This is a genomic window from Nitrospira japonica (assembly GCF_900169565.1).
In the GTDB taxonomy this organism is placed as follows: domain Bacteria; phylum Nitrospirota; class Nitrospiria; order Nitrospirales; family Nitrospiraceae; genus Nitrospira_C; species Nitrospira_C japonica_A.
Window position 1 is genome coordinate 3025047 of record NZ_LT828648.1, and the last position, 56632, is coordinate 3081678.

The 56632-nt window shown below is 59.4% G+C and carries 57 protein-coding genes and 1 tRNA gene (2 of these 58 only partly in view); 36 read left to right on the forward strand and 22 right to left on the reverse strand.

Features of this window, described 5'->3' with window-relative positions:
- The 7 genes from NSJP_RS14400 to NSJP_RS19875 form a co-directional block, all read left to right on the forward strand.
- On the forward strand, positions 1–559 hold the 3' portion of the coding sequence (locus NSJP_RS14400) for a replication initiation factor domain-containing protein (protein WP_080887566.1). It extends 476 nt beyond the left edge of the window; 559 of the gene's 1035 nt are visible here — the last part of the coding sequence; the start codon falls outside the window, past its left edge; it ends in the stop codon at positions 557–559.
- A gap of 120 nt (positions 560–679) precedes the next feature.
- A complete protein-coding gene (locus NSJP_RS14405; RefSeq protein WP_080887567.1) occupies positions 680–970 on the forward strand; it encodes a hypothetical protein in 291 nt (96 codons plus the stop codon).
- 122 nt (positions 971–1092) lie between these two features.
- A complete protein-coding gene (locus tag NSJP_RS19350) occupies positions 1093–2316 on the forward strand; it encodes a hypothetical protein (protein WP_155970255.1) in 1224 nt (407 codons plus the stop codon).
- Complete coding sequence (locus tag NSJP_RS14415) at positions 2313–2588, forward strand: hypothetical protein (RefSeq protein WP_080887568.1); 276 nt, start codon at positions 2313–2315, stop codon at positions 2586–2588. Before NSJP_RS19350 ends, NSJP_RS14415 begins: the two co-directional genes overlap by 4 nt.
- Positions 2588–3739, forward strand: a complete 1152-nt coding sequence (locus tag NSJP_RS14420) for a zonular occludens toxin domain-containing protein (RefSeq protein WP_080887569.1) — start codon at positions 2588–2590, stop codon at positions 3737–3739. Before NSJP_RS14415 ends, NSJP_RS14420 begins: the two co-directional genes overlap by 1 nt.
- A 134-nt stretch (positions 3740–3873) precedes the next feature.
- Positions 3874–4074, forward strand: coding sequence for a hypothetical protein (locus tag NSJP_RS14425; protein WP_080887570.1), 201 nt, complete (start codon positions 3874–3876; stop codon positions 4072–4074).
- Between the two features lie 76 nt (positions 4075–4150).
- Positions 4151–4279, forward strand: a complete 129-nt coding sequence (locus NSJP_RS19875; protein WP_269457678.1) for a hypothetical protein — start codon at positions 4151–4153, stop codon at positions 4277–4279.
- A gap of 4 nt (positions 4280–4283) precedes the next feature.
- Here NSJP_RS19875 and NSJP_RS14430 read toward each other — a convergent pair whose 3' ends face one another.
- On the reverse strand, positions 4284–4790 hold the full coding sequence (locus NSJP_RS14430; protein WP_231989388.1) for a JAB domain-containing protein: 507 nt from the start codon (positions 4788–4790) through the stop codon (positions 4284–4286).
- A gap of 234 nt (positions 4791–5024) precedes the next feature.
- Here NSJP_RS14430 and NSJP_RS20155 point away from each other — a divergent pair, with 234 nt between their 5' ends.
- The 6 genes from NSJP_RS20155 (at position 5025) to NSJP_RS14460 (ending at position 10716) form a co-directional block, all read left to right on the forward strand.
- Positions 5025–5207, forward strand: a complete 183-nt coding sequence (locus tag NSJP_RS20155) for a helix-turn-helix domain-containing protein (RefSeq protein WP_080887572.1) — start codon at positions 5025–5027, stop codon at positions 5205–5207.
- 20 nt (positions 5208–5227) lie between these two features.
- A complete protein-coding gene (locus NSJP_RS14440; RefSeq protein ID WP_155970257.1) occupies positions 5228–6343 on the forward strand; it encodes a tyrosine-type recombinase/integrase in 1116 nt (371 codons plus the stop codon).
- 21 nt (positions 6344–6364) lie between these two features.
- Positions 6365–6441: transfer RNA gene (locus tag NSJP_RS14445), tRNA-Arg, on the forward strand.
- 98 nt (positions 6442–6539) lie between these two features.
- Positions 6540–6890, forward strand: a complete 351-nt coding sequence (locus NSJP_RS14450) for a DUF2200 domain-containing protein (RefSeq protein WP_080887574.1) — start codon at positions 6540–6542, stop codon at positions 6888–6890.
- A 129-nt stretch (positions 6891–7019) separates the two neighbouring features.
- Complete coding sequence (locus NSJP_RS14455) at positions 7020–9983, forward strand: DUF748 domain-containing protein (RefSeq protein ID WP_080887575.1); 2964 nt, start codon at positions 7020–7022, stop codon at positions 9981–9983.
- A 97-nt stretch (positions 9984–10080) separates the two neighbouring features.
- Positions 10081–10716, forward strand: a complete 636-nt coding sequence (locus NSJP_RS14460; protein WP_080887576.1) for a peroxiredoxin — start codon at positions 10081–10083, stop codon at positions 10714–10716.
- A gap of 43 nt (positions 10717–10759) precedes the next feature.
- Here NSJP_RS14460 and NSJP_RS14465 read toward each other — a convergent pair whose 3' ends face one another.
- Positions 10760–12943, reverse strand: a complete 2184-nt coding sequence (locus tag NSJP_RS14465) for a B12-binding domain-containing radical SAM protein (RefSeq protein ID WP_080888610.1) — start codon at positions 12941–12943, stop codon at positions 10760–10762.
- Between the two features lie 163 nt (positions 12944–13106).
- On the opposite strand from NSJP_RS14465, the gene NSJP_RS14470 reads away from it, so the two are divergent.
- Both NSJP_RS14470 and NSJP_RS14475 read left to right on the forward strand, forming a co-directional pair.
- Positions 13107–13682, forward strand: coding sequence for a DsbA family oxidoreductase (locus tag NSJP_RS14470; RefSeq protein WP_080887577.1), 576 nt, complete (start codon positions 13107–13109; stop codon positions 13680–13682).
- Positions 13683–13719: 37 nt separating this feature from the next.
- Entirely contained in the window at positions 13720–14169 is a 450-nt protein-coding gene (locus tag NSJP_RS14475) for a DUF4112 domain-containing protein (protein ID WP_080887578.1), read from the forward strand.
- Positions 14170–14248: 79 nt separating this feature from the next.
- On the opposite strand, the gene msrB is transcribed toward NSJP_RS14475, so the two are convergent.
- The 4 genes from msrB to NSJP_RS14495 all read right to left on the reverse strand — a co-directional run bounded on the left by msrB (position 14249) and on the right by NSJP_RS14495 (position 20515).
- Positions 14249–14668: a peptide-methionine (R)-S-oxide reductase MsrB gene (msrB, locus tag NSJP_RS14480; protein WP_080887579.1), complete on the reverse strand. Its 420-nt coding sequence runs from the start codon at positions 14666–14668 to the stop codon at positions 14249–14251.
- 98 nt (positions 14669–14766) lie between these two features.
- Positions 14767–17169: an endopeptidase La gene (gene lon, locus NSJP_RS14485; RefSeq protein WP_080887580.1), complete on the reverse strand. Its 2403-nt coding sequence runs from the start codon at positions 17167–17169 to the stop codon at positions 14767–14769.
- Positions 17170–17286: 117 nt separating this feature from the next.
- A complete protein-coding gene (locus NSJP_RS14490; protein WP_080887581.1) occupies positions 17287–19359 on the reverse strand; it encodes a hypothetical protein in 2073 nt (690 codons plus the stop codon).
- Complete coding sequence (locus tag NSJP_RS14495; RefSeq protein ID WP_197685426.1) at positions 19331–20515, reverse strand: THUMP domain-containing class I SAM-dependent RNA methyltransferase; 1185 nt, start codon at positions 20513–20515, stop codon at positions 19331–19333. Before NSJP_RS14495 ends, NSJP_RS14490 begins: the two co-directional genes overlap by 29 nt.
- A 91-nt stretch (positions 20516–20606) precedes the next feature.
- Between NSJP_RS14495 and NSJP_RS14500 the strand changes: the two genes are divergently transcribed.
- Positions 20607–21173, forward strand: coding sequence for an NUDIX hydrolase (locus NSJP_RS14500; protein ID WP_080887582.1), 567 nt, complete (start codon positions 20607–20609; stop codon positions 21171–21173).
- Here NSJP_RS14500 and NSJP_RS14505 read toward each other — a convergent pair.
- From NSJP_RS14505 to NSJP_RS14520, 4 genes are all read right to left on the reverse strand, one after another.
- On the reverse strand, positions 21168–21431 hold the full coding sequence (locus NSJP_RS14505) for a type II toxin-antitoxin system RelE family toxin (RefSeq protein WP_080887583.1): 264 nt from the start codon (positions 21429–21431) through the stop codon (positions 21168–21170). The genes NSJP_RS14500 and NSJP_RS14505 overlap by 6 nt on opposite strands.
- A gap of 5 nt (positions 21432–21436) precedes the next feature.
- Entirely contained in the window at positions 21437–21709 is a 273-nt protein-coding gene (locus NSJP_RS14510) for a hypothetical protein (protein WP_080887584.1), read from the reverse strand.
- On the reverse strand, positions 21693–22019 hold the full coding sequence (locus NSJP_RS14515) for a PilZ domain-containing protein (protein WP_155970259.1): 327 nt from the start codon (positions 22017–22019) through the stop codon (positions 21693–21695). Before NSJP_RS14515 ends, NSJP_RS14510 begins: the two co-directional genes overlap by 17 nt.
- Positions 22020–22196: 177 nt before the next feature.
- Positions 22197–22676, reverse strand: coding sequence for a hypothetical protein (locus tag NSJP_RS14520; protein WP_155970261.1), 480 nt, complete (start codon positions 22674–22676; stop codon positions 22197–22199).
- A gap of 262 nt (positions 22677–22938) precedes the next feature.
- On the opposite strand from NSJP_RS14520, the gene NSJP_RS14525 reads away from it, so the two are divergent.
- The 3 genes from NSJP_RS14525 to NSJP_RS14535 are packed head-to-tail and all read left to right on the forward strand — an operon-like array spanning position 22939 to position 24775.
- A complete protein-coding gene (locus NSJP_RS14525) occupies positions 22939–23661 on the forward strand; it encodes an A/G-specific adenine glycosylase (protein WP_080888612.1) in 723 nt (240 codons plus the stop codon).
- A complete protein-coding gene (gene mutT, locus NSJP_RS14530) occupies positions 23658–24062 on the forward strand; it encodes an 8-oxo-dGTP diphosphatase MutT (RefSeq protein WP_080887587.1) in 405 nt (134 codons plus the stop codon). Before NSJP_RS14525 ends, mutT begins: the two co-directional genes overlap by 4 nt.
- On the forward strand, positions 24059–24775 hold the full coding sequence (locus NSJP_RS14535) for a 3'-5' exonuclease (RefSeq protein ID WP_080887588.1): 717 nt from the start codon (positions 24059–24061) through the stop codon (positions 24773–24775). Before mutT ends, NSJP_RS14535 begins: the two co-directional genes overlap by 4 nt.
- Before the next feature lie 7 nt (positions 24776–24782).
- Here NSJP_RS14535 and NSJP_RS14540 read toward each other — a convergent pair whose 3' ends face one another.
- The 4 genes from NSJP_RS14540 to mtaB form a co-directional block, all read right to left on the reverse strand.
- A complete protein-coding gene (locus NSJP_RS14540; RefSeq protein ID WP_080887589.1) occupies positions 24783–25685 on the reverse strand; it encodes a hypothetical protein in 903 nt (300 codons plus the stop codon).
- A gap of 53 nt (positions 25686–25738) precedes the next feature.
- On the reverse strand, positions 25739–25870 hold the full coding sequence (locus NSJP_RS19880) for a hypothetical protein (RefSeq protein WP_269457679.1): 132 nt from the start codon (positions 25868–25870) through the stop codon (positions 25739–25741).
- A 393-nt stretch (positions 25871–26263) separates the two neighbouring features.
- A complete protein-coding gene (gene miaB / locus NSJP_RS14545) occupies positions 26264–27631 on the reverse strand; it encodes a tRNA (N6-isopentenyl adenosine(37)-C2)-methylthiotransferase MiaB (protein ID WP_080887590.1) in 1368 nt (455 codons plus the stop codon).
- Positions 27628–28977 carry a tRNA (N(6)-L-threonylcarbamoyladenosine(37)-C(2))-methylthiotransferase MtaB gene (mtaB, locus tag NSJP_RS14550; RefSeq protein WP_080887591.1) on the reverse strand — a complete coding sequence of 450 codons (1350 nt, stop codon included), beginning with the start codon at positions 28975–28977 and terminating at the stop codon, positions 27628–27630. Before mtaB ends, miaB begins: the two co-directional genes overlap by 4 nt.
- A gap of 153 nt (positions 28978–29130) precedes the next feature.
- Here mtaB and NSJP_RS14555 point away from each other — a divergent pair, with 153 nt between their 5' ends.
- The 8 genes from NSJP_RS14555 (at position 29131) to NSJP_RS14590 (ending at position 38569) form a co-directional block, all read left to right on the forward strand.
- Positions 29131–29538 (forward strand): hypothetical protein, encoded by a 408-nt coding sequence (locus tag NSJP_RS14555; protein ID WP_231989391.1) that lies wholly within the window; start codon positions 29131–29133, stop codon positions 29536–29538.
- A 121-nt stretch (positions 29539–29659) separates the two neighbouring features.
- The gene (locus tag NSJP_RS14560; protein WP_080887592.1) at positions 29660–30922 is read left to right on the forward strand and encodes an AmpG family muropeptide MFS transporter; all 1263 of its coding nucleotides are present in this window, start codon (positions 29660–29662) and stop codon (positions 30920–30922) included.
- A gap of 27 nt (positions 30923–30949) precedes the next feature.
- Positions 30950–31324, forward strand: coding sequence for a DUF4359 domain-containing protein (locus NSJP_RS14565; RefSeq protein ID WP_080887593.1), 375 nt, complete (start codon positions 30950–30952; stop codon positions 31322–31324).
- 339 nt (positions 31325–31663) lie between these two features.
- Positions 31664–35209 carry a vitamin B12-dependent ribonucleotide reductase gene (locus NSJP_RS14570; RefSeq protein WP_080887594.1) on the forward strand — a complete coding sequence of 1182 codons (3546 nt, stop codon included), beginning with the start codon at positions 31664–31666 and terminating at the stop codon, positions 35207–35209.
- 272 nt (positions 35210–35481) lie between these two features.
- Positions 35482–35889 carry a hypothetical protein gene (locus tag NSJP_RS14575; protein WP_080887595.1) on the forward strand — a complete coding sequence of 136 codons (408 nt, stop codon included), beginning with the start codon at positions 35482–35484 and terminating at the stop codon, positions 35887–35889.
- Between the two features lie 21 nt (positions 35890–35910).
- Positions 35911–36321 (forward strand): hypothetical protein, encoded by a 411-nt coding sequence (locus NSJP_RS14580; RefSeq protein ID WP_080887596.1) that lies wholly within the window; start codon positions 35911–35913, stop codon positions 36319–36321.
- Positions 36322–36326: 5 nt separating this feature from the next.
- Positions 36327–37007 (forward strand): septal ring lytic transglycosylase RlpA family protein, encoded by a 681-nt coding sequence (locus tag NSJP_RS14585; protein ID WP_080887597.1) that lies wholly within the window; start codon positions 36327–36329, stop codon positions 37005–37007.
- Positions 37008–37288: 281 nt separating this feature from the next.
- Positions 37289–38569 carry a hemolysin family protein gene (locus NSJP_RS14590; RefSeq protein ID WP_080887598.1) on the forward strand — a complete coding sequence of 427 codons (1281 nt, stop codon included), beginning with the start codon at positions 37289–37291 and terminating at the stop codon, positions 38567–38569.
- Between the two features lie 3 nt (positions 38570–38572).
- Here the strand turns inward: NSJP_RS14590 and ligA are convergent, their stop codons facing one another.
- A complete protein-coding gene (ligA, locus tag NSJP_RS14595) occupies positions 38573–40591 on the reverse strand; it encodes an NAD-dependent DNA ligase LigA (RefSeq protein ID WP_080887599.1) in 2019 nt (672 codons plus the stop codon).
- A gap of 250 nt (positions 40592–40841) precedes the next feature.
- Between ligA and NSJP_RS14600 the strand changes: the two genes are divergently transcribed.
- From NSJP_RS14600 to trpA, 9 genes are all read left to right on the forward strand, one after another.
- On the forward strand, positions 40842–41495 hold the full coding sequence (locus NSJP_RS14600) for a LysM peptidoglycan-binding domain-containing protein (RefSeq protein WP_080887600.1): 654 nt from the start codon (positions 40842–40844) through the stop codon (positions 41493–41495).
- 16 nt (positions 41496–41511) lie between these two features.
- Positions 41512–43008, forward strand: a complete 1497-nt coding sequence (gene trpE, locus NSJP_RS14605; protein WP_080887601.1) for an anthranilate synthase component I — start codon at positions 41512–41514, stop codon at positions 43006–43008.
- 6 nt (positions 43009–43014) lie between these two features.
- Positions 43015–43578 (forward strand): anthranilate synthase component II, encoded by a 564-nt coding sequence (locus tag NSJP_RS14610; protein WP_080887602.1) that lies wholly within the window; start codon positions 43015–43017, stop codon positions 43576–43578.
- Between the two features lie 66 nt (positions 43579–43644).
- A complete protein-coding gene (trpD, locus tag NSJP_RS14615; protein ID WP_080888614.1) occupies positions 43645–44655 on the forward strand; it encodes an anthranilate phosphoribosyltransferase in 1011 nt (336 codons plus the stop codon).
- A gap of 12 nt (positions 44656–44667) precedes the next feature.
- Positions 44668–45504 carry an indole-3-glycerol phosphate synthase TrpC gene (gene trpC / locus NSJP_RS14620; protein ID WP_080887603.1) on the forward strand — a complete coding sequence of 279 codons (837 nt, stop codon included), beginning with the start codon at positions 44668–44670 and terminating at the stop codon, positions 45502–45504.
- Positions 45501–45818 carry a hypothetical protein gene (locus tag NSJP_RS14625; protein ID WP_080887604.1) on the forward strand — a complete coding sequence of 106 codons (318 nt, stop codon included), beginning with the start codon at positions 45501–45503 and terminating at the stop codon, positions 45816–45818. The genes trpC and NSJP_RS14625 overlap by 4 nt, the downstream gene beginning before the upstream one ends.
- Positions 45809–46462 (forward strand): phosphoribosylanthranilate isomerase, encoded by a 654-nt coding sequence (locus NSJP_RS14630; protein ID WP_080887605.1) that lies wholly within the window; start codon positions 45809–45811, stop codon positions 46460–46462. The genes NSJP_RS14625 and NSJP_RS14630 overlap by 10 nt, the downstream gene beginning before the upstream one ends.
- Before the next feature lie 17 nt (positions 46463–46479).
- Complete coding sequence (trpB, locus tag NSJP_RS14635; RefSeq protein ID WP_080887606.1) at positions 46480–47694, forward strand: tryptophan synthase subunit beta; 1215 nt, start codon at positions 46480–46482, stop codon at positions 47692–47694.
- A complete protein-coding gene (trpA, locus tag NSJP_RS14640) occupies positions 47691–48509 on the forward strand; it encodes a tryptophan synthase subunit alpha (RefSeq protein WP_080887607.1) in 819 nt (272 codons plus the stop codon). The genes trpB and trpA overlap by 4 nt, the downstream gene beginning before the upstream one ends.
- Positions 48510–48639: 130 nt before the next feature.
- On the opposite strand, the gene NSJP_RS14645 is transcribed toward trpA, so the two are convergent.
- The 7 genes from NSJP_RS14645 to lnt all read right to left on the reverse strand — a co-directional run.
- A complete protein-coding gene (locus NSJP_RS14645; protein WP_080887608.1) occupies positions 48640–49248 on the reverse strand; it encodes a hypothetical protein in 609 nt (202 codons plus the stop codon).
- A gap of 39 nt (positions 49249–49287) precedes the next feature.
- Positions 49288–50430, reverse strand: coding sequence for a conjugal transfer protein TraF (traF, locus tag NSJP_RS14650; RefSeq protein WP_172834364.1), 1143 nt, complete (start codon positions 50428–50430; stop codon positions 49288–49290).
- Between the two features lie 92 nt (positions 50431–50522).
- Positions 50523–51185, reverse strand: coding sequence for an ABC transporter ATP-binding protein (locus tag NSJP_RS14655; protein WP_080887610.1), 663 nt, complete (start codon positions 51183–51185; stop codon positions 50523–50525).
- A gap of 48 nt (positions 51186–51233) precedes the next feature.
- Entirely contained in the window at positions 51234–52514 is a 1281-nt protein-coding gene (locus tag NSJP_RS14660; protein ID WP_080887611.1) for a lipoprotein-releasing ABC transporter permease subunit, read from the reverse strand.
- 6 nt (positions 52515–52520) lie between these two features.
- The gene (gene lysS / locus NSJP_RS14665) at positions 52521–54002 is read right to left on the reverse strand and encodes a lysine--tRNA ligase (protein ID WP_080887612.1); all 1482 of its coding nucleotides are present in this window, start codon (positions 54000–54002) and stop codon (positions 52521–52523) included.
- A 9-nt stretch (positions 54003–54011) separates the two neighbouring features.
- Positions 54012–55152 (reverse strand): peptide chain release factor 2 gene (prfB, locus tag NSJP_RS14670; RefSeq protein WP_155970262.1). Its coding sequence is split into 2 segments (ribosomal slippage): positions 54012–55082 and positions 55084–55152, totalling 1140 coding nucleotides; the frame shifts between segments, so codons are not numbered across the junction.
- A gap of 19 nt (positions 55153–55171) precedes the next feature.
- Positions 55172–56632: the 3' portion of an apolipoprotein N-acyltransferase gene (gene lnt / locus NSJP_RS14675; protein WP_231989393.1), read on the reverse strand. Its footprint extends 150 nt past the window's final position; the window shows 1461 of its 1611 coding nt (coding positions 151–1611); its start codon lies beyond the right edge, outside the window; the stop codon is at positions 55172–55174.

The window sequence follows — 56632 nt, forward strand, 5'->3', positions numbered from 1 at the left end:
TACCTACCTGCGCATCTACGATAAAGCGGCCCAACAGCAGAGCAAAGGGATCGTGGTGGAGGGTCCGTGGGTCCGGTGGGAAATGGAATGGAAAGACGAACGGGCCCAGGCCGTGGGCTTGGCCCTGTCCGTCCTCGATCAGGAGCGGTTTCAGGCCTATATCGTCGGCGTGTTCCGTACGGCCCTCGATTTCCGAGACTGCACGCGGGCCGATGATCCCAAAGATCGCTACCACGCCCCCCTTTTACCCTGGTGGAAGACCCTGACCGAGGGCATGCAGCGGGCCAAGTTGGAGGTGGTGAAGGCGGTGAAGAAGATCGAAGACGTGAAGCAATGGGCGGCGAAAAGCCTCTCCCCCATGCTGGGGTTGCTGTGTGTGCATCCGGAAGCCGGTGAACGCTGGTTAGTCAGCACCATTATCGAAGGAGTGGAACGATGGCGCGCCAAGCATTACGCGCTCTTGGCCAAAGGCCAAGACGCCCAACAAGTTCTGAAGAAGGTCCGGTGGTGGAAGCCGACCGACGGCTTCGCTGCCGGCTGTGCGAGCACGGCACCCTAAGGCTCTACATGTGCGGGCCTCGGTTGCGGGGCCGGTGTCGGAGTTGTGGCACCGTGTTCGTCTTTTTATGGTCCCACCTCCAGCAAGGCTGGTTCCGGTGGGACGGAAGGGAGCGCTGAGATGTCCAGATTCGTGGGGCACTGTGTGGTCATGGGGGTCAAATCCCGACCCAGTCAAGACGGCAAACGGATCTTTCGCAATGCCGTGCTCTACTTCGAGGAGGATACGTCCACCCTCGAAGCGAGCGTGTCCGAAGACCATGAGCATCTCTACAAGCTCATGGAGGCCAACAAGATGAAGCCCTGTCAGATTACAGTGAATCTGCGGGAATTCAAAGGGCAACGGTTTCTCGATGTGACGGGCTATCAGCCGGGACTCGTGGCACCTGGGGCCAAGGGCCCGGAGAAGTAGAGCCAATCATGAAGGGAGACAGGCATGACATGGACCGATCCGGGGATCGCCGAGCAGTTTCTCTTCGCCTGCCTGCTGATCCTCCTGTTCATGACCGGCATCGGAGTGGGGCGATCGTAGCATTGAGCCTGTATCTGCTCCTGATCGGGGTGATGGCCTGGGTCTGGGCCGTCACCCCGGCCTTCGCCTTGGTCAGTGCCACCGGCTATGTCCGGGTGGCCACGGACTCCTCCAAACTCCTCTATCTCGGGGCCAACCGGGCGGCCTTGCTCTCGACGGTGGCCCAAGCGGCGGCGGTCACCTCACCGGCCTCGGTGGCCGTGCGGCTCGTGACCGGGCCGATCGGCTGGGCCGCGCTCGGGGTGTCTGTCGGCTTGGCCCTCTATCAGATGCACTACAGCGATACGGAACTGCAGGCGGTCAAGCAAGCGGCGGCCCCATCCAACTTGCAGACCGGTACGGGCCTCGTCCTTCCCAACGGTGCCGCGCTGGAAACGGCCCAATCCTGTCTCTATCCCAGCTGTACGGCGGGACAAGCCCAGATTGTCACCGTGGCGATCCCCGGCAAGACCCAAGCCACGTGCGGATTGAATGTCCAACCGGTCGCGTTTCCGCTGGCGTGGTTCTCGAACTTGGGCGAAGCCTGGAATAGTGGCCGGAACAGCTGTGTGCAGACGTTCCGCTATGTCTATGACGGAGCCTCGTCAAATAATCTCGTCCGGTCCGGCGTGGGCGTGGCCACGCCGCAACAAATTCAGGACTATGTCGCCGCACTCCCGGCCTCGGATCCGAAATCCATTGAGAGCAACACGACGCCGCTCGGACAAGGCGCGACCGCGACCCCTGCGGCGACGACGACGAGTACGGCGGTCTCGCCGACCGAGATCCCGACGACGGTCAAGCCGGTCGGTCAAGTGGCGCCGACGGATGCCGTGGTGGATCCGAATGCCCCGAAACCCGCCGGCACCCAGACCGTCCCGGCCACGCAAAATACCACCAGTACGACGACGACCACGACCAATCCGGATGGCTCCACCACGGAGGCCACGCAGGAGAGCGCCTCGGTGAGTTGTAGCGGCGCCGACCATGATGCCCGTTCCTTCGGGTCAATCCTCCAAGCACACATCACGACCTGGCAGGGCTCGGGGCTGCTCAGTGCGCTCGCCATTCTGCAGACACTCACCTGGCCCGATGCCTTGCCGATCATCACGTTTACCTCGGCGACCTGGGGCACCCATCAGGTCGATTTCAATCAATGGGCCGCCGTCTTTACGGTCCTGCGAACCCTCACCATCGCGGGAGCGGGGTTCGCGGCCTATCGGATCATCTTCGTAGGAGGCGCATGACCGCCATCCTGAATCTCATCTACTGCTGGCTCCTCGATCTGCTCGCGAAGCTCACGGACATTGCGCTCAATGCCTGGGATTCGGTGCTCGGGCCGGCGGATAGCATCTTAACTTCCATCGGCACGGGCAGCCTGACCGTCCCCGTGATTCCGGCCCAATATGCCTGGATCCTGGGGGCGACGGGGATGGCGCAAGCCGTGGCGATCATCGCGACCGCCATGCTCGTGCGGTTCACCCTGCAATCGGTCCCGTTTGTCCGGTGGGGCTCCTAATGATTGAACTCCTTGAGGGCGTGCCAGGAGCCGGCAAGAGCTATCACGCGGTGGCCGAGTATCTCTTGCCCTGGGTCCGGAAGGGCCGCCGGATCTATGTCTATGTGGATGGCTTCTATCTCGACCGACTCGCCAAGTTCGAAGGCCGACCGCTAGAGGAATTAGAGAACCAAATCACCGTCTGGTCGTCTGGAGCCGAAGTCCTGGATCAGCTCACCAAAGTGGATCCCGGTTCAGCCGTCTTTATCGACGAGTGCCAGACCGTCTTCCGCGCGCAGCAGAAACTGAATGGGGAGATCCTCCGCTGGCTGGAGACGCATCGGCACTATGGCATCGATGTGCTCCTGATTTGCCAGGACTACCGCCAGGTGACCTCCGGCGTCACGCGCGTGGTCGAAATGACGACGAAGTTTCGCCGGCTCGATCGCTTCGGGTTTAAAAATCGCTATCAGGCCTTTGTGCGTGGGAATCCGGAGGAAATCGAAGTCATTCGCGGCTTCACGGGCACCTATGAGCCGACGGTCTACGCCTATTACGGATCCTATGCGACACCCACGAAGGAGGTGCGGCACGTGCGTTCGATCTTGCGTTCTCCTTCCATCATCCTTGGCGCGCTCGGTCTGTGTTCGGCCCTGGGCTGGTTTGTCTTCGGCGGCGGGACCTTCGGGAAAGGCACGGCACTCCCGCCACCGCCCGTCAGTGCTTCTCTCGCGGCCGTGCACGTGACATCCCAGCTGCACGAGCCCTCAGCTCCGCTGCCGGTCGTGCGGCCGATCCGGATTCAGGGCGGGATGAGCGATCCGCGACATGGGAGAGACGAATGGTTGTGGATCACCGACGACGGCCGGCTGCTCACGCTCGATGAGATTGCGGCCGAATCCGGCGGGACGGTTCAGGCGGTCACGTCCCGAGGCGTGAAAGTCCTCAAGGGATCGGGCGTGCTCTGGGGCGGTACTGCGTCGACTCCGTCGGTGTCCGCAGGGTCGAGGCCCGAGCCGGTTCTCGCACCCAGTCGGCTGCCGACTCGCACGGATCTATTGGTCGCGCCGACATCGGCACGAGTGGGTCAGTCGGTCGGCGAGTCGCCGGATCTCGTGACGAGCGATCCCACGCATGAGGCAATGGGTCAAGGAACGGAAGGGTTGCCCTAAGTCATGACGCAAGCGGTGATCGATGCCATGGTGTACTGGAGTGCCGCGTTCTTTCTCGGCGGGTTTACGGTCGGGGTGATCGTGAAGCTCCTCCTGGGAGGGACAAAGTAGGGCACGGAAAGGAGGTGACGGCCATGAAGACACGAGTCGGAGTGGGAGTGCTGATCCTGGTGTTGATGGCGCTGCCAGCATTCGCGCAGGTGTTCCCGGTGGATGCGACATCGACGACGACGATTGCCAGCGTCAAGACGGACTTGATTGCCTGGGGCGTCGCGTTTATCGGCGTGGCGTTAACTGTGTTTGCCTACAAGCGCGTGAAAGCGCTGGTACGGTAACACGGGACGGCCCTGAGAGACTGGCGCAGGCCGGCCGGTTGCGTCAGTCCTCTTAGAAGCATGTAGAGGGAGAGAGATGGTGACACAAATCAATCAATTAGGCTCGATGATGGCGGCCGATGTGATCGCCTGGGGGGCCGCCGTCATCGGTATTGCCCTCACCGCATCAGCCATCATCTGGGTGATGCGGCTGATGCGCGCCTGAGCGATTAGCTGCCAGGCCAGCCGTGATCCGCGAAGCTAAAGTAACTCGGATCACCAAGAACGAGATGATCCAGCAAGGTGATACCTAAGAGGTCGGCCCCCTGGCGTAGCCGTTGGGTGAGCAGTCGATCCTCCTGACTGGGAGTCGGATCATTCGACGGATGGTTATGGGCACAAATGAAGGCGGCGGCATTCATCAGAATCAACGGCTTAAAGACCTCGCGAGGATGCACGATCGACAAGGTGAGGGAGCCAATCGAAACAATGTTGATGCCAATGATGCCATGCTTCGCATCGAGTCCCGCCACGAGAAATTGTTCCCGATCCAGCCCCGCAAAACAGGGACGCAGGATAGCTACCGCCGCCAAAGAGGCCTGGATGGGTCCGGACATGACCGAATCAGACGATTCACAGACCAGCGTCAGGCGATACCGGGGAACGCGATACGGCGTGAACGTCGGTGCCGATGTGCGTGGCCGTTTGGGCTTGCGTGGCGTCTGTGCTCCGTCCATCGGTCTTCCTCCTTGCATAGATATGGGCCCCACCCGCACAAACCGGGGGGTGGGGCACACAAGGAGGAAACGGCGGACACGGATGCGCTCGCAGCGGGCAGGCCAGCACGACGGATGTCAGTTCGAGTTCTTCGCTGGCCTGATCTGCTGCTCTCCAGCGACGGGACGCGACCTTAGGGGGGAGACGCATTTCCTTACATTTAGTGAATACCTGTACGATCTATTGGGAAGAGGATGAGAAGACTTTTGACAATTAGCGAAGCATCGGAGTATCTAGGCATCTCCAAACTTACGCTTTACGATTGGGTGTGCTGCCGCAAGATCTCATTCGTCAAGGTTGGGCGGCTTCTCAAATTCCGGCAGGAACACCTCGATAAATGGATTGACGAACATACGATAAACCAACGGATGGGGTAACAGGGAGAAAGAGGAAGATCTTGGGATTAACGAGACGCCCTGACAGCTATTACGTTGAATTCCGGGTTATGGAGAGCCCGGACGGAAACTCATTAGTATTGGCCAGTGGCGTGGCCGGCGCACGAAAGAAGAGGTGGAAAGTTGGCTGTCTCAATAAGACGATGGCCAGAGAAATGGAAGCTGCTATTAAGACCCGTATATTGCTTGGACAAGAGAAAAGCATGTATGCCAAGCCAGTACTTTTCAAAGAATGGGCGTCGATTTATCTCGATCTTGAAGAAGTGAAGTCTCTGCGATCCATAGAAGGTCGCACACACAGCGTTCAGGCACACCTCATTCCATTTTTTGGCCGAAAGCTACTCTCTGAGATTAAACCGCAAGACGTAGAATCGTTCAGGTCCCAACGAAGGAAGAATAATGGTAAACCTGCCAGCATTCAGACTATTAATCATGACCACGTCGCCTTGAAGCACTGCCTCAATGTGGCCATCCGTAGAGGAATTCTACAGAGCAATCCGGCTTCCAAAGTTCCAATGCCCAATCCCCACAATGAGCGAGACCGTGTACTAACCGAGACGGAATGGGTCAATTTGTATCAGGTAGCAAAGTCCCATCTCAAACCGGTTCTTGTTATTGCATATCAACTAGGCCAGCGATTTAGCGAAATCGTAAGTCTGACATGGGATCGAGTGGACCTGAGGCGTGGCTTTATCACTCTGCGAAGAGGAGATACGAAGACTAGGGTAGCTCGACAAATTCCGATGACCCCAGATGTTCAACGGGCTCTCCAGAGACTCGCCAAAGCGCGAAGTCTTGCCTCGCGATACGTCTTTACTTATAAGGGACGACCTCTGAAACGGGTGAGTCGCTCGTTCACTACCGCTTTAAAGAGTGCTGGTATTACGGATTTTCGCTTCCATGATCTGCGTCACTGTGCGTCAACCAATATGCGTCGGGCCGGAGTGGATACGGCAACAGCAATGAAGATCGTCGGTCATAAGTCAGAAAAAATGTGGAAGCGCTACAACGCCATCGAAGAACGGGACTTGACGCAAGCCGCTCAGAAGGTTCACAAATATCTCGAAGAGAACACGCCGGGAACACTAGAAGAATGTGCAGCAAACTCTTCAAGATAGAAGTCGTTGAAAAATCATTATGCGCCCGTAGCTCAGTCGGATAGAGCATCAGCCTTCTAAGCTGAGGGTCGCTGGTTCGATTCCAGCCGGGCGCACCAAACCACACTTCGTGTGAGCCGCGGGCTATTCAGGCGCAGCCTCTCCGTTATTGCTGGCCCGCGGATGAACACCCTCCGATATTTCAGATGACAGCGTCATGACAAAACATCGAATCTATACAATAAGCTTCGCGCGTGTGTATCCCATGTATATCTCCAAAGCGGAGAAAAAAGGACGCACGAAGGCAGAAGTCGATGAGATCATTCGTTGGTTGACTGGATACAGCCAAAAAAAGTTAGACGCCAAACTGAAACAACAGGCAGACGTCGAGACATTTTTTTCGGAGGCCCCTCAATTGAATCCTTCGCGGGCTTTGATCAAGGGTGTCGTTTGCGGTGTCCGAGTGGAGGACGTCGCAGAGCCAACGATGCGGGAGATTCGCTATTTGGATAAGCTAATCGACGAATTGGCAAAGGGAAAAGCGATGGAGAAGATTTTGCGGAAATGATGTGATCCAACTGCCGAAGACTCTCCTCACGGCTGGCCGCCGCCCAGAAACTCCTATGGACATCGCAAACCGCCCTCTTCTATAGTTTCTCTTGATATCGGCATTGATCCGTCAAGGGTTCGAAACCTCATGCGCAGGTTTTTCCGACCGATTCCCCTCGCGATTTCGGCAATCGTCCTGGTCGGGGTCTATGCGTTGGTCGGGTTTTTTCTCCTTCCATACATCGTCAAATCACGCGTCATTCCCTCCGTCTCCGAACAGCTGGGCCGGCCGGTGCTTGTTCAGGACGTCGAGATCAACCCGTTTGCACTCTCCTTTACGATCACCGGCTTCGAAATACAGGAGACCGATCAGAGCGCGCTGCTTGGATTCGAGCGGCTGTACGTCAATTTCGAATCCTCCTCGCTGATTCGCCGCGCGTTTCGGTTCGATGAAATCACTCTCGCCGTGCCGTTCGTGGCAGTCCGTATTTTTCCAAACGGCCAACTCAATCTCCTCGAACTCATGAAACACTCCAGCGGTACGGCCGCGCCTCCCGAAAACGCCGCCGGCGCCGAGCGTCAGCAGGAGAAGAAGCCGCTTCTACCCATTGAAATCGGACTGTTGCACATCGGGAGCGGCATCGTCGAATTTCGCGATGAGTCGAAACGGAAACCCTTTGAAGTATCGATCGTGCCGATCGACATCAGGCTGCAGAATTTCACCACGCAAAGGGGCGGAGAGAGCGCCTATGCGTTCAGCGCAGAAGTCCGCAAAGAGGAATTGCTCAACTGGGAAGGATATGTCTCCCTCGATCCGCTGGAATCGGAAGGAAAGTTCTCCCTGACTGGGGTCCGCGGCCCGGTACTCTGGCTCTACGTCAAGGATCGATTCAATTTTGAGATTCCTGACGGCCTCCTGAACATCAACGCGCACTATCGTTTCGACACCACCGTGGAGCCGTTCAGTCTGAAGCTGAACGACGGCGAAATCAGCCTGACGAATCTGGTGCTGACCGAGTCCGGGAAAGACGAGGCGGTGATTTCGGTTCCATCCTTTTTGATTCACGGCATCAATGTGGACGTGGCACAAAAAACTTTGGATATTTCCTCGATCGAATCCAAAGACGCGCTCTTCAAGGGCTGGATGGAGAAGGACAAGACCGTGAACTTTCAGACGCTCTTTGCCCCGAAGCCGCCGGATGCTACCGAAGTGCCGCAAAAGGATGCGGCGTCGACTGAAGCACCTGCCGCACCGGCAGAGCCGCGGCCGTGGGCGGTCGCCTTGAAAGAGATTGTGTTCAAGAACTTTGGGCTGGATTTCGAGGACCGCACTACTCTGACGCCGGTACACCATCGAATCACGGCCCTGAATACCACGGTCAGAGACCTCCGTGTGCCGTTCAAAGAACCGATCCCCATGGATCTGGGATTCCAGCTCAACGATACCGGCTCCGTGCACGCCAATGGGACCGTCGGACTCAAACCGTTCGAGAGCAGCATCCACCTCAGCCTGTCCGCAATCCCGCTCAAGCCGCTCGAGCCGTACGTTGAAGGAGCCGCCCGTGTCGCCGTCGATTCGGGCCAGCTCGACTTGAACGGTGATCTGCATCTGGCCGTGGAGCATTCGAATGCTCCCATGCTGACGTACAATGGGAATTTCGGCATCCGGAACCTGTCGATCAGCGATCGCGACGGGGTATCGCCCCTGATTGGCTGGAAACAGCTGCAGCTGAAACAGATGGCTCTCACCGTCGATCCCACGACGGTGACCATCGAGGAAGTAGGCCTGGATCAACCGGCGGTGCAGTTCAGGATACAACCGGACGGGCAGTCCAACTTCAGCAACATTCGCCCGCCATCCCAGACAGCGGAACCTGCGCCCGAGGCTGCTTCTTCACAGAAGAAAGGACCGCCCCCCACCGTGGCCGTCAAGACGGTCAAGCTCTTGAGAGGATCGGCTACGTTCATCGACGAATCGATCCGGCCGGCCGTGCGGACCGGCATCCACGATCTGACTGGCACGATCAAGGGGCTTTCCTCGAAGCAATTGGCGAAGGCGGACGTCGAATTGACGGGCAGGATGGACAAGGTGGCCCCGCTGAAAATTTCCGGCGCCATCAATCCGTTGACGGAGAATACCTTCACGGATCTTCTGGTCAAGTTCGAAAACGTCGACCTCACGACTGCCGCCCCGTACAGCGGGAAGTACGCCGGCTATCCGATCAGCAAAGGCAAACTGTTTCTGGATCTGGCATACAAGGTGTCCAAGAAGCAATTGGAGGCGGAGAACAAAGTCGCGATCGATCAGCTGACGTTCGGCGAGAAAACCGACAGCCCGGATGCCACGTCCCTTCCGGTGCCGCTCGCCGTCGCCCTGCTCAAGGATCGAAACGGGCGGATCGACATCGACCTGCCCATCCGGGGCGATCTGAACGATCCGGACTTCAAATATGGGAAGGTCGTCATTTCCACGTTGCTCAATCTGTTGACCAAGATCGTGGCGTCTCCTTTCGCGCTGATGGGCAAATTGATTCCCGGAGGAGGCAGCGGAGAGGATCTCCAGTATTTTGAATTCGCGCCTGGATCGGCCATCGCCTCGGACGAGGACGTGAAGAAGGCCGACGTGCTGGTGAAAGCCCTGGCCGAGCGACCCGGATTACGATTGGAGATCACCGGCACCGCGGATCCGGTTCGCGATCGACAGGCCCTGGGATTCAGGAAACTCTCGGCCGAAATACTCGCCCGATGGACGCGCGATCGCGGTAAGTCGTCAGCCGATGAATCTATTCCGGCGCAGGAGGAACAGCGGTTGATCAAGGAACTCTACCAGCAACGGCGTACCCTCCCGGCATCCGCCAGCGAGCCATCAGGGACCGCGGCATCGCCCGTGACTCCTCCCACGATCGAGGAGATGAGGCGGGAATTGGCCGCGGCTATGCCATTCGACGAGGAGGACTTACGGGCTCTGGCTCATCAACGGGCGGAAGAGATCAGGAACCAGTTGACCGCAGACGGGAAATTGGCAGGGGAGCGAGTCTACCTGGTGAACGAGGACATTTCGGCCTCCGATCATGAACGCATTCGCAGCAAACTCGGCATCGCGGCTTCATGAGCCCCTTGCACTGGTCCTCTTCTCCACAGTATCGTAGAGAGACTGCGTGATCGTCGCCAACCGGATCAATCTTACTCATTAATGGATGGAGGACGTTATGGCTTTGCGATTGGGAGATGAAGCTCCGAACTTTACGGCTGAAACGACCGAGGGAACCATCAACTTCCACGAATGGCTCGGCGGCGGGTGGGGTATTCTGTTCTCACACCCCAAGGACTACACGCCGGTCTGCACGACGGAGTTGGGTACCGTCGCCAAGATTACGCCGGAGTTCAAGAAGCGTGGCGTGAAGGTCATCGCGGTCAGCGTTGACCCGCTGGATTCTCACAAGGGATGGATCAACGACATCAATGAAACGCAGCACACGACGATGAATTACCCCATCATCGCCGACCCCGACAAGAAGGTGTCGACGCTGTACGACATGATTCATCCCAACGCGATGGACAACATGACGGTCAGGTCCGTCTTCATCATCGGCCCGGATAAAAAGATAAAGCTGACCTTGACCTATCCAGCTTCATGTGGACGGAATTTCGACGAATTGCTCCGTGTCATCGATTCGCTTCAATTGACGTCGAAATATAAGGTCGCCACGCCGGCAAACTGGAAGGACGGGGAGGACTGCATTATCACGCCCGCCGTCAACAATGACGAGGCCAAGACCCTGTTCCCCAAGGGCTTCAAGACCATCAAGCCCTACCTTCGCTATACTCCACAGCCGAACAAGTAACCAGTATCCAGGAGGGGCGGCACTCAAAGTGCCGCCCCTCCGGTCATACTAAAAGCAATCCAGCCTTGCGAAGCGTCCTCCACGACGCGCTCGAAAGAAACGATTCGCCTCGCTTCCTCCCTCCGGGAAAACTTGCGACGGCGTCCCGCAAGAGCGGATAGGTGTGCGCCTGCCCCTCGTATTCTTTCGGCGTAGCCAGGGCGATGAGGTGTTCGATCCACCGTGCCTCGGCCGAAGGGAGTGCCACCGTCACGGCAGCGTCCTTCCCGGGCAATGGTGCCTTCCTCACCCTGCCGACCGTGCCCTCTGTCGGAGATCCGCCTAACCATACGAGACGGCGTTCTATCGTGGGATCATCGGCCTCCAAACGGCTTCGAACCAGCCGTCGAACCCATGTCCGCGACACGGTGGGGTTGGGCACCTTCCGATCGAACCAGCCGCCTACGTCCATGGTGAGGCCGCGCCCCTCCAGAAAATTGAGCATCGACCGGCGCAGACCCTCCCGCACCCAATCCGGCGCGGTGCCCTTCGGATCCGTATGGATCAGGTCGTTTTCGGCAAAACCCTGGAACCGAGGACCCACAATGCGGATGCCGTGCGAGTCGGGGTCCAGGCCGACGGGGCTGTGCGCCGTCGCGGTAAAGCGATGCCAGAATGCTGACTGCATCAGGCCCGCGGCGAACAATTGGCGCACACGCTCGAGGGCATCGACCGTCTCCTGCAACGTTTCCGACGGAAACCCGTACATGAGGTAACCGTGCACCAGGATGCCGGCTCCGTTGAATGCGGAGCAGACGAGGACGGTCTGATCGACGGTGATGCCCTTCTTCATCATTTCCAGCAGGCGGTCGGACGCGGCCTCCAGCCCGGCCGTCACGGCGATGCAGCCGGAAGCGGCCAGCAGGCGGCAGAGGTCGGGGGAAAAGGCCGATTCGAACCGGATATTTCCCCACCAAGTGATCGTCATGCGTCGTTCCAGCAACGCCAGGGCGAGCGATTTCAATCCGGCAGGCGGAGCCGCCTCGTCGACGAAATGAAATTTGCGGCGGCCGGTCTCGTCGATCAGGCCGGTGATGCGTTCGATCATGCGGTCCGTCGGCGTCGTCTCATAGCGGCTGATGTAATCCAATCCGACGTCGCAGAATGTACATTGCTTCCAGTAACACCCATGCGCGACGGTGAGTTTGTTCCAGTGCCCTTCGCTCCAGAGCCGATGCATGGGGTTTGTGCTGTCGAGAACGGTCACATAGCGATCGAGCGCAAGACCGTCATACGTGGGGCATCCCGCGTCGTTCGTGGAAAAATCGGCCTCCGTTTCCCCGGAACTATACCGGACACGGCCCTGGTCCCGATGAAAGGTTCTGCACAGGGTGCCGCGGGGGCGCGTTCCCGTGAGATGCTCGACGAGCGAGAGTAGGGGACGCTCTCCGTCGTCCAGCGTGACGAAGTCTACATAGTCGAAGATTCGGGGGTCGCTGATCCGCCGCAGTTCGGTATTCACATAGCCTCCGCCGAGCGCGATGACGGCTTGCGGGTGCTGCCGCCTCACGGCTTGGGCGATACGGAAGGCGCCATAGACGTTCCCCGGGAAGGGCACGGAGAGTCCGACAAGGCCTGGCCTGATTCGGTCGAGATGCGCCGAGAGTGAGTCCAACATGAACCGGTCGGTCAGACTGGGCGTCTCCGCCAGGCCGGCCGCCAGCATGTCGAACGACGAGGCCGACCGCGTAAGATGCTCGCCATAGCGATTCAACGCAAAATGAGGAGAAACCACTGCCTGGACCAGGTCGGCCAAATCCTCAAGAAACCATGTCGCCCGCAGCTTGGCCCGGTTCTCTACAAGCATCGAGCGTGGAAATCTTGCTCGCCCCTGAAATCGCGGCCCTCGAGGAAGGATATCCGGGCTGGCCAGTTCGGCTGCTATGCCGGGGACGCGTCCCTGCAGAAATCCGATCACCGGCTCGATCCATTTTACATAGGCCGGCGCAGCCTCAAGCATGGCACAGGCCTCGTCCGGCAACGGGCCTTTTTGACCGCGGACTTGCTCAAAGATTGCGCGGACTCCGTCACGGCTGAACAACCGCAGCACCATTTCGATGCCGAGATCCGCCTGATGACAAGAGATCCCGCGCGATCGAAGGAATCCGGTCAGGTAGGCGGTCGACGGATAGGGGGTGTTAAGCTGGGTCAACGGCGGAACGACCAGGAACACGGAGAATGGTGTCATGGAGCCGGACATAACATAGTCTCGATCACCATTGCCATCCGACGGCACGGGACGGAATCCGATCGTCCGTTGCCTATCATACCCATAGCTGATCGATACTGGACAGTGTCAGGAAGGGTCCGTTAGGGTGACTTCCCATGGATGGGAAGTCACAGACACAGGCATGACACACCTCAGGTCCTTCGTTCTCTACAGCGATTTCAATTGTCCGTTCTGTTACGCCCTGCACGAGCGGCTCCATCGCATGAAGCTCCTTGAATCGGTTGACTGGCGCGGGGTTCAACATGCTCCCTACCTGCCACGTCCCATGCGGCAATGGGATGGAACCATGAAAGCCGAGTTACAGTATGAAGTGCCGGCGGTGAGGCGGCTGGATCCCGACTTATTGATTGAGCTGCCGAAAGGCAAGCCCAATACCGCACGAGCCATTGATTGGGCCGCACGGCTCTTGTCCTCGGACATTCACGGAGGGATGGAGTTCGTCCGCCTTGTCTATGCCGCTTTCTGGAGGGATGGGCTGGACATATCGGATGAGGCTGTCTTGGATCAATTGGCGGCACAGCATACTGACACGGGGATTCCAGGACGTGCGGAAGAACGATCCGGGTCCATCGCGCGCGAATGGGAAGAGGGTTGGCATGGAACGGGGCAATCTAGTGTCCCAATTCTCGTATCGCCCGACGATCGATTGCTCGTCGGCTGCGTACCATCAGAACAGATCGTGAGGTTCTTTGGGTAGAGGCGCGTCAGATTCGCAGCGTGAAAAACGTGAAAAAATGGTTGCGGCCGCCGAGGCCCTCGCCACCTTGCTCGATTCGTCCGTGAAGATTCCCGGCACTCCGTGGTATCTCGGCCTGGATCCGATCATCGGACTGATTCCCGGCATCGGCGATCTGCTCGCCAATCTGATCGGCCTCACAATTGTGGGGCTCGCGGCGCGGCTTCACGTGCCGCGCATCGTCCTGGCCAGGATGGGGCTTAATCTGTTGATCAACGGGGCCGTGGGCTCGATTCCGGTAGCGGGAGATCTTTTCTCGGTCTGGTTCCGCAGCCATGCCAGAAATGCCCGCTTGTTGAGGGCCGCGGCGACCAGCCCATCACGGCCCACCGGAGGCGACTGGCTTTATGTGGGCTCCATCATCGGAATCATGTTCATATTGTTGGCCCTTGCCATCGCCTTGGTGGTGTGGTCTCTCGTGATGATCTGGCATGCCGTTGCGGGATAGTGGCGGGACGGAACGAGAACGATCTCTTGACGGGTCGTCCCTATGTCGATGGTTCGATCGTAACCCGGCAAGTGCTCCGTCAAGAGGCGACGAACTTGAGCGCGACCCCGTTGATGCAGTAGCGCAAGCCGGTTGGCTTGGGGCCGTCTTTGAAGACGTGGCCCTGATGGCCCTCGCAACGCGCACAATGGATTTCGGTGCGGGGGAAGACCAACTTAAAATCGGTCGTGGTCTCGATCACTTTCGGGTCGATCGGTTGCCAGAAACTCGGCCAGCCGGTGCCGCTGTCGAATTTATGATCGGAAGAGAACAACGGCAGTTGGCAACCGGCGCAATAGTAAATGCCGGCCTCATGGTTTTCATGCAACGGATTGACGAAGGGCCGTTCGGTATCTTCATGCCGAAGCACCCGATAGGCGTCTCCCGGTAACAGCTTTTTCCATTCCTCATCCGTTTTGACGACTTTAACGATCGGTCCTATCTCGATCTTCTGGGGCATGGCGCGCTCCTTTGCTGACAGGTGTACTCCTCGATGTCGCCCGCACGATACGATCCTTGCACAGCCTCAGGCCCGGAACAAGGGGCGAGCCGGTTGACTCACTCCCTTGCCCTTGCAGAGGACGGAAGGGATTGGTCTGTCAGGCCATCCGCCTGGGAGGTCGATTCACGGTCGAACGCAGCCGGCAGCACTTCTTCAATCCGCTCGACCGGAATGACCGTCAGATCGTCCCGAACTTCTTGGGGAACCTCTTTCAGATCCTTCTCATTGGCCTTCGGAAGAATGATTCTCTTGATGCCGGCTCGATGCGCCGCCAACACCTTTTCCTTGATGCCTCCGACCGGCAACACCAATCCACTGAGACTGATTTCCCCGGTCATGGCCGTGTCGCTCCGCACCGGTTTGCCTACGTAGGATGAGGCCAGCGCGGTCGCCATCGTAATACCGGCCGAGGGACCGTCCTTCGGAATGGCTCCTGAAGGCACGTGTACGTGCACGCCGTTTCGCTTAAATCGGGAGATGTCGAGCCCCATCCCTTCTGCGTGCGACCAGAGGTAGCTGCGGGCGGCGCGAGCCGATTCCTGCATGACGTCCCCCAACTGGCCGGTCAAGGTCAATTCATGGCTGCCAGGCAACAGCGTCGTTTCGATGTAGAGCACGTCGCCGCCCGTCGGCGTCCAGGCCAGACCCGTCGCCACCCCGATGGGAATATTCTTCCGGGCTTCCTCCGGCATGAACCGTTCCGACCCCAGCCACTCTGGCAGTACGGATGCTTCCACCGTGACCGGTTCACGCTGCACATCGGCCGGCAGATCGGCGAACGTCAGCGCGACTTTTCGGGTGAGCCGTCCGAGCATCTGTTCCAATTGACGCACTCCGGCTTCTCTCGTATAGCGCGCGATGACATGATCCAGCACGTCATCCGGCAACTTGACCTGCTCCGGATCGAGCCCGGCTTCCTTGAGCCGCCGTGGCCACAGATAGCGGCGGGCGATTTCTGCCTTCTCGCGTTCGCTGTAGCCCTGGACTCTGATGATCTCCATGCGATCGAGCAACGGCTGGCTGATGGTATCCAGCGTATTTGCCGTCGTGATGAAGAACACCTGGGACAGATCGAACGGCAAGTCCAGATAGTGATCGCGAAACGTATGATTCTGAGCCGGATCAAGAATCTCCAACAGAGCCGCAGCCGGATCGCCCCGGAAATCGCGCCCCATTTTGTCGACCTCGTCGAGCATCAGCACCGGATTCTTGACGCCGGCACGACGCATCGCCTGAATGATCCGCCCGGGCAGCGCGCCCACGTAGGTCCGGCGATGGCCGCGCAGCTCCGCTTCATCGTGAATACCGCCCAAACTGAACCGTTCGAAAGTGCGCCCCATGGCGCGCGCGATCGATTGGCCCAAGCTCGTCTTACCGACACCCGGAGGTCCCACCAGACACAGAATGGGAGCTTTGGCGGTCGGATTGAGTTTCAATACCGCCAGATGCTCGACGATCCGCTCCTTGACCTCCTTGATACCGTAATGGTCTTCTTCCAGAACCTGCCGGACCTTTGCAAGGTCGAGGCGCTCTTCTGAAACTTTGCTCCATGGCAGTTCCAGTACGAGTTCCAGATACGTTCGGAGCACCTGATGATCCGGAGACGAGGAGGGCACCTTGGCCAGACGGGCCAGTTCGCGATCGACTTCCTTTCGGACGTGTTCGGGAAGCTCCGCCTCCTGGATCCGCTTCTTGAGCTCGCCCAATTCACTCTCGTCCCCTTCGCCCTCGCCAAGTTCCTGTTGGATGGCCTTCAGCTGCTCCCGAAGAATGTACTCGCGCTGACTCTTGCCGATCTTGGCCTGTGCATCGCTCGCAATCTTGTCCCGCAATTGCAGGATTTGGATTTCCTTCGAAAGGGCGGCATAGAGTGAGCGGAGCAGTTCGATCGTCGAAGAACTTTCCAACAAGTTCTGCTCTTCCTTGACGGTCAGATTCAGCAGCGAAGCGACGCGATAGGCCAGCGTCGCCGGATTTTCCTCCTTGCGGAAGGCCGCCGCGGCTTCTTCGATTCCCGGAGCTTGAATCACCCGCGGCAGATCCGTGAGCAATTCCTGAACGGCGCGCTGAAGGGCCTGCACCTCACGATCCTGATCGGTCGTCAGTTCCAGGCGGCGTACCTGGACGCGCAGGAAGGGAACGGTCTGGTCGACCTTGAGCAAGGCCACCCGTTCGATGCCCTGGACGAGAGCGTGAATGGTCCCGTCCTCGGCAGTGGCGACCTGTTTTACAATGGCTTTGGTCCCGATGGTATAGAGATCTTCAAATCCGGGGTTCTCGGTCGATGGATCGCGTTGGGCGACCACAAGGATCATCTTCTCTTCAGTCTTCAGCGAGGCATTGACCGCTGCGACGGACCGCTCGCGCCCCACAGTCACCGGCATGAGGATTCCAGGGAATAAGACAGTCCGCTTGATCGGGAGAACGGGCAACGTCAGGGTCAAGGTCGTATTCGTCATGGCAATGCCCTCCGCTTACAGGTGAGCACACGGGTCACATGGCTGGAGATAGGTCCTGAGAAATGAAAGTCAACAAGCGGGGAGGAACGAAGCGTGATGGATGATCATTAAGTGGGTCTAACGATCGATGAACAGGCCGCCGTCATGCGGGTAGACCACTACCTTGCCGTTGACCGGTCGCTGATCCGGAGCAAGAACCGTATCGGGCGGCAGCCGATACATGTCGATGCCACCCAAATCGAAAAACGCGCTCACGCTCTTTTCGTTGGCTCGCCCGAATCCGCCTTTGACGCCGTATTGATCGTCGCCGCCTTCGTCGATGAAGAGACCCCAGCCGGAATGGTCCGCGCTGCCGAGTCCGGTCGACCGATCGAACAGGTATTGGTCTCGTCCTTTGTCGCTGTCGATCATCAGACTCACGGCATGATCCCAGGCTACGCCTCCATTGTAGAACGGTCCGCTCGATCCGTAGTGGTCATCGCCCCGCCGATCGTTGAAAAACCCCACTCCGTAGTGCGCGGATGAGCCTTGTCCATATCGTGCGGCATGATATTGGTCATTGCCATCGAGGTCCAACAGAACGCCGGCGCCGAAGAAATATCCGTGGCCCTGTGAAAAATTGTCGCTTTCATAGTGGTCCGATCCCGCGACATCGACCAGAAGGCCCCAACCTCCCGCCGAACTGTAGGCTTGTCGCTCCGCTCGCCGGCTCAATACCCTGCCGCCTGATCCGGTACCCAGCCCGAAACAATCGTATTGAAACATCGGATCGCCTGGTTTGCCGTTGGGCGCGTCTTCGGCGTTGTACGCGCTCGGGTATTTCCCTCCGCATTGATAACGGTCGTCGCCCTGAACGTCGATCACCGCGCCGATGCCGGATGGTCCTCCGAACCCAATCGCGAACCCATGGCTCGTGTAGCGGTCATTTCCCGCCATGTCGAGCAACAGCCCCAATCCGTGAAGCGCCGCTCCCTGTGTCATCCTGGATCCGACGTACTCGTCGTTGCCTTTGGCATCGAACAGAATGCCAATTCCTCCGAAGCCGGTTCCTCCGGAACCCTGCGCGAGGTGGTAGACATCATCGCCGGCCAGATCGATCAACAATCCCACTCCAAGCCGTCCGGCGGCCAACCCGAATGCACGGCTCTCATATCGATCGTTTCCCGCAGCATCGATCACGACGGCATTGCCGTGGTCCCGATCCGTCGATGCGGCGATCATGCCGCCGTAGAGATCGTCGCCGCCGAGATCGATGACCAGGCCGAACCTCGAGTCCAGTTCGTAGGTATTGGCCCCGGAGCCTCCGACCACAATGAGACCGTACGAACTGTCCTCGACATAGAGCACGTCGCCCGTGACGCCGGACGGGACCTTCTCGGAAGGCAACGGCTTCGACATGGTTCCGGCGAGGTGATGGAGCCACCGCTCATTTGCCAGACGCGCGAGCACTTGAGCCGCGGCGATGAGATTGGCATGATCGACTCGTTCCTCTATCAATTCAGAAAAGCGCGCGTCTTCTTTCAGAGGGGATAGGGTCTGTTCGGTCAGATTGGATATTTGGGGGGAAAACCGTTCGACCACACGCGCCGCATGAGCGAAGAGAAATCCGCGTTCATCCTCGGACAAACCGCTCAAGGCTTTGTCACGATGCTGGGAGGCCTCGGCCAAGCTATCCACCATGAACCTCATCACGGCCTCGGTCCGAGGACCGGTCGGCAAGGGGATCGCCTTGTGGAACGTCGACGTCCGGTCCATACCGGCCTCAAGGACGTCGAGTACACCCGGAAGGTTGACGGCGCCGCCTTCGGACAGTTCCGCCGCCAGCAGCCCATGACCTTCCAGATCGGCGAGCCCGTCCCATGGCCGGTTCAGCGCATCGAGAATCACGCGGCGTTTAAACCGCGCCGGCACCGTCTCTCCGGATACAGCCGCCCCCGCACTGTCCCGCTCAACCTGCTCCGGCAATCCTTGGACATCGGGTCGGACGGCCGGCATGAGGCGCTCGATCACCGAATCCCGAGACGGACTTCGGGGCTTCGCCGACGATGCGGGGGAAAGAAAGGAAGTCATGCCCTGGATCAGACCGCAGCCGGACAGTACCGGCATCAGACACAGAACCAGGGAGGTCAGGATCTGTTTGCTCCGACGAGGAGCGGCACTCTTACCCATGAAGATTGGCTGATCGTGCATGCTTTCTCATTGAGCCTTCGACGATCTTGAATTCGTACAACCGGCACTCGAGCGGTCCATTATATAGAGGGATGCGCCGGGAAGGGAGCAGCCCGATCGACTCTTTCAACTTCGGATCACCGGTAAAGATATGAACTTGCCACCCTGCCCATTGCTGCTTGAGCCGGTTTCCGATCCCGGCATACAAGATCGCCGATTGCTCGGAATGACCGAGCCGGACCCCGTACGGAGGATTGGCGACCATGACTCCACGGGGGGCCGGAGGGTCGAGCTTCAAGAAGTCCTCTTGTTTCACTTTGACATCGATGTCCTGGATCATCCGGGCGGCGTGAAAAAGGCGTTTCGCAATCTGAATGGCCTGTTCATCCCTGTCGGAGGCATAAATGGGTTGAGGCGAGGCTGCCAGCTGCCGAGCTTCTGCCGCCGCACGAATCGCGTTCCATCGATCAGGAGTGTGAAGCCGAAGCCGTTCGAACGCGAACACGCGCCGCAGGCCGGGGGCAATTCGTCTCGCGATGAGTGCGGCCTCCAGGGGGATCGTCCCGCCTCCGCACATGGGATCCACGAACGGCTGATCCGGCGTCCAACCGCTCAGCAGGACCATGCCTGCCGCCAGGTTCTCCCGTATGGGCGCCTCAATTTGCGCAAATCGATAACCTCGTTTGAACAAGGGTTCTCCTGAAGTATCGAGGTAGAACGTGACGGACTCCGCATCGAGAAACGCGTCAATTCTGACGTCGGGTTGCTGCGTATCGACGCTCGGCCTGCGTCGACATGCGGCCATGAACTTGTCGCACAGGGCGTCCTTGATGCGGAGCGTGACAAAGTTCAGGCTGGCGAGCGGACAATGGCGGGCGCTGACCTTTACCCGGATCGTGCGGCCCGGATCGAACCAAGCCGGCCAATCCAGCGCATAGGCTGCGCGATAGACATCGGCTTCGGTTCGATAGCGCGCATGTCCTAGTTCCAACAGCACGCGGTTGGCGACACGGCTTTCCAGATTTACGTGATACAGTGCGTTCCAATGGCCTGTGAACGAAACTCCGCCTTGAGTCACTTCCGCCGACGCGATCCCGAGTGCATCAAGTTCACGCTGCAAGATTGTTTCGAGACCCCGGGGGCAAGGTGCAAAGAAGCGCTGTTTTATGTTATCCATCGGTTTCATCCACACCACGGGTCAGGCCTTGCCGGAACATACCGGCGGCCGCCGGCGACCACGCGCCTTTGCTTCAACCGGGATCGATGTCATGAACTTCTGTAGCGCCTGCGGGAACCCCGTCTCCCAGAAGATTCCGGAGGGAGACAACATGGTGAGGTTCGTCTGCGCCACCTGCACCGTCATCCATTATCATAATCCGAAGATTGTCGCAGGCTGCATCCCGGAATGGAACGATCGGATCCTGCTCTGCCGGCGGGCAATTGAGCCCAAGTCAGGCCTCTGGACCTTTCCCGCCGGCTTCATGGAGATCGGCGAAAGTACGGAGCAGGCGGCCATTCGGGAAACGGCAGAAGAAGCCCAAGCGGAAGTGGCTCTCACCTCGCTCCATTCGGTACTCAGTCTGCCGCACATCGGCCAGGTATATCTCGTTTTCATCGGGAAGATGCGAACGGAGCGCTTCGGAGCCGGAACGGAAAGTCTCGACGTGCGGCTGTTTCACCCGTCGGAGATTCCCTGGGATCAGATTGCGTTTACGGTCGTCAGGGAAGCGTTGCGTCGCTACGTCGACGACCTGGCCAAAGGCGAGATGACTCTTCACGTCGCCTCGATTCCCGGCTCCTTGGCCAAACCGAGATTGGAGGACGACCGCTCATAGCGGTAGCGAGGATCTGTGTATGATCGCGTGGATGTCGACCAGTTGCTCCGCGCGGTCGAGCGCATAAAATATCCGCCATTCGCCCACCGCGTACTTGCAGAGATCGGGAAGATCCTGGGCCGCCGGCTCATGCCGCAGGTTGTCCACGTTTGAAGCGATCCACTTGGTCTTTTCGAACAAGCGCTGGGCAACCGGCATCTCAATCGATGCGAGATCGTCGACCACCGGCAGTTGGAACGACAGACGATACCAGGGCATGACGCCTACCAGCGGAGGCCGAGCTTATCCGCGACCTCTTCACCGGACAACCGCTCGGCATTGCCCAGCGACGCTTTGAGCCGCGTCCGCAATGCCTCGCCCAGTTGCAGGCCGAGATCGGGATCGCCGAGCAACTCCCGTAACCGGTCGTCGACGATTCCGCGGACCAATTCCTTCAGCTGTGTCGGCGAAAGCGAGCCGATATCCATGCGCAAGAGGATACGAAGATCGTTGTCGGATTGCAACGAGGAAGAAGGCGTGTCACCGAGGAACGGCACCGGCCTCGAGCTGTTGAATCATGCGGCTGAGGCGGGTCTCATCCGGCTTGGTGAGGATGAGGAACTCCATACCGATGCCTTGCGATCCGCACCACCGGATGGCGGCATTTTCGATTGTGATCGGAGCCGCCTCACCCGGCACATGCAGAAGTAGCGTGACCTGCATCCCGGTGAAGGGGGTCAATAGACTATCGACTCGACAGCCCTTTGCCGAAAGGTCACGGATTGCTCCCTTGTGGCGAAACTGATCTTTGTGAACGAGCGTGCTGTTTAATGAAACAGGGTATCGTTTGAACTTGCGCGTCACCATGAGCCATTCTCTCGCTATAAAATACTTCTCGATCACGTCCCGATGACGATCGGGCTGACCGCGTAATCCCGCATGGGCATTGAGCAAAGGCTAGACGGGCAGGCCCCGATTGTCAAAATCTTTCGTGGTTCGGCCTATCGACGTGGAAGAGAGAAAAGAAGAAAGGTCTACGCGCCGTTACCAGCGGCGTCCCCAATGCCCGTAGAATCTAGGCCCCCAATACGGATGATAGTAATAGGGAGGTCCGTAGATCCATGGGCGGCCCAAGTAAATTCCGACCCCGACCGGCGGGAAGGCATAGGTGTAAGCATACGGAGTGGGTACCAGCGTGGTGGTTGGTTTCTGCGAGAGCTGTTGCTGGAGGTCTGAGGTCGTGGCGGCCTGCCGTTCCACTTGACTCTTGAGTCCTGCGACGGCATCGCGTTCGACTCGTAGCTGGGCTTCCAATTTTTGAATCTGTTCCCGTTGTTGTTCTATGAAGGCATTCATACAACGAGCTTGAGCCTGCTCGCTGTAGTTTGAACATTCCCACGGCACCGATGCGTCGGCGGCAGCGGAGGACGGGGCAGCAGTAAGAATCGGACCCAGGAAGCAGCCCAATAGCCCCAGCCGCCGCACAGCATCCGAAATGGGGTGCGCCACCGTTCCAGCGTCCACAATTCCTCCTGTGCATTGCACTCAAGGATACTACATACACCTTAACACGAGGAGATGCGTTGGACCACAGCGCGAGGTGGCGGGTCAGGTTTGCCAAGAGCGACACCGAAGTATGTCATAGAGGCGGAAACGGGAATCCAACGAGTAGGTTTCCTCCTCTGCATTGAATCTGGATGGGAGATGGATGATCGGCGGTGCTCCCGATCCGCGTTTGATTTTGCAGGAGCGAGCCCCCTACAATGCCGGCACTGGACTACGATTCATGATTCGCCGCACGACGCCCGCACGATCACGAAAAGCCGTCAATCGAAGGCCGAAGCTCACCCGCAGCCTTAAACGTCGATTCCAGCTCAGACTCTTGAAGTGGTATGCGGCGAACGGAAGAGACTTGCCCTGGCGTAACACGGCGGATCCTTATCATATTCTCGTGTCGGAGGTCATGCTGCAACAGACCCAGGTCGATCGGGTGATTCCCAAGTATCATGAATTCCTCGACCGCTATCCCAGCTTCCAGCATCTCGCCGAAGCTCCGGTCGGGGAGGTCAAGACGACGTGGTACCCACTGGGATACAACATTAGACCGGAACGGCTGCACAGCATCGCATGTGAAACGGTTGCCCGATATGGCGGCAAACTGCCGAGTACGGAGGAAGACCTGCTGTCCTTCAAGGGCATCGGGCGATATACGGCCGGAGCGATCAGGTCGTTTGCATTCAACGAAGATGCACCGATCCTCGACACCAACGTCATGCGCGTCCTTCACCGGGTGTTCATCGCCAAGGGGGACCCTAAAGCCAGTAAGTCGATACTCTGGGCTTTGTCGGAGACACTGATTCCGAAGGGCAGGGGTTACGATTTCAACCAAGCCTTGATGGACTTCGGCGCGACCTGTTGTACATCGAGAAATCCATCATGCCGACCGTGTCCGATGAAGTCGATTTGTAAGACCTATCCGTTCGGTGCGGGCAGGACCAAGCCCCTATGAAGCTTGTCGAAGTGGCAGCAGGCCTGATCTACGAGGACGGCCGGTATTTGATCGCCAAACGCAAGGCCGGAGTCCATCTGGGCGGCCTGTGGGAATTTCCCGGCGGTAAGCGTGAGGAAGGGGAAACCCTCGAGGACTGTCTGAGAAGGGAGCTTCTGGAGGAGTTGGACATTCGCATCGACATTCCCATTCCCTTCCGGATCATCAGACACGATTATCCGGAGAAAACCGTCGAACTGCATTTCTTTCGATGCGCGATCGAAACGGGCCGTCCTTCGCCAGTCGATTGCGCCGAGCTTCGCTGGGTTCTTCCATCCGAACTCAGCGAATACGAGTTTCCCCCGGCCGACCGGCCGATCATTGATGCACTGCAATATCAGACGGCTGGACAGCGCTTATGAAGGTCGTTCTGGACATCGAAACCATACAGGCGCCCCGGGAGGAATGGGAACGGCTGCTTGGCAAACCACCGTCTCAGGTTGACCCGGCTCAGGCATCCGACGAAATGGACCTGTTCACCGCCGGTGCGGCGGCAGAGCGGCGGCGTATCGAGGACGAACAGTACGCGAAGTCTGCTTTCGATGGGACCTTCAGCGCAATCGTATGTATCGGGTTGCTGGAATTTTCCGATCAGTTGGAGCCCCGGGGGGCCGTGGCCTGGTACGGGAGCAATGAACAGGAGCTGCTTCGCCAGTTTTGGTCGCGCGTGGCGCAGGCTCGGCCGTCGCTGTTCATCACGCATAACGGCTTGGGATTCGACCTGCCGTTTATCAAGAAGCGATCGATCATCCACCAGGTGAAACCGGCCTTCGACGTCAATCTGGCGAAGTTTCGAACCGATCCGGTCTACGATACGATGGCCATCTGGAGCAATTGGGATCAGAGGGGATGGGTCAAGCTCGACGTGCTGGCCAGAGCCTTGAACGTGGAAACGAAGTCAGGGAGCGGGGACCAGGTTGCACAAATGTGGGAGAAAGGGCAGGGACAAGAACTGGCTCTTTACTGTTTGCAAGATACGTTCGTCACGTACGCCTGCTACTGCCGTATGAATTTTCGCCAGCCCCTGTCCCGTGAAGTCGTGCTTCTGCAACCGGAACTCATCGACGTCAGATAGATATCCTTCAACGAGCCTGATTCGCTTCTGCCCGCTTCTTTGCCGGAGCGGGTTTGGCGGATACTTTGCTGGCTCTGAGCGCCTTGATTTCCTCGGCCTGATCACGCAGCTCGCGTTTCATCCAGCTCGATTCTTTGCGCAGCATGCTGATCTCCACGTCCTTCTTCGCGAGGGCTTCTTTCGTCTGTTGAAGCTCGTCCATTCCGACCGGTTCGGCCGCCATCTGTGCGGTGGCCTGCTCGGCGCCCGCCGCCGAAGCGACGGAAGCCGTAGCCTGAGATTTCGCCTGCGGCTTGGCGACCGGCAGAGACCCGGCCGGAGCCTTCGCCAGTGCATGATAGTCGATGACCATGGCGATCACGCCCGCGGCGCCTCCCGCAGCGTACGTCGGGGCGCTTTCAACGTGGGCGACGGACTCGGGAGCAAAACCGGTCGCCTTGGCGCCTTTGGCGATGGTGAAATAGACGGATCCTTTCTGCACATAAAGGCTGCCCGTGGTGGGTTCAATGCCTGACCCTGCCGATGAGGATACGCGGAAGGCGACGATCTGTTCAGGTTTCGCCTTGGACAAGCCTTGTACGAGCAGGGGAGTCAGAAACTCCGCATCCTCATCGCTGAACGATCTCATCGGCTTGCTGCCACCAGCGGACATTCTCGAGGACCCGTTCTCACTCTCATCGCTATAGAGCCCCTTCACGATCTTCATCATGGTCGCTTGGTCGATGACGGCAGGATGACTGGCATCAAACGACCAATCCGACACCTCTTCCAGATGTACGCTGCCCTTCGGGCTTTGCGCAATCTTCGACGTACTCGAGCAACCGACCGCGACCAATGCCATGACGGCCAGCGCCACAGTCCCGCAGGCCGACGGCTTCGAAGTAAAAGAACCAATAGATTGAAATCTCATGGACGATCTCCTTTGGTCGAGACGGGGTATCGAACGTTCGTAAGAAGGAAGGCCTACCAGATTCCCAGGCCCATCAGCGTCATGCTTAGCGCCAGCCATCCGAAGAGTCCCACCGCAATGACGGTTTCCAGGCTGACTGAAGAACCGGACTTTTGGTCCGCGGCGGGAACGACCTTGGAATCCATAGTGTCTCCAACGGCTAGAAGGTGTACATTCTTGACTCGGCACTGCGAAGCCAAAGCAAACTTTGTGCCTCTTTGACATCTTTCGTCCACTCCCGGAGAGAGTCCGAGCCCTTCAACCAAACTCACCACATCCTTTTCGCTATCCGATCATTCTCGAACGAGTGAAAAGGCTGTCGGTACATCTCTTAAGTCGTTGTTTTTGTGGACGCGACTCGTTAGGACGGCTTACAAGAGGAGTCTCCATATATTTTGGAAAACCCTCTGCACTGGTTCCTTTGGAAAGAACAAAACCTGGCGGGCAGGAGGTCGACTCAACAGGATATTTTTACAAAGAACGGCACTTCCGGAACGACACTGTTCGATTTTGAATGAAGGAAACCGGCAGGGAAGAGTTCAAACAGACTTGGGCCTGCAAGCCCGATCCCCGGTGGAAGCAGCATACAGGGTCGATGCAGAGCAATCGTAAACGGACAATCGGACCATCTGTCCCGGATCGGCGGGAACGGACTCTTTGGACCACACCACCGTGATGTTTCCATCGCTCTTCCCCTTGCTCTGAAGGGAAGACCGTTTGGCGTCCCCTTCGACCAAGACGGAAAGGGTGGTGCCGAGATAGGCTCTATTCCGCTCATGGGAGATTCTGCGCTGGAGATCGGCCAATGCCGTCACCCGCTCGGATTTGACCGTTTCAGGGACATCGTCGGGCCATTTTCTCGCCGCGATCGTGTTCTTGCGCTCGGAATACTTGAAGATGAACGCCGCGTGGTAGCGAACTTCCTCCAGAAGCCGATAGGTATCTGAAAATTCTTCGTCGGACTCCGAGCAAAATCCCGCGATCACGTCGGTGGTGAGCACGATGTCCGGGGCTGACGAGCGGATTTGATCCACCAAACTCAGATAGGCGCTTCGGCTGTAGGTTCTGTTCATCAATCCCAAGATTCTGTCGTTTCCAGACTGGACCGGCAGGTGAATGTGTTTGCAGATCTTGGGATGCGACACCACTGCGTCCAGCAGGGAGGGCGGAAAATCTTTCGGGTGGGGCGAGGTGAAACGGACTCGCTCGATGCCCGGTACGTCGGCCACCGCCACCAGTAGTCTGGCAAAGTCCCAGTCGCCGCACCGGTAGGAATTCACGTTCTGCCCGAGCAACGTGATCTGCTTGAACCCCTCTGCTGCGGCCAGACGGGCCTCGGCCACGATCCCTTCCGGCTCCCGGGAACGCTCCCGGCCCCTGGTGTAGGGGACCACGCAGAAACTACAAAAGTTGTCGCAGCCGCGCATGACCGCGATCCAGGCGTTCACTCCATCGCGCCGATCAGGCGCCACGTCGTCGTAGGTTTCATATTCCGAAAGATCGACCGCCATTTGCCGGCGGAGTTCTCCCTGTTCCTGGGATTCCATCGCCTTCGTGATGAGCTCCGGCAGGTGGCGATATGAATCAGGCCCGGCCAGCACATCCACCAGCGGTTCCTTTTCGGCCAACTCCTCTTTCAGGTTCTGAGCCATGCAGCCCAATACTCCGACAACCAAAGGCCGTTGCCGTTTGAGCGCGCGAAGATCGGACAAGTGCGTGTACACCTTGTTATGGGCATTCTCTCGAATTGCGCAGGTATTCATGAGAATGACATCGGCGCGCTCACGGTCGTCGGTGAAGACGAATCCGTCGCGCGTCAGCAACGAACGAACGAGCTCGGAGTCGTATTCGTTCATCTGACATCCGAATGTCTCGAGGTGCACCTGGGGTGGCTGTTGTCGGCTCATGAGATCGATACCAAAGACAAGGTTTGCGGGGCCTTGGACTCATGTCGGGCAGGTAGGACTTGTCCGACGGCCCATCGCTCGGACGCGGCCGAGATGCGGACGGACCGAGTGGTGCTGGTCAGGTAGTCGGAAGCCGCCACCGCGACGCGCAGAAAATTCGGCGCCGTGCCCGAGGCAAAGCCGTCGGTTTCTCCCGCTTCAAAAAGAATGGGAAGAGTCGATCCGATATGACGTTCCGCAAACCACATCCGCTTGGCACGATCCAGCGCCGCCAGTCTCGTTGCGCGGTCGCGAACCAATCCCGGAGCGACGGATCCGTTCATTCGCAGGGCGGCCGTGCCGGGTCTCGGGGAGAACGGAAACACGTGAAGATAGGAAAAGGGGAGGGTTTCCGCCAAGCGGACGGTATTAAGAAACGCCCCCTCGGATTCTCCGGGAAATCCGACCATCACGTCCGTGCCTAATCCGAGCGATGGAACCGCCCGAACCACTCGTTCGATCAGCTTTGCGAAGTCCTTCACGCGATAGGGACGGTTCATGGCCGACAAGATGGTGTCGTCCCCGCTCTGCAGCGGGACGTGCAGATAGGGACAGAGCTTCGAGGAAGCGGCCATTCGCTCGATCAGCCCGTCATCAATCGTCGTCGGTTCGATAGAAGAGATCCTGATCCGCTCCAACCCATCGATCCGTTCCAGCGCGTCGATAAGCGCAAGCAGATCCCTGCCGTCCTGTTGGTACCGGCCGATGTTCACGCCGGTTAGTACGATCTCGCGGTATCCTGCCGCCGCGAGCAGAGTCGCCTCCCGGATCGCGTCTTCCAACACGCGGCTTCGCTCATGTCCGCGGGCAAACGGGATGAGACAAAAGCTGCACATCACGTTGCATCCGTCCTGGATCTTTACGGATGCCCTCGTCGAATGGGGGGTCCCGTAATCGGGAAGGATGAAATCATCCCGGTCGATCGTCTTGCTGTGCACCACCTCGGGCTTGGGAGCTTTTCGCAGGTGCTCGGTGGCGGGAAGCATCGCCGGAAGATCCCATTTAAATTGATTGCCGACGATCAGGTCGACGCCCGCCATCGAGCGCAGTTCCTGCCAGCCGGTCTGGGCGTAACAACCGGTCACGGCGACAAACGCCTCGGGCGAATGTTTAAGGGTCTTCCGCACGACGTAACGGCAGGTACGTTCCGCTTCCTTCGTAACCGAGCAGGTGTTCACCACCAACAAATCGGTCGGTTGACCGAAGGCCACGAGTTCGTAACCTTCCTTGCGCAATTGGGATTCGAGCACGGAGGTTTCCGCCTGATTCAGTCGACAGCCCAACGTATGCAGGGATGCTCGTTTCATATCGGAGCAGCATTATAGTGAGCGGCGCCCCCACGGGCAAGGCGGGCGATCCGACAGCGATCCAATCACCCTTGTCGTCACCGCGTTGGTTGAAGCCGCTCGATCACCGTGGTAGCATGCCGACATTAGCTTCCAAGTCAGAGTGAGTCGCTGATGATCACTTCCCCGCGTACCCTCTTCATTCTCGTTTGCTTCATGTTGGTGTTTTCCGCCGCCGGGGCTTCCACCAAGGAGCTCCTGCCCAACGAGCCTGACCTCAGCACCAGGATCGACGAACTCTATGACCATGAAGCCAGGATGTTCCTGATGCTGTATTCCTTGAGCGGAAACGGCCAGGTGGACTATGTCACCGGCCGCATGGTGCAGGAATACGCCCGGAGCAACTACGGCAACCCCGTCTATCAAACGGAAGCCTATCCGTTGTTCTATTGGTGGAACCATACGATGTGGAATGATCCTGAACAGGACGGGGTCAACGGCAACGAACGCGTCTATCAGGAAAACGTGGAGTTCGACATTTCCCGTTACAAGCCTTGCGCATTCAACGGCCAACCTTGCTGAGATCGCCCTTCCGCTTATCCTTCACCTTCGACGGGTTGTTCGCCGCCGGCTTTCCTGAAATCTATGGGGGCGGCGAAGGACTCGATGGTATTTTATCCTGGTCGACTGCAGTCAACGCACCATGAACGCCTTCCCAGTCACCCAGGTTCTCGCCAATCGACGCATCGCGTTCATGCTTCCCCTGGGCTTCGCCTCCGGGCTTCCCTTAGCGCTCACCAGCGGTACCTTGCAGGCCTGGCTGACCGTCGTCGGACTTGATTTAAAGACCATCGGGATCTTTACGCTCGTCGGACTGCCTTACACGTTAAAATTTCTATGGGCTCCGCTCCTCGACCGCATCACGCCGCCCTGGCTCGGTCGGCGCCGCGGATGGATGCTGCTGACGCAGATCGGCGTCACTCTCGGGCTGGTTGCCATGGCGATGACGGGAGCGGGCGGACGTGCTGAATGGCTTGGGTTGACGGCCGTCCTGGTCGCCTTTCTTTCTGCCTCCCTCGACATCGTATTCGACGCGTATCGAACGGATCTCCTGCTGCCGGCTGAGCGTGGATTCGGCGCGGCGGTGTGGGTAAACGGCTATCGATTCGCTTTGCTGATTGCAAGTTCCGGTGCATTGGTATTGGCAGACCATATCGGCTGGCAATCCACATATCTGGTCCTGGCCGGAATCATGGCAACAGGAATCGTCGCCGTCCTGGCGGCTCCTGAACCGACGTTCACGGGAACCCCGCCCATGAGTCTCGTCGAGGCCGTGGGCGACCCGTTACGGGAGTTGTTCTCCCGCTCCGACATCCTCAAGCTGCTGTTCTTGATCCTGCTGTATAAGCTCGGCGACGCCGTCGCTGCATCGCTGCAGACGGCATTCTTCATCGGGGGACTGGGCTTTTCGACGAGCGACGTGGGATACGTCAAAGGCATCGGCTTGTTTGCGACGCTGGGGGGTGCCTTGGCGGGTGGAGTGGCGATGGCAAGACTGGGATTGGTTCCCTCGCTCGTACTGTTCGGACTCTTTCAGGCTCTGTCGAATCTGTGTTTTACGGGGCTGGCTTGGGCTGGGAAAAGCTATGCGGCGCTGACGGCCTCCGTCCTGATTGAAAACGTGACGGGCGGAATGGGAACCGCCGCATTCGTGGCGCTGATCATGTCGCTCTGCGACCATCGATACACGGCCACGCAATTCGCGCTGCTTTCGTCCCTGGAAGCGGTGGGACGCGTCTTTTCCGGACGTCCTTCGGCCGATTTGGTCGGAGCTGTGGGATGGGCACAGTTCTTTTTCATTTCCTTTCTCCTGGCGTTGCCGGGAGTCTGGCTTGCTTGGACGTTGCGCGCCAAACTTCAAGAGCGGCCCGGGCCGGAATCTGTCGGGGAGTGCGCCGCACTATAAGATGACCCAAGTGAGGCAAGGAGCAACGTGAAGATCTGGCCATTGATACTGCTCGTGACAAGCCTGGCGGCAAGCATCGCCTTGGTTTTGACCAATCCGTCGATGGATGACTATGTGACCTTTGTCGAGGCGGAGTTGGGGAAGGCCCTGGACCGGCACGAAGCGTCGGCTGCCCCCAATCGGGAACGTGAGGTGGTCCGTACCATCTTCCGCGCGCATAGCCGTGAATTGGTGGAAAGCGTCGTGCGCCCTCATACGGTCCAACGCAATTGGGGCCTCTTCGGCTTCTTCGAGACGACGGCGCTCGAAGTTCATATTGAAGTTCTCGGGCTCGGCGGCCGATTCTTCCCGCTCAAGGGTATCGATGACGCGGTCGTGCGTTTGGGCCGCTTGGCCTTCTAGCCTGCTTACCTTGCCTCTTCGATCTTTTTCTCCGCTATCGCATTCATAGGTGGCAATACAGGGGTACCTGGGCTTCATTTTTCTGTGGATAAGTCGATTAAAATAACCCTGAAATCGGCCCCAGAGGAGGCCCGGGAGTTATTCACAGAATATCCTCTAAATCCCCAGGTAACCACAATATTTAGTATTGACAATTTTCGGTAATGGCTATATGTAGTCCCTCACTCTGTTTCAGGCAGTCCGAAAGTTTCCCGTCAGGCCGAAGCAACCATCGATGATCTGCTCGTCCGCGGCCGTCAGAACGACCTACGCTGCCATTAACCCTGGGAGGGAGAGATCGTGAGAATAGAACGGCGATTCACACGTTCCGGACAAAGTCCTTACGAAGGCCTAAAGTTCGTGAAGCGTTCGTCGGAGATTCGCAATCCTGACGGATCGACCGTCTTCAAATTGGACCAGATCGACATACCGGAATCATGGTCGCAGTTGGCCATCGATATTCTGGCGCAGAAATACTTCCGCAAGGCAGGCGTGCCGCAACGGGACGAATCGGGGAATCCGATCGTCGGCCAGGACGGCAAACCGGTGCTCGGTGGGGAGCGGGACGCGCGCCAGGTCTTTGATCGTCTAGCCGGATGCTGGACCCATTGGGGGAAATCCTACGGCTACTTCAAAACCGCCGAAGACAGCGCGGCGTTCCATGACGAATTATGCTTCATGTTGGCGCACCAGATGACGGCTCCCAACAGCCCCCAATGGTTCAATACTGGTCTGCACTATGCCTACGGCCTCTCCGGGCCGGCTCAAGGCCACTATTATGTGGATCCGCAGACCCGCGAGGTCGTCAAGGCGACCAACGCCTTCGAACATCCGCAACCGCACGCCTGCTTCATCCAATCCATCGAGGACGATCTCGTCAACGAGAACGGCATCATGGACCTCTGGGTGCGCGAGGCCCGTCTGTTCAAGTATGGGTCCGGTACCGGAACGAATTTTTCGAAACTGCGTGGAGACGGGGAATCTCTGTCAGGCGGGGGACGGTCATCCGGCTTGATGTCGTTCCTGCGGATCGGAGACCGGGCGGCCGGCGCCATCAAGTCAGGCGGCACGACCAGGCGGGCGGCGAAGATGGTCTGCCTGGATCTGGACCATCCGGACATCGAAGAATTCATCGACTGGAAAGTGATCGAAGAGCAGAAAGTCGCCGCCATGGTGACCGGCTCGAAAATTTGCGCTGAACGGCTCAATGCCGTGCTCAAGGCCTGCCATGTCGTCGAGAACGACGGCACGCCGAAGATCGAGATCGATCCCAAGCGCAACGGCATCCTGAAGGAAGCTGTCATCGCGGCGCGCCGGGACGCGGTGCCCGAAGCCTACGTTCAGCGGATGTTTTCCTATGCCCAACAGGGCTTCACGCATTTCGTGTTCCATGAGTACGACACGAACTGGGACGGCAGGGCTTATCAGACCGTTTCGGGACAAAATTCCAATAATAGCGTCCGCATTCCCAACGAATTTTTCACCACCCTGGAAAACGACGGCGACTGGCAATTGAAGCGCCGGGTGGATGGAAAGATTGCCAAGACCATCAAGGCACGGGAACTTTGGGACCGCATTGCCTGGGCCGCCTGGATCTGCGCGGATCCTGGGACCCAATACGACACGACGATCAACGAGTGGCACACCTGCCCGGAGGACGGGCGTATCAATGCGTCAAATCCCTGTTCCGAATACATGTTTCTCGACGACACCGCCTGCAACCTGGCTTCTTTGAACTTGTCGCAGTTCTTCACTGCCGACGGGCAGTTCGAACTGGAGAATTTTCGCCATGCGGTACGCCTCTGGACCATTGTGCTGGAGATCAGCGTGCTGATGGCCTCGTTTCCAAGCCGCTCGATCGCGGAAAAGAGCTACCATTTCCGCACATTGGGCCTCGGCTATGCCAACCTCGGCACCGTCCTGATGCGGCAGGGAATTCCCTATGATTCTCCCAAAGCCATGGCGATCTGCGGCGCCCTGACAGCCATCATGACCGGTGAAGCCTACAGTGCCTCCGCGGAAATGGCGGCGGAACTTTGGCCTTTCCCCGGCTACGCGAAGAACAGGGAGGCGATGTTGCGCGTCATTCGCAATCACCGTCGCGCCGCCTATCACGCGCCGGAAGAAGAGTACGAAGGCCTGACCATACGACCGGTCGGCATTCAGGCGGAGCACTGCCCTCCGGACTTGTTGATCGCGGCCCGGCGAGCCTGGGATCGCGCTCTGGAATTGGGAACCGCGTATGGCTATCGGAACGCCCAAGTCACCGTTATCGCTCCCACCGGGACGATCGGGCTCGTCATGGATTGTGACACCACGGGCATCGAGCCGGATTTCGCGCTGGTCAAGTTCAAGAAATTGGCGGGCGGGGGATATTTCAAGATCATCAACCAAAGCCTGCCACCGGCATTGGCCACGTTGGGCTATTCCGAATCCCAAATCCAGGAGATCGTCAGCTATTGCGTCGGACACCAGACTCTGCAGGGCGCCCCGTTCATCAATCACGAGACGCTGAAACAGAAAGGGTTCGACGATGCGGCATTGACCAGGCTGGAAAGCGGGTTGGCCCAGGCGTTTGAGCTCCAGTTTGCGTTCAACAAGTACGTCCTCGGTGAGAGCTTCTGCCGGGAAAAGCTCGGCCTGACCGACCTTCAGCTCATGGAAGCCAACTTCAACATGCTGAAGGCCATGGGCTTCACGCAGGAGGAGATTGCCGCGGCCAACGATTATTGCTGCGGCACGATGACGGTCGAAGGCGCGCCCTACCTCAAGACGGAGCACCTCCCGGTCTTCGATTGCGCCAACCGGTGCGGCAGGATTGGACAGCGCTATATTGCGGTCGACGCGCACATCAGAATGATGGCCGCGGCGCAGCCCTTCATCAGCGGCGCGATCAGTAAGACTATCAACATGCCGGCCGATGCGACCTTGACCGACGTCAAGTCCGCCTATCTGTTTGCATGGAAAAGTATGGTCAAAGCGGTCGCCCTTTACCGCGACGGCTCCAAGCTCAGCCAACCCCTATCCGCCTCGATCGATACGACCAAGAGCGTGGACGCGACGACCGACGTCGTTGCGGTCGCGGAAAAGATCACCGAGCGCGTGCTTGTTCGTTATCTGGCCAAACGACGCCCCTTACCGGCCCGGCGCAACGGCTATACCCAAAAAGCCGTCATCGGCGGGCACAAACTGTATCTCCGGACCGGTGAATATGAAGACGGAACCGTCGGGGAAATCTTCCTCGACATGCACAAGGAGGGCGCCGCGTTCCGCAGCCTCATGAACTGCTTCGCCATCGCGATCTCGCTGGGTTTGCAGCATGGTGTTCCGCTGGAAGAATTCGTGGAAGCCTTCGTCTTCACCCGGTTCGAACCGAACGGTCCGGTCAAGCTGAACGACCGTATCAAGATGTCGACGTCGATCATCGACTACATTTTCCGCGAGCTGGCCGTGACCTATCTGGATCGGTACGATCTGGCGCAGGTCAAGGAAGAAGACCTGCGCATGGACTCGGTCAAAAAGGACGAGCAGGATCCGGAATGCTCTGACGAGGAGGCCGACCCGGAAACGCTGGCGTTGTCCTCGATCAATACGGACCGGGTTCCCTCACGCCAGGGCGTCACGCCGCGCCACGGAGGAAATGGAAACGGCAACGGCAATGGAAATATCTCCCATAAGGTCGAATTGAAACGTGAGACGCTGACCTATACGACTGAGGCGATCAAATACGCCAGGCTGCAGGGTTATGAAGGGGATCCCTGCCAAGGCTGCAACGAATTCAAGCTCGTGCGTAACGGAACGTGTTTGAAATGCATGGGGTGCGGCGCGACGAGCGGATGTTCGTAACGAATAGCCCGCTCTAAACAAAGGAGTTAGCGCTGTGGGAAGCCGAGAAACCACGTACACGTGCTGTGATCGTGTGATCTTGGAAGGGGACAATCAGCGTCAACAACCTATACGACCTCGCTCTGGCGTGAAATACGAAAACGGGCACTGGCTGATTCTGTGCCCTTTCTGTGGGAAATGGAAGGTTTTGGAAACCGTCAATCCTCTAAGTCTTGCATAGCAGCACAGGTAGCCTAGATTGAGCTTCGATATGCCTAAGCGGAGGAGGGGCCATGACCACCACACTGCGCGAACAAGGTATCGACTCGGTCCATGATCAGGTCGTCAGTCAGGTGGCCCAACGGTGGGCGAAGGCTTTTCATTGTAAGGTGACCATCCACACGAGCCTCGAACAGAATCCCTGGGCTGCGCCCAGCCAGTTTTGCGACATCGTCGGGTGGCATGTGACACCCGGCGGCCAGACTATTGAGTGGATGGCCGAAGTGGAAACAGCAGCCTCTCTCGCCGAGGGCCAAACCGCGGCGAACTGGAGGCGGGGAATCGTGCGGGGGATTCCCTACTATCTACTCGTCCCCCGGGGTATGAAAGAAGTCGCACAGAAGCTTGCCGACAGTACGTCTGTCGTGTTTAGCTGTGTCTACGAGTATGCGTTCGTCAACGACATCTGTCACGTGCTTTAACTCACTGTAAAGAGAGGCCTCATGCCTACCACCACACAGTTGGTCATCAGCGGACAGAGCAAACCGGGTGTCATGGCGCAGGTGGCTTCGGTCCTGGCGTCGGCCGGAGTCAATATCAAGGCGTTCTCGGCTCCAGAGGTGACCGGAACGGGCAAGCTCAGGTTATTGGTCGCCGATCTGGAAGGCGCGAGAGCCGCATTGCGGGGGGCAAAGATCCGCTTTGCCGAGGAAACCGCACTCGTGCTGAGTCTGGAAAACAAACCCGGCGCCCTCAACGAGGTCGCCGACCTCCTGACTCAGGCTCGCATCAACATCAAGTGCGGTTACTGTACGCCATCCCGCGAAGGCAAGCGCGCCATTGTCGTCCTGACTGTGTCCAATACGGAGAAGGCGCTTTCGGTTCTGCGGGATCAGTCGCTCGACGAGTTCTAATTGGAATGCCCGACGGTCTTTTACGCGTCCGGGTCTCTTTCCTCTTCACTGCCCTCGTGCTCGCCTTCATCGGCCTGACGGCCGGGTGCAGCGCTCCGGCTCCAAAGCCGACCTATTTTCCCGGCTATCCGATCGGCTATACGGAACGGGGCGTCGCTTCATGGTATGGGCCGGGCTTTCACGGCAACAAAACGGCCAATGGAGAGCGATACGACATGCATCAACTGACCGCCGCCCACAGGACCCTTCCCTTGGGGTCGATCGCAGTCGTCCGATCATTGAATTCAGGCCGCCAAGTCACCGTACGGATCAATGATCGCGGCCCCTTTGCCAAGGGACGTATTCTCGATCTCTCGCTGGCCGGGGCCCAGGCCCTGGAAATGGTCGGTAACGGCACGGCTTCTATCGAACTCCGGGTCACCGGTTTCCAAGGACGATCGGCCGATATGGGGGCATTGAGGATCCAGATAGGAGCTTTCTCCGACCAGCAAAATGCCCTGAATTTGCTAAACCGGGCGAGGCAGGTCTATCCCATTGGACGCATCCAAACCATCGACCTTCCTGAGGGGCGACGGTATCGGGTCCAGGTAGGAGAATTTCGGTCGGAGGCGCAGGCCGAGTCTGCCGCAGCCAAGTTACAATCCGACCTGGCTGTTCAGCCTTTTGTATTCCGAGACGACAGCTAGGGAGGCAGCATCGGAAAATCCTTTGAAATATCGGGGGAGTTCGACGCAACCATTTGATTTTGCGAATGGTTTTTTCAATATGCTTGCCCCTCACAGAGGCGTATGATACATCTACTACCTACTAAATGATCAGACTCGACCCCAAAGCTCCAATCCCGGTCTTGCAACTCCTCCCCACGCTCCATACTGGCTCGCTCGGCCTATATAGAAAGGAGCCATTCCTGCTCCTTCAGCTTTGTCGGACAACTGGGCCGGTCGTTCGTCCCTAACTCTGGAACTTCATGGATATTGCGATCCTGCTGGGTCTGATTGTTCTTTCAGCCGTCATCTCCACCGCCGAGATCGGATTTTTCTCGGTCAACGAAACCAAGCTCCGCGCCTTGGCCCAGAACCACAACGCCAGGGCAAAGATGGCCCTTCGATTGCGGAGCGATCCTCAAAAGCTGCTCTCCACCATCCTGGTCGGCGACCGGTTGGTCGGAACCGCCATCCCCATGTATGCGACCTTCCTGACGTTGAATGCCTACGGGGAGAGGACCTTCTTCGACGATACGATCGCGGTTGTGGTCGGCCTCTTGACCTTCGTTCTACTCGTATCTGTGGACGTGATCCCCAAGACTCTGGCCGCCAAGTTTGCCGTACCGGTCACCCTCAGCATGGCCTATCCGGTCTATGGGGTGCAGGTCGTGCTCCGGCCGGTGTTGTTCATCATGGTCCCCCTCATTTACAAGTTGACGGGCGGAAAGGGATTGACGCTTCCGCTGGTGACGGAAGAGGAATTGAAGATCATGCTGGAGGAGGGCGGCAAGGCCGGCGCAATCGAAGTCGAAAAGGTGAAGATGATCAAGAACGTCTTCCAACTGAAGGATATCACCGCCGAAGACGCCATGACCCCGCGCCTTTACGTGTTCTCGATTGACGGCAACCTCCGCCTCAAGGAAGCGCAGGAGTTGTTGTACAGTTCCAAGTACTCGCGCATTCCGGTCTACGACGGCACGTTGGACAACATCACAGGCATTCTCTACAAGACGAAGGCCCTGACGGAGCTCTCAAAAGGACATTTCGATTCCAAGCTCAAAGATATCGCCTATCCGCCGCTCTTCGTCCCGGCCGGAAAGACGGCCGACGATCTGATGAAACAGTTTCAGCAGGACAAACGCCACATGGCGGTGGTCGTCAACGAGTTCGGCGGGGTCATGGGCATCGTCACGCTCGAAGACCTCATCGAAGAAGTGGTCGGCGAGATCATGGACGAGACGGACATCACGGAAGAATTGATCAAGCGCATCGGAAAGAACCACATCCTGGTTCACGGCAGGACGGAAGTCCGGAAAGTGAACGATTTCCTGAAGGTCGAACTGGGCGATGAAGCGGTGACGATCGGCGGGCTCATCCAGCAGGAATTGGGCCGCATTCCGAAAGTCGGCGAGGAGCTCCGGATCGGCAACTGCCGCATCCTGATCCATGAAGCCGAGCCTCGGTCGATCAAGAGCGTGCAGATATTCCGAGAAGAGAAATCTCCCGTGTCGGTCGAAGCGCCGAATCTCAACCTCGTCGGTTGAGTTTTAGGCCTGTCCCTTCAACAACTCGGCGAACTCCCGCTCGTTCAAGACCGTTACCCCCAACTTTTTCGCCTGGTCCAGCTTGGATCCAGGATCCTCTCCCGCGACGACGTACGCCGTCTTCTTGCTCACGCTCGACGCGACCCGCGCGCCCCGGTCTTCAACCGCGCGTTGGGCGTCTTCCCGTGTAAAGTCCCGGAGTCCTCCGGTGAAGACGAATGTCTTCCCAGCCAGACCGGTTTGGCTGGCATGAGTCTGATCATTCCGCACCTCGATAATCACGAGCCCCCGGTCGCGCAAATCGCGGATGACGGCGCGGTTGTGTGGTTCGGAAAAGTAGGAGGCGAGACTGGCCGAAATCTCAGGACCGATTTCGAGCACTTGCTGGAACCTGGCTGCATCGGCCTCCATGACGCCGTCCAGGGATCCGAACTCTTTGGCCAGCACGCGAGCGATATGCTGACCGACTTGACGGATGCCGAGTCCCATCAGAAACCGATCGAGCGCGACCGTCTTGCTCCGCTCGATCGCTTCCAGAAGCAGCGTGGATGAACGGTCGGCAAACCCGTCCAGCGACAGTAATTGAGGCTTGGTCAAGACGAAGAGATCCGCCAAGGACCGCACCAATCCTTGATCCACGAGTTGCGCGACGGTTTTCCGGCCCACGCCGTCGATATCCAACGCCGCCTTGGAGGCGAAATGTTCGATGGCTCCCTTGATCTGCGCCCCACAGACCGATTGGCCCGTACAATAATAGTAGGCCCCTTCCCGCGCCACGGCCGACGCGCAGATCGGGCAATGATCCGGCATACGGAACGGCTCGGAACGCTGCTCCCCCGGAACGGGCACCCGTTCGGCAATGGCGGGAATGACGTCTCCGGCCCGCTCGACCTTGACCGTATCGCCCACGCGCACGTCTTTCCTCGCCACTTCGTCGGCGTTGTGCAGGGTCGCACGACTGATCGTGACGCCACCGACCTCGACCGGCCGAAGCAATGCCAGAGGAGTCAACGTGCCGGTTCGGCCCACGGAGACCGCGATGTCTTCGACCACCGTGATCTCCTTTCGGGGCGTAAACTTGAGCGCGACGGCCCAACGAGGGCTCCGCGACTTGAAGCCAAGACGTTCCTGGCTGTTCCGCTCGTCCACCTTGACGACGATCCCGTCGATCTCGTAGGGGAGGGCATCCCGGGCTGCTTCCGTTTCTTGATGATAGGCGATCACCTCGTCGATCGACCCGCAACGTCGGCGTAGTTGCGGAGCCGGTAACCCCCATTGCGCCAATGTGTCCAACTCGTCCCAGTGGGTTCTGATCGGTGGTCCCGATTGCCCCATGATTTCATAGCAGGTTACCGCCAATGGCCGGGACGCGGTGATCGTCGAATCCAATTGCCGGAGCGATCCCGCCGCTGCGTTACGCGGGTTTGCGAAGGCTTCTTCGCCCCGTTCCGTCATCCGCCGGTTCAACGATTGGAAATCGGCCAACCGCATGTAGACTTCGCCCCGGACGACCAAGCGGTCCGGTGCACCGGACTTCCCTGCCAGCTGCAGCGGTAGGGAACGGATGGTGCGCAAATTGACGGTCACGTCCTCCCCGGTCGTACCGTCACCCCTGGTTGCCCCGCGAGTAAACGCCCCTTGTTCATAGACCAATTCAACCGATAGCCCGTCGAATTTCGGCTCTGCCGTGTAGCCGACCGACTCCGCCTGCAACTCCCGTTTCATACGTTGGTCGAATGCCAGAATGTCCGCCCGTTCTACGATCGAATCGAGGCTTAACATGGGCTGTTCGTGCCGAACTTTTACTAGTTCACTGAGGGGAGCACCTCCGACGCGCTGGGTGGGGGAATCGGCCGTGATCAGATCCGGATGGTCCTGCTCCAGCCGGCTCAATTCCCTGAACAGGCTGTCATAGGCTCCGTCGGAAATCTCCGGGCGATCCTTGACGTAGTAGAGGAAATCGTGGCGGCGGATTTCCTCCCGCAACTCATGCAGTCGCTTCTGGATATCGTCGGTGGCCATGCGTTTGAGGGGATGAACCTGCGATGTTCGTCCTGACGTGACGAGGCCCGGGTAGCCGAGCACGGACGGGACGGTAGCATAGGGTCGGGGAGACGGTCAAACAGCCAGGCGCCGATAACCCTTTGACTTTCGCCGCGTTAGCCACTATGGTATGGGACCCCGTCAAGCTGGGTGAGAAGGGTTCGGCGGCCACGATTAATAAGAAGTATGGCTGCCGGAGGAGCGCTTCACTTGGTCGGAGGAGGATTCCATGAAGGAGGAGCAACGAGTGAATACGGTGATCGCGACGTCCGGTGTGAAGGCAATGATCCTGATCTGCGGAGGGTTCATATTGAGCGGATGCGTCCTTTCCGAGAAGTATGAAGCGGAAAAAGCGCGCAGTCTGAACTTTCAGCGCCTGCTGTCGCAGGAAGAGAAACGGACGGCCGAACTCGACAACGAAGTCAAGCGCTCCAAGAAGGAACTTGCGGAATATGAAGCGAGAAACCGCGAATTAACCGCTCAGGTACAGGCAGTTCGTGAACAAATGGGCCGCGTACAGGAAGAGGCCGACGCGATCAAGGAAGCAGCATTACTTGAACGAAAGGCCCGGGCCGATATGAAGCGGATCCCGCCGGCGCCCAAGGTCCACGCGGCTCCGCCGGTCGAAGCCACGCCAGGCATGGGCGAGTTGAGCGCGTCCTCCATGAGCGGCTTGCCCGAGGAGGCCGCCGCTTCAGCGGCTCAAATGGAAACGGCCGCCGCAGCAGGACATGGCCCGACCATCCACGTCGTCAAGCCCGGCGAGACACTGTACCGTATCAGCCGTCGCTATGGCGTCAAACTCGAGACGTTGCGGAAGTGGAACAAGTTGCCGGATGACATCATCGAAGTCGGCCAGAAGCTGATCGTGGGCCAGGAGTAACAGGACCGCACACGGGATGACGACCGCCGCCTATTCATTGAGCCTCGAGGAATTCCGCCGCTACGCTCACGAGGGGAACCTGATTCCCCTCTATCGCGAGATTCTGGCGGATTATGAAACGCCGGTCTCGGCCTTCGCCAAGATCGACCACGGTCCCACCGCCTATCTGCTGGAAAGCATCGAAGGAGGGGAGAAGTGGGCGAGGTACTCGTTTCTGGGCAGCGGATCCCCGATCGTCATCTCCGAGGACCGTGGCGACCTCATGATCGCGCGGGGCAAGAAAAAATCCCGTATCCCCAGCAAGGGAAATCCGCTCGAGCGGTTGCAGGAGTACATGCAGGAGTTCCGTCCCGTGACGGTACCGAATCTGCCGCGTTTCGTCGGCGGGGCGGTCGGCTATCTCGGGTATGACATGGTGCGAACCTTTGAAGACCTGCCTTCACGGCCGAAGGACCACCTGAACCTGCCGGACTTCGCCTTCCTCATGACCGACACGCTTTTGATCTTCGACAACGTCGCGCAAAAGATCAAGGTGGTCGCCAATGCCCATCTCACTTCGACGCGCGACCGGGACGTGACCAGAGCCTATCGCGAGGCCACGGAGCGGATCGAACGCATGATCACCAGGCTGCGACGGCCGCTGCAGCGGGCCCGTCCGCATCGCCGCCGCCGACCGATCACGTTCACTTCCAATCTGAGCCGCGCGGACTTCGAGAAGATGGTCAATCGCACGAAGGAATACATCCGGGCGGGCGACGTCGTCCAGGCCGTGCTGTCCCAACGATGGGAGACCAACGTCCAGGCTCCTCCATTGCAACTGTATCGCGCCTTGCGCGTCGTCAATCCGTCGCCCTATATGTATTACCTGCGCGTCGCGGGAGTCGAGCTCGTCGGGTCGTCCCCGGAAACGCTGGTCCGCTGCGAAGACGGCGTCATCTCCGTCAGGCCGATCGCCGGCACGCGCCGGCGCGGACATACGGTCGACGAGGACCAGCAGTTGGAACGCCGGCTCCTCGCCGACGAAAAGGAACGAGCCGAGCACGTGATGCTCGTCGATTTGGGACGCAACGACGTCGGACGCGTCTCCCGCCCCGGGTCCGTATCCGTCGATTCGCTCATGCACGTCGAACGGTATTCCCACGTCATGCACATCGTCTCGAACGTCACGGGACGGCTCGATCGGGCCAAGACGTCCTATGACGTCTTGCGTGCCTGCTTCCCGGCGGGGACGGTCTCGGGCGCGCCGAAGATCCGTGCGATGGAGATCATCGACGAATTGGAACCGACCCGCCGCGGTCCGTACGCCGGCGCGGTGGGGTATTTCAGTTTCTCCGGCAACATGGACATGTGCATCAACATCCGGACCGTGGTCATCAAGAAACACCAAGCCTTCATCCAAGCCGGAGCGGGAATCGTCGCGGATTCCGTCCCCGAGCACGAGTACGAGGAGACCTGCAACAAGGCAAAGGCCATGATGCACGCCATCGAGCTGGCCGAGCAGGGATTGGAGTAGGTCCCGATGCTCCTCATGATCGACAATTACGACTCCTTCACCTACAACCTCGTACAGTACTTCGGCGAGCTGGGTGAAGACGTGCGGGTCTATCGAAACGACCAGCTCACCATCGCGCAGATCGAGGCGTTGAAGCCGAGCCGCATCGTCATTTCACCGGGCCCCTGCACGCCGAAGGAAGCCGGCATTTCCGTCGACACGATCAAGCACTTCGCCGGTCGGGTCCCTCTCCTGGGGGTCTGTCTCGGCCACCAATCCCTCGCGGCGGCCTTCGGCGGCGAGGTGGTCAGAGCCGATCGCCTGATGCACGGCAAGACTTCCATGGTCCGGCACGACGGGAAAACCCTGTTCCGGGACCTTCCCAACCCCTTTGAAGCGACGCGATACCATTCGCTGGTCGTCAAACGGGCCACGTTGCCCGCCTGCTTCGATGTATCGGCCGAGACCGCCGAAGGCGAGATTATGGGATTGCGCCACAAGTCATTGAGAGCGGAAGGAGTGCAATTTCATCCGGAATCGATTCTGACGGCGGCCGGGAAAGACTTGCTCCGCAACTTCCTGAAACTATAGTGCCTGGTTCCCTGCCGGGGCGGACGGCGACGGAGCCGGCCGGCTGCTGGGGTATTGTTGTCGATGATGATCAGAGAGGCCATCGAAAAACTCGCGGATCGGACGTCCCTGACCGAAAAAGAAGCCGAAGAGGTCATGAACGAGATCATGGACGGAGCGGCGACTCCGGCCCAGATCGCGGGCTATCTGATGGGGCTTCGCCTCAAGGGAGAGAGCGTCGAGGAGATCGCCGGTTCCGTCAGAGCCATGCGGGGACACGCGGTCCGCATTGCCGTTGGCGATCCGCTGGTGGTCGACACCTGCGGCACGGGGGGAGACGGACGACACACGTTCAACGTGTCCACCACCTCGGCGTTCGTCGTGGCCGGAGCCGGGTTGACCGTGGCCAAGCACGGCAACCGCTCGGTTTCTTCCAAATCGGGCAGCGCCGACGTGCTGGCCGCGCTGGGTGTGAAGATCGACTTGTCCACCGACCGGGTGGCCGACTGCGTCAATGAAATCGGCATCGGATTTCTCTTCGCCCCGCTGTACCACGGAGCGATGAAACATTGCGCCGTTCCCAGGCAGGAATTGGGCATCCGCACGATGCTGAATGTCCTCGGGCCGTTGACGAATCCTGCAGGAGCCGGCATCCAGGTCATCGGCGTCTACGAACCCCGGCTGACCGAACTTCTCGGCAAGGTCCTCATGCATTTGGGTTCGCAACACTCCTTCGTCGTGCACGGCATGGACGGACTGGACGAGATCACGTTGACCGACCGCACGTTGATCTCGGAAACCAAGGGAGGCGTGCTCTCGACCTACGTGCTGAGTCCGTCGGAATTCGGACTGGCCAAGGTGTCCCCGAAGGAATTGGCCGGAGGCGGCCCCCGGGACAATGCCCTCATCACGAAAGAAATCCTACAGGGCCGGAAAGGTCCGAAACGGGATATGGTCTGTCTGAACGCGGCTCCGGCATTGGTCGCCGGCCACAAGGCCAAGACCCTTGCCGACGGATTCGCCTTGGCCGCCAAGACCATCGATTCCGGCGCCGCAGCCGAAAAACTGGCGCGATTGATCGCCTACACGAACTCCTGACCACCGGTCGCCATGATTCTCGATCGAATCCTCGAACACAAGAAAGCGGAACTCCGGCACAAGCAGAGCCGCGGCTATCTGTCTGAATTGAAGGGCAGGATCCGCGATGTTTCCGGGACCCTGGGCTTCGCGGTCGCGCTGGACGCGACTCGCAGCGCCTCCAGCCCGGCGTTGATCGCCGAGGTCAAGCGAGCCTCCCCGAGTCTCGGACTCCTCCGACCGGAATTCGAAGAACGATTCGATCCGGTCGAGATCGCCCGCTCATACGCGCAGCACGGCGCGTCGGCGGTCTCCGTCCTGACCGACGGGGATTTCTTCCGCGGCAGCCTGGACTATCTTCTGGCGGTCAAACAGGCGGTCGCGCTGCCCGCGCTCAACAAGGAATTCATGGTCGAAGACATCCAATTCTACGAAGCGCGCGCCTATGGCGCGGACGCCGTCCTGTTGATCGTGGCGGCCCTGGAACGCCGGCAGCTCGAAGATTTTTACGCCTTGGCCCGCGATCTGACCCTCGACGTGCTCTTTGAAACCCATCACGAGCGGGAGCTGGACCTGGTTCTGGAACGAATCCCGGACGCCCGCCTCATCGGCATCAACAACCGCGACCTCAAGACCTTCTCCACCGATTTGGGCGTCACCGTGCGCCTGGCCAAGCGTATCCCGGCCGACAAGCTCATCGTCAGCGAGAGCGGCATCCATAAACGGGCGGACGTCGAGCGGTTGCTCGAGGCTGGTGTTCATGCGATGCTGGTGGGAGAATCCCTCATCAAGGCGGAGGTCGTCGGCGCCAAGATCGCCGAACTTCGCGGGGCGGACGCCGACCCCGATGCTCGACGGAAAGAATCATGACGACGCTCCGATTGTTCTGTCTTCTGGCCGGTTGTCTGCTTCTGCAAGGCTGCGCCGAAGGGATGCACGGAAAATCAGACGAGTCCTGGAACAGTTGGATCGGCTCGACCAAAGACGACCGGGTCAGAGATCAGGGCATTCCCACGCGCTGCCATACGTTCAAGACCGGGGGTGAGGCCTGCGAATGGCCCATCATCTGGGCGCCCAACAGCAGCGGCACCATTACGATCAGCTTCGACGAGAAGGGCACCGCCTGCCAATGGGTCTACAAGGACAGTTACATCGAGAAGCGGAGCGATAAACGATGTCCCTGACGCGTGGCGCACCCGGCAGGATCAAGATCTGCGGGATCACGAACGAGGAGGACGCAGCCGCCGCGTTGTTGGCCGGAGCCGATGCCCTGGGGTTCGTGTTCTATCGCAAGAGTCCGCGCTGGATTGATCCGACCGTGGCGGGCCGCATCATCAGCTCCCTGCCGCCGTTCGTCGCGGCGGTCGGCGTGTTCGTCAACGAAGAAGTGAAGGTGGTGCGCGATCTCATGGACGGCTGCGGGCTTGCTCTCGCGCAGTTGCATGGGGATGAAACCGCCGCCTATTGTCTCGAGCTGGCGCGGCCCGCGGTCAAGGCCCTCCGCATCAAGGACCGCGGCAGCTTTCTCGCGCTGGCGGAATTCCAGGGGCGCGCGGGAATCCGTGGCTTTCTGCTGGACGCGTACGCCGAGGACGCCTACGGTGGAACCGGCCGCACCGTGGATTGGGCTCTCGCGGCCGAGGCGGCGCGAAGCGCCTCCGTGTTGCTGGCCGGGGGATTGACGCCCGAGAACGTGGCAGAAGCCATCCGGGCGGTGAGGCCCTACGGCGTGGACGTCAGCAGCGGCGTCGAATCAACGCCGGGCAAGAAGGATGCTGAGAAAGTCCGTCGATTCATCCAATCGGCCAGAGAAGCATTCGCAACCTGAACCGGATCGTCATCACCATGCCCAAGAAAATACGCAAGTCCTCCGCCATTCCCGACGCCAGGGGCCGTTATGGCATCTATGGAGGCCGCTATGTGCCGGAAACGCTGATGCCGGCCCTGCTCGAATTGGAACAGGAATACGCGAAAGCCAGGAACGACACGCGCTTTCAGGAGGAGTTTGCCTATTACCTCAAGCAGTACGTCGGCCGGCCCACTCAGCTGTATTTTGCGCAGCGGCTGACGAAACATCTCGGCGGCGCAAAAATCTATCTGAAACGCGAAGATCTCTGCCACACGGGCGCCCACAAGATCAACAACGCCATCGGCCAGGGTCTGCTGGCCAAGCGCATGAAGAAGCCCAGAATCATCGCGGAGACCGGCGCCGGCCAACACGGCGTTGCGACCGCGACCGTGGCGGCCATGTTCGGCTTGCAATGCGAGATCTACATGGGCACCGAAGACATGCAGCGCCAGGCCTTGAACGTGTTCCGCATGCGGCTCCTGGGTTCGACCGTGACCGGCGTGGACGCAGGCAGCCGTACGCTGAAGGACGCGATCAGCGAAGCCATGCGCGATTGGACGACCAACGTCCTCACGACGCACTACGTCCTCGGCTCCGCGCTCGGCGCCCATCCCTATCCCATGATGGTCCGCGACTTCCAATCGATCATCGGCAGGGAAGCCCGCAAGCAGATCGTGGCCGCCGAGGGACGGCTGCCGGATTGCCTGATCGCCTGCGTCGGGGGCGGCAGCAACTCGATCGGTCTCTTTCACGCCTTTCTTCGCGACAAGACGGTGAAGATGATCGGCGTGGAGGCGGCGGGGCTCGGCGTCGCGAGCGGGAAACATGCCGCGCGGTTCTCCGGCGGCCGGCTGGGCGTCCTTCAAGGCACCATGACGTACCTGCTGCAGGACGACGACGGACAGATCAACCTGACCCATTCGGTCTCGGCCGGCCTCGACTACGCGGCCGTCGGACCCGAGCACAGCTATCTCAGGGAATCCGGCCGGGCGACCTATACGTCGGCAACCGACGATGAGGCCCTGGCGGCGTTCGACCTGCTGGCCAGGGAAGAAGGCATCGTGCCCGCGCTCGAAAGCGCGCACGCGATCGCCCATACCGTCAAGCTCGCTCCCACGATGAAACGAAACCAGATCCTCCTCGTCAATCTGTCAGGCCGGGGAGACAAGGACGTGCAGCAAGTCGCGCGCATGCGGGGGATCGCGCTATGACATCCCGTCTGGACCGCACATTTTCACGGCTTCGAGACGGACGGCAGGCGGCCCTCATCACCTATGTCATGGCCGGTGACCCCAGCCTGCACGAGACCGAGCAACTGGTCCCGAAGCTCGAAGAGGCGGGCGCGGACGTGATCGAGCTGGGTGTTCCCTTTTCCGATCCCATCGCCGACGGGCCGGTGATTCAACAGGCGGCGGAACGGGCGCTCAGAAGCGGTACCTCCCTTCGCGCCATTCTCCAGATGGTATCCCGGCTGAGACAGCACACGCAGATCCCGATCGTCTTGATGGCTTACTACAATAGCATTCACGCATTCGGCCTGGAGCGGTTTTGTCGCGAAGCCGGCGCAGCCGGAGTGGACGGCCTGATCGTGCCCGACATGCCCCCCGACGAATCGAAGCCGCTCAAAGAGCCGGCCGCCGCCTCGGGCCTTCAGCTGATTTTTCTTCTTGCGCCGACCAGCACGAATCAGCGGCGCACGTATGTGGCCCGGCAATCCAAAGGGTTCGTCTACTACGTGTCGCTCACGGGGATCACCGGCGCTAAGCTGAACAACGTGGACGAAGTGAGGCGCAACGTGGAGAAGATCCGCAAAATCTCTCCCACTCCCGTTGCCGTCGGGTTTGGAGTCGCGACTCCCGAAGACGCGGGAAACGTCGCGGCCGTCGCCGACGGGGTGATCGTCGGCAGCGCCATCGTCAAACAGATCGCGGCGCACAGACAGGACGCCGGTCTCGTCGAACACGTGGCCGGATTCGTTCATGCTCTGAAAAGCGCCATGACCGCACGCCAGACGTCCCGGCGCTAGACGTTTCCGCCTCGCTGTCCCTCATATCAGAGAAACCGCAGACCGACCACCTGGTGGGGGAGGGACTAGAGGAGCACGCTTATTCGAGAAAGAACGTCACGGGGGAGTGGGGGATGAAGGGAGAGACCGCTTACCGTTTGGGCGTCGGCGGCATGTACTTGATCATCTCGTCGGCCAGATCCTTGGCCACGTCCTTCAAATTGGGACGGTAGAACATATAGCTGCTGGACCGCTCGTGCCTGGCCTTCCAGACCGTGGTGCCGGTCGTGGCATCCACCAAGCGGAGACTCAAGCCGACCCGGCCGACGTTGTCGCCTTCTTTTCGGACATACTCCCAGGAATTGACCCGCACGACGAGAAACGAGTCCACGCTGAGCGCCTTGCCCAATTTGATCGCGGATTCCTTGTCCGACTGTCCCGTCATTTCAAGCCGCGAAAAATAGAACACCAGCGAATCGAAGGCCTCCTTCGATCCCTGGAAGATGTCCGTCACGCTTTCCGGGCTCACGACGCGCTCGATGTTGGCCACCTTGGTCAGAGAACCGGACAGGACGTCCTGAATATCTTCCCGCGCGCTGTCGTATTGGCTGGCCATCGGCGGCAGAACCGCGATGGCCTGGGGACGGAACACCTTGGCACCGGGCCCTTCCCATACTTCCTGAAGCCCGCCGCATCCGGCAAACAACAGAAAGAGTAGCAGGAACGCGAAACTCGTAAACCTGAGTCGGATCGTCAACATGGGCTTCAGTATACCATTAGATGAGAGAAAGACGAGGGTCTAGAACGTCAACGACAGCGACCCCGAAGCGAGCGCCCCCTTTTCACGGAAATCGTACCCGCCGCCCAGATCCAGCCGGAATGCGTACATCCTCAAGCCCAATCCTGCCGTCGGCGTGAAAGGAATTCCGGGGTCCTGCATGTTCTTGAACGCCCCGAGCCGCAGGGAGAGGAACTCATTGAGGATCGTCTGCTCCGCGCCCAGGCTGAGAAGTTGGCTCTTCACGCCAGGCACGAGCGTGTTGTTGGAGAGAATGTCCACGTCGGCGGACAGGGTCAACGTCGAATACGGATTGACGGCCATACCGCCTCTCACTTGAGGTCCGAGCTTCAATTCGCCGGACTGACTTTTGAAGGTCGGTTGCGTGATGTCCTTGGCCACCACCCCGAATCGCAGCCAGGAAGAAGGCCGGTAGATCGCGCCCAAGTCCAAGCTCAGCGCCGTAGACAACACCGGCTTCCCGAAGTTATCGCGCAGGGACACGTCCGTTCCGCCCGTCAACGTGGTCGACCCGTTGTAGGCCGCGCCTTGAATGATCTTTCCCGTCATGCCGATGGCGAAGGTCTTGTCGGCGAACGCATAGGCATAGGACAGGGCGACTTGTCTGGCTTCGAGTCCCCGAAGGGCCATCTGTCCGGTCAGGCTGATCGGCGTGTTGGGACCTCCAGGCTGAGTGGCTTGAACCGGCGTCGAGACGAAACTGCCTCCCGTCGCGACATCGGAGACGTTGATGCCGAACGCGTGCTCCCCGAAATGACCTTTGACGTAGAGACCGGCCGAGCCGTTCATGGACACGTTGGCGCCCGGCTGGTTGATGCGGCTGGCGATGTTCTGAGCGTTCGCGAGGTTGCCCGCCGAGGTATCGTTGACGTTGAAATTTTCCAGGTCGTGGATGGCGTTGGCAATACCCATCCGGTCGATCCCTTGTCCGCCGGCCTGAATACGGATGTCCACGGTTTGCGTCATCGCCAACCCGGCGGGATTCCAATAGGTGGCCAGCGCGTCCGTCGTCACCGCCACGCCGGCTCCGCCCATACCCATTGCACGGGGACCGACGATCACGAATTCCGTGGCTGCCGCCTGGGTCGAAAAGAGGAGGGCCGTCGCCGCGGCGCAAAACCGGAGCACGCTCGCACGGTCCATGGATGAAGGACTCCTTCGCATCGGAGAACTGCCGCCGAGTCTATTGGATGAACAGGCCCCCGTCAAGGATTTGCGGGACTGCGGCGGTTCTCTCAGATGATCAGGCCGTCCTGAATATGGATGATCCGATCCGCCTGCGCCGAGAGCTTGTCGTTGTGAGTGACGATGACAAACGTCGTCCCGCGCGCCTTGTTGATGTCCCGCATCAGGCCGAACAGCGCGTCACCGGTGTGGGTGTCCAGATTGCCGGTCGGCTCGTCCGCGAGCACGAGGTCGGGTTCCATCAGCAGGGCGCGGGCGACGGCCACGCGCTGCTGCTCGCCTCCGGACAGTTCTCCCGGCTTGTGATGGAGGCGCGCGCCCAAGCCGACATCATTCAGGAGCGCGACGGCCCGATCTTCGACCTCCGTCAATCGTTTGCGTTGGATCAAGGCGGGCATGCAGGCGTTTTCCAACGCCGTGAATTCCGGGAGCAGGTGGTGGAATTGAAAAATGAAGCCGATGCGCCGGTTCCGAAAATCGGCCTGCGCCGATTCCGACAGTCGAAGGACGTCCTGCCCTTCGAACAACACGGTTCCCTTTGTCGGACGATCCAACAGACCCAGGATGTGGAGCAAGGTGCTCTTTCCCGCGCCGGACGCGCCGATGACGGCGACGAGTTCACCCCGCTCGATGCGCAGGTTGATGCCCTGCAGCACCGTCATGGTCCGCTCGCCCATCAGGAACGACTTATGAACGTCCGTGACCGTGATCATGCCGGTGTACGCCCATGGACGGTACCTGTGCGGTTCGATACGTGACGGCTATTCATACCGTAGCGCGTCCACCGGTTCGAGTTTCGCCGCTTGGAGCGACGGATACACCGTCGCCGCGAAACTGATGAGGATCGCCGAGCCGGCGACGAGCAGGACGTCTTCGCCGAGCACGTGCACCGGAATCTTGGAGATGTAATAGACCGTGGGATCGAAGGTCCAGAACGTCTGGATCAGCCAGAGAAACGTGTAGCCCAACGGAATGCCGATCGCGGTGCCGGACAGTCCGATGATCAGCCCGTTCAGCATGAAGATCCGCCGGATGCTCTTCCTGGTCGCGCCCATGGCCTTGAGGATGGCGATTTCCTTCTGCTTCTCGTTGACGATCATCGTCAGGGTGCTGACGATGTTGAACGAGGCCACGATCGTGATCAGCACCAGCAGCAGGAACATCATCGTCTTTTCCAGTTTGAGGGCCGACAGCAGATTGCGGTTCATCTGCATCCAGTCCCGTGCGCCGTAGGAAAATCCCAGCGCCTGCTCGACCGACCGGGCGACCTCGTTCGCGCGGAAGACGTCCGTGACCTTCAACTCGATGCCCGTCACCGTGTCTCCCATGCCGAAGAACTTTTGCGCCTCGGCCAGATCGATATAGGCGAGCGAGGAGTCATACTCATACATGCCCGAATGGAAGATCCCGATCACTGCAAAGGGCCGGATCTTCGGCACCATGCCCATGGCGCTGATCGGGCCGACCGGAGACACGATACTGACGATGTCGCCCGGAAAAGCGCCGAGCCGGAGCGCAAGCTCCTTGCCCAGGATGATGCCGGGTTTCTCGCTGGGCTGCGGTGGACCGTTGGGATTGTCGGCCGGAGGCAGATTCACCGTCACCGGATGGCCGAGATCGGACAGATTCCCCGCCGCCAGGTTCTTCTCCAGCTCGGTCACCTTGCCTTCCTTCGTCGGATCGATGCCGCGCAGAACCACGCCGTGAGCCCCGGCCTGGGTCGTCAGCATGACCTGCTTCAGGATGAACGGCGTGGCCGCCACGACGTCTGGCACCGTCTCGGCCCTCTGGACGACCGGACCGTAGTCGCTCATCGCGTCCTTCATCCGGTCCTGCACGATGACGTGGGCCGTCGTCCCGACGATCTTCGCCTGGATGTCTTCCTTGAAGCCCGTCATGATGCCGACGGTGCCGATCAACGCCGCGACGCCGAGCGTCACGCCGGTGACCGAGACGAACGTATTGAGCGAGATGGTCCGGTTGCGCCGCTTGGCGCGGAGGTAGCGGAGGCCGACGAAAATTTCATAGGGAAGCGCGGCCATCGCGGGCTATTTCTCCGGCCTCAGCTGGGGGAACAACACCACGTCGCGGATGGAGGCTTGATTCGTGAACAGCATGACCAGGCGGTCGATGCCGATGCCTTCGCCGGCCGTGGGCGGCATGCCATACTCCAGCGCCCGAAGAAAATCCTCGTCGACGAGGTGGGCTTCTTCATCCCCGGCCTCCCGCTGCGCCGCCTGCCCCTCGAACCGTTCCCGCTGATCGAGCGGATCGTTCAACTCTGAAAAGGCATTGGCGATTTCCCGCCCGGCAATGTACAGCTCAAACCGGTCGGTCAAGGCGGGATCGGAATCCTTTCGACGCGCGAGGGGAGAAATTTCGATCGGGTAGTCGGTCACGAACGTGGGTTGCTGCAGGTTGGGCTCGACTGTTTCCTCGAAGATCTCGTTCACGATGTTGAAGAGCGGCCAGGCAGGATCGACCGCCACGTTCAATGTCTTCGCCGCCGCCAGCGCCTTGTCCCTGTCGCGCAGCACGGACTCGTCCAGCCCGTTCACCTCCAGAATGGCCTGATGGTAGGACCAGCGCCGCCACGGCGGCGCAAGGTCGATGGCCTTGCCCTGGTAATCGATCGTCGTCTTGCCCAGCAGCTGTGAGGCCAGCGTGGAGACCAATTGCTCCGTCAACGCGATCAAATCCTGGTAGTCCGCGTAGGCCACGTAGAATTCCAGCATCGTGAACTCGGGATTGTGGATCGTCGAGATGCCTTCATTCCGGAAATTCCTGTTGATCTCGAACACGCGCGGAAATCCGCCGACGATCAGCCGCTTCAGATACAGCTCCGGCGCGATCCGCAGATAGAGGTCCACGCCCAGCGCGTTGTGATGCGTCACGAACGGCTTGGCCGCGGCGCCGCCCGGAATCGGATGCATCATCGGGGTTTCGACCTCGAGAAACCCGCGGTCGATCAGGAACGAGCGGATGCCGGCGATGATGCGGCTTCTCGCCGCGAAGATCCCGTGGACGTCCGGATTCGCGATCAAGTCCACATACCGCTGCCGGTACCGGGTCTCGACGTCCGTGAGCCCGTGCCATTTCTCCGGGAGCGGCCGCAGCGCCTTGCTGAGAAAGGTCAATTCTTTGACCTCGACCGTGAATTCGTTGGTCTTGGTGCGGAACAGCGTGCCGGTGACGCCGATCCAGTCGCCGAGATCGAGTTGTTCGGTCACCGCGTACGCCTGCGGGGAAAGCAGATCCTTCTTCAGATAGACCTGCAAGCGGTCGGATCCGTCCTGCAGCACCGCGAAGGCCGCCTTGCCGAACCGGCGAAGCGCCACGACGCGGCCCGCAAACGTGCAGGTGATTTTCTCCTGTTCCAGGACTTCCTTGGACTTTTCGCCGTGCACCGCAATCAGGCGCTCGGCCCGATCCTTGATTTCGAACCGGCCGCCGTAGGGGGCCACGCCGGACGCGCGCAATTGCTCGAGTTTCTTGATCCGCTGCTGTCTCTGCTCGTTCAGTTCGTCCATGGCCTTCGTCTACTCCTCGTCCGCCGCCGTTTTCGCCGGGGCGAGCAGGCCTCCCGTGAGCTTCTTCTTGAGATAGGCTTCGATGAATCCGTCCACGTCGCCGTCCATGACTGCGGAGACCTGACCGACCTCATAGCCGGTCCGGTGGTCCTTTACCATCTGATAGGGCTGGAACACGTAGGAGCGGATCTGGCTACCCCAGGCGATGTCCTTCTTCTCGCCCACAATCGCGTTGAATTCGGCTTCCTTCTTCTTCTGTTCGACTTCGAAGAGGCGCGCCTTCAAAATCTTCATCGCACCGTTGCGGTTCTGAAGCTGGGACCGCTCGTTCTGACATTGCACGACGATTCCCGTCGGCAAGTGCGTGATGCGGATCGCCGTCTCCACCTTGTTGACGTTCTGGCCGCCCGCGCCGCCGGCCCGAAACGTATCGATTCGCAAGTCCTTGTCCTCGACGACGACGTCGATATCGTCGTTCAGTTCCGGATAGACGAACACCGACGCGAACGAGGTGTGGCGCCGCTTGTTCGAATCGAAGGGGGAGATGCGGACCAGTCGATGCACGCCCGCCTCGGCCTTCATATAGCCGTAGGCATAGGGACCGGTAATCGACACCGTGGCGCTCTTGATGCCGGCCTCGTCGCCCGACTGCAGATCGAGGGTTTCCACCTTGAATTTCTTCCCCTCGGCCCAGCGCACGTACATGCGCAACAGCATCTGCGCCCAATCCTGCGATTCCGTTCCGCCGGCGCCGGGGTGGATCGACAGGATCGCGTTGTTCGAATCCAGTTCGCCGGACAACAGCATCTCGACGCGCAGAATCGCGAGACGCGGCTCGAATCGATCTAATTCAACCGTGAGTTCGGCTTCCAACCCTGCGTCGCCGCTTTCTTCCGCCAACTCCAGCAGCGCGCCCAGGTCCTTGAGCGTCTGCTCGATCTCACGCCATTCCTGCAGGTCGTGCTCGAGCGTCGCCTTCTTGCGGCTGACTTTGGCGGCCGCCTGGGCGTTGCTCCAGAAATTCGGCTGTGCGATTTGTCGTTCCAGCTCGTCGAGCTCGGACGTCATGCGGGCGAAGTCAAAGATGCCCCCGGAGTTCAGACACCTGCTCACCGATCGAACGCACGCGCACACGGATCTCGTCCAACATCGCGGGGTCCTTTCCCTTGTTACACGGGGGTCGCGGCAATCGCGTCCGGTTCCGGCCCTTCCGTGCGGAAGAGTCCGAACAGACACAAGACGGCGCAGATTAACACACAGCCATAGGCAAACACATCCCCATGGCGGCTATAAAACGTATGCGGCTGGAGCACGGGAACGGCCGCCTGCATCGCGGTCTGGGTAAAAATGGGAGACGTGTCCAGAATTCGTCCGAACGGATCGATGAAGCCGGACACGCCGGTATTGGCGGCGCGCGCAAACGCCAGATGATTTTCCACGGACCGGAACACGACCATCGAGAAATGCTGCATCGGCGCCGACGATTCGCCGAACCAGGCGTCGTTCGTGATGGTGACGAGGAACTCGGCACCGTTCTGCGCGAACCGGCGGACCAGGTCGGGGAAGATGACTTCGTAGCAGATCAGGACTCCGAATTTGACCGGCCGCCCTCCGTCGCCTTCTCCCGCGGCCTGAGCCTGCCGGGGCATGAAGGAAAAGACGGTCGGGCCCGGCCCGGCCTGAAAATCTCCGATGCCTTCCACCAGCTTGTCGAGAAAGAAGAGGAGCGAGGACTTGAGCGGGATGTATTCCCCGAACGGCACCAGATGCTGCTTGTCGTAGCGGCCGAGCAGCGTGCCGCCCGGAGCGACCAGATAGGCGCTGTTGAGCAGATAGGGCCGCCGTTCGTTGTCGAACCGCACCGCCGGGCTCCCGAAGAGAAGCGGCGCCGAGGCTCGATTGGCGATCGCCAGCACGCGCAACTGATATTCGGGCTCACGCTCGAAGAAAAACGGCGTCGCCGCCTCCGGCCATACGACCAAATCCGCTCCGCCGCCGAGCGTGTCGGTCAGCCGGTCGTACCGGAGGAGGGTGTCGTCTCGATGCGCCGGATCCCACTTGATCGACTGATCCACGTTCGGTTGGACCACGCCGACGCGAAGCGACGTCTTCGGCGTCTGAAATCCTTCCCCTACGATCAGCGACGTGCTGTAGGCCCAGGAAAGTCCCAGCAGAATCGCCGCCGTCGTCACGAGTTCCCAAGGGAGCCGCGCCGGCACGAACCCGCGAAAGAGCGGCATGAGCCAGGCGATCAGCTCGGCGATCGCCACGTTGACCAGCACCAGCAGAAATGAAACCCCATAGACTCCCAGATGATCCGCGATCTGAATGACGTCCAATTGCCGGTATTGAGAATAGCCGAGCAGTGACCAGGGAAGACCGCTGAACAGGTAGGTGCGTGCCAATTCCAGCGTCACCCATAAACAAGGCGCGACGAACAAGCCATAGCGGGGGATCAGTGAACGGAACCAGACGTAGCCGGCGCTGTAGAGCGCCACGAAGAGGCCGAGGTAACTCGTGAGCAGCAGCAGGACGGCATAGGCGACAAGCAGGGGCACCTTTCCGTAGGTATGCATGGCCGTCACGACCCAGGCCATGATGCCCGTGAACCCGATCGTGCCGCTGAGCCA

Excerpts from the sequence above, each read along its gene's own strand:
- NSJP_RS14500 (WP_080887582.1), top strand. The coding sequence starts at position 20,607 with ATGAACTTCTGTAGCGCCTGCGGGAACCCCGTCTCCCAGAAGATTCCG.
- NSJP_RS14560 (WP_080887592.1), top strand. The coding sequence starts at position 29,660 with ATGAACGCCTTCCCAGTCACCCAGGTTCTCGCCAATCGACGCATCGCG.
- ligA (WP_080887599.1), bottom strand. The coding sequence starts at position 40,591 with ATGGCCACCGACGATATCCAGAAGCGACTGCATGAGTTGCGGGAGGAA.
- NSJP_RS14525 (WP_080888612.1), top strand. The coding sequence starts at position 22,939 with ATGATTCGCCGCACGACGCCCGCACGATCACGAAAAGCCGTCAATCGA.
- mutT (WP_080887587.1), top strand. The coding sequence starts at position 23,658 with ATGAAGCTTGTCGAAGTGGCAGCAGGCCTGATCTACGAGGACGGCCGG.
- NSJP_RS14420 (WP_080887569.1), top strand. The coding sequence starts at position 2,588 with ATGATTGAACTCCTTGAGGGCGTGCCAGGAGCCGGCAAGAGCTATCAC.
- NSJP_RS14475 (WP_080887578.1), top strand. The coding sequence starts at position 13,720 with ATGGTTGCGGCCGCCGAGGCCCTCGCCACCTTGCTCGATTCGTCCGTG.
- msrB (WP_080887579.1), bottom strand. The coding sequence starts at position 14,668 with ATGCCCCAGAAGATCGAGATAGGACCGATCGTTAAAGTCGTCAAAACG.
- NSJP_RS14625 (WP_080887604.1), top strand. The coding sequence starts at position 45,501 with ATGACGACGCTCCGATTGTTCTGTCTTCTGGCCGGTTGTCTGCTTCTG.
- NSJP_RS14590 (WP_080887598.1), top strand. The coding sequence starts at position 37,289 with ATGGATATTGCGATCCTGCTGGGTCTGATTGTTCTTTCAGCCGTCATC.
- NSJP_RS14575 (WP_080887595.1), top strand. The coding sequence starts at position 35,482 with ATGACCACCACACTGCGCGAACAAGGTATCGACTCGGTCCATGATCAG.
- NSJP_RS14515 (WP_155970259.1), bottom strand. The coding sequence starts at position 22,019 with ATGGTGACGCGCAAGTTCAAACGATACCCTGTTTCATTAAACAGCACG.
- trpE (WP_080887601.1), top strand. The coding sequence starts at position 41,512 with ATGACGACCGCCGCCTATTCATTGAGCCTCGAGGAATTCCGCCGCTAC.
- traF (WP_172834364.1), bottom strand. The coding sequence starts at position 50,430 with ATGGACCGTGCGAGCGTGCTCCGGTTTTGCGCCGCGGCGACGGCCCTC.
- NSJP_RS14450 (WP_080887574.1), top strand. The coding sequence starts at position 6,540 with ATGACAAAACATCGAATCTATACAATAAGCTTCGCGCGTGTGTATCCC.
- NSJP_RS14505 (WP_080887583.1), bottom strand. The coding sequence starts at position 21,431 with ATGCCCTGGTATCGTCTGTCGTTCCAACTGCCGGTGGTCGACGATCTC.
- NSJP_RS14405 (WP_080887567.1), top strand. The coding sequence starts at position 680 with ATGTCCAGATTCGTGGGGCACTGTGTGGTCATGGGGGTCAAATCCCGA.
- NSJP_RS19875 (WP_269457678.1), top strand. The coding sequence starts at position 4,151 with ATGGTGACACAAATCAATCAATTAGGCTCGATGATGGCGGCCGATGTG.
- NSJP_RS14580 (WP_080887596.1), top strand. The coding sequence starts at position 35,911 with ATGCCTACCACCACACAGTTGGTCATCAGCGGACAGAGCAAACCGGGT.
- NSJP_RS14415 (WP_080887568.1), top strand. The coding sequence starts at position 2,313 with ATGACCGCCATCCTGAATCTCATCTACTGCTGGCTCCTCGATCTGCTC.
- trpC (WP_080887603.1), top strand. The coding sequence starts at position 44,668 with ATGATTCTCGATCGAATCCTCGAACACAAGAAAGCGGAACTCCGGCAC.
- miaB (WP_080887590.1), bottom strand. The coding sequence starts at position 27,631 with ATGAGCCGACAACAGCCACCCCAGGTGCACCTCGAGACATTCGGATGT.
- NSJP_RS14600 (WP_080887600.1), top strand. The coding sequence starts at position 40,842 with ATGAAGGAGGAGCAACGAGTGAATACGGTGATCGCGACGTCCGGTGTG.
- NSJP_RS14425 (WP_080887570.1), top strand. The coding sequence starts at position 3,874 with ATGAAGACACGAGTCGGAGTGGGAGTGCTGATCCTGGTGTTGATGGCG.
- NSJP_RS14455 (WP_080887575.1), top strand. The coding sequence starts at position 7,020 with ATGCGCAGGTTTTTCCGACCGATTCCCCTCGCGATTTCGGCAATCGTC.
- trpA (WP_080887607.1), top strand. The coding sequence starts at position 47,691 with ATGACATCCCGTCTGGACCGCACATTTTCACGGCTTCGAGACGGACGG.
- NSJP_RS14655 (WP_080887610.1), bottom strand. The coding sequence starts at position 51,185 with ATGATCACGGTCACGGACGTTCATAAGTCGTTCCTGATGGGCGAGCGG.
- NSJP_RS14645 (WP_080887608.1), bottom strand. The coding sequence starts at position 49,248 with ATGTTGACGATCCGACTCAGGTTTACGAGTTTCGCGTTCCTGCTACTC.
- NSJP_RS19880 (WP_269457679.1), bottom strand. The coding sequence starts at position 25,870 with ATGGATTCCAAGGTCGTTCCCGCCGCGGACCAAAAGTCCGGTTCTTCA.
- NSJP_RS14540 (WP_080887589.1), bottom strand. The coding sequence starts at position 25,685 with ATGAGATTTCAATCTATTGGTTCTTTTACTTCGAAGCCGTCGGCCTGC.
- NSJP_RS14460 (WP_080887576.1), top strand. The coding sequence starts at position 10,081 with ATGGCTTTGCGATTGGGAGATGAAGCTCCGAACTTTACGGCTGAAACG.
- mtaB (WP_080887591.1), bottom strand. The coding sequence starts at position 28,977 with ATGAAACGAGCATCCCTGCATACGTTGGGCTGTCGACTGAATCAGGCG.
- NSJP_RS20155 (WP_080887572.1), top strand. The coding sequence starts at position 5,025 with ATGAGAAGACTTTTGACAATTAGCGAAGCATCGGAGTATCTAGGCATC.
- NSJP_RS14495 (WP_197685426.1), bottom strand. The coding sequence starts at position 20,515 with ATGGATAACATAAAACAGCGCTTCTTTGCACCTTGCCCCCGGGGTCTC.
- NSJP_RS14610 (WP_080887602.1), top strand. The coding sequence starts at position 43,015 with ATGCTCCTCATGATCGACAATTACGACTCCTTCACCTACAACCTCGTA.
- NSJP_RS14465 (WP_080888610.1), bottom strand. The coding sequence starts at position 12,943 with ATGACACCATTCTCCGTGTTCCTGGTCGTTCCGCCGTTGACCCAGCTT.
- NSJP_RS14430 (WP_231989388.1), bottom strand. The coding sequence starts at position 4,790 with ATGGACGGAGCACAGACGCCACGCAAGCCCAAACGGCCACGCACATCG.
- NSJP_RS14470 (WP_080887577.1), top strand. The coding sequence starts at position 13,107 with ATGACACACCTCAGGTCCTTCGTTCTCTACAGCGATTTCAATTGTCCG.
- lon (WP_080887580.1), bottom strand. The coding sequence starts at position 17,169 with ATGACGAATACGACCTTGACCCTGACGTTGCCCGTTCTCCCGATCAAG.
- NSJP_RS14535 (WP_080887588.1), top strand. The coding sequence starts at position 24,059 with ATGAAGGTCGTTCTGGACATCGAAACCATACAGGCGCCCCGGGAGGAA.
- lysS (WP_080887612.1), bottom strand. The coding sequence starts at position 54,002 with ATGGACGAACTGAACGAGCAGAGACAGCAGCGGATCAAGAAACTCGAG.
- NSJP_RS14585 (WP_080887597.1), top strand. The coding sequence starts at position 36,327 with ATGCCCGACGGTCTTTTACGCGTCCGGGTCTCTTTCCTCTTCACTGCC.
- trpB (WP_080887606.1), top strand. The coding sequence starts at position 46,480 with ATGCCCAAGAAAATACGCAAGTCCTCCGCCATTCCCGACGCCAGGGGC.
- trpD (WP_080888614.1), top strand. The coding sequence starts at position 43,645 with ATGATCAGAGAGGCCATCGAAAAACTCGCGGATCGGACGTCCCTGACC.
- NSJP_RS14555 (WP_231989391.1), top strand. The coding sequence starts at position 29,131 with ATGATCACTTCCCCGCGTACCCTCTTCATTCTCGTTTGCTTCATGTTG.
- NSJP_RS14660 (WP_080887611.1), bottom strand. The coding sequence starts at position 52,514 with ATGGCCGCGCTTCCCTATGAAATTTTCGTCGGCCTCCGCTACCTCCGC.
- NSJP_RS14490 (WP_080887581.1), bottom strand. The coding sequence starts at position 19,359 with ATGCACGATCAGCCAATCTTCATGGGTAAGAGTGCCGCTCCTCGTCGG.
- NSJP_RS14630 (WP_080887605.1), top strand. The coding sequence starts at position 45,809 with ATGTCCCTGACGCGTGGCGCACCCGGCAGGATCAAGATCTGCGGGATC.